Origin of the sequence: Pseudomonas sp. PS01303 (genome assembly GCF_029959385.1) — a bacterium.
In the GTDB taxonomy this organism is placed as follows: domain Bacteria; phylum Pseudomonadota; class Gammaproteobacteria; order Pseudomonadales; family Pseudomonadaceae; genus Aquipseudomonas; species Aquipseudomonas rustica.
The window spans coordinates 1-51,970 of the sequence record NZ_JASCPK010000003.1; the positions used below are offsets into that span (position 1 = coordinate 1).

Annotated in this window: 71 protein-coding genes and 1 tRNA gene (1 of these 72 cut by a window edge); 42 read left to right on the top strand and 30 right to left on the bottom strand. The window is 59.1% G+C overall.

The features are described 5' to 3' along the window. Positions 1-165: 165 nt before the first annotated feature. Positions 166-2,754: a glycosyltransferase gene (locus QMX93_RS01870; protein WP_282352039.1), complete on the bottom strand. Its 2,589-nt coding sequence runs from the start codon at positions 2,752-2,754 to the stop codon at positions 166-168. A 226-nt stretch (positions 2,755-2,980) separates the two neighbouring features. Between QMX93_RS01870 and tcdA the strand changes: the two genes are divergently transcribed. Next, positions 2,981-3,799: a tRNA cyclic N6-threonylcarbamoyladenosine(37) synthase TcdA gene (tcdA, locus tag QMX93_RS01875; RefSeq protein ID WP_282352041.1), complete on the top strand. Its 819-nt coding sequence runs from the start codon at positions 2,981-2,983 to the stop codon at positions 3,797-3,799. Between the two features lie 143 nt (positions 3,800-3,942). On the opposite strand, the gene QMX93_RS01880 is transcribed toward tcdA, so the two are convergent. The 11 genes from QMX93_RS01880 to QMX93_RS01930 form a co-directional block, all read right to left on the bottom strand. Then, positions 3,943-4,347, bottom strand: coding sequence for a SufE family protein (locus QMX93_RS01880; protein ID WP_282352043.1), 405 nt, complete (start codon positions 4,345-4,347; stop codon positions 3,943-3,945). Continuing rightward, positions 4,344-5,549, bottom strand: a complete 1,206-nt coding sequence (locus QMX93_RS01885) for a cysteine desulfurase (RefSeq protein WP_282352045.1) — start codon at positions 5,547-5,549, stop codon at positions 4,344-4,346. The genes QMX93_RS01880 and QMX93_RS01885 overlap by 4 nt, the downstream gene beginning before the upstream one ends. A 133-nt stretch (positions 5,550-5,682) precedes the next feature. Next, entirely contained in the window at positions 5,683-6,717 is a 1,035-nt protein-coding gene (dapD, locus tag QMX93_RS01890) for a 2,3,4,5-tetrahydropyridine-2,6-dicarboxylate N-succinyltransferase (protein WP_053117606.1), read from the bottom strand. A 33-nt stretch (positions 6,718-6,750) separates the two neighbouring features. Then, positions 6,751-7,113, bottom strand: a complete 363-nt coding sequence (locus QMX93_RS01895; RefSeq protein ID WP_212543953.1) for an ArsC family reductase — start codon at positions 7,111-7,113, stop codon at positions 6,751-6,753. Between the two features lie 50 nt (positions 7,114-7,163). Continuing rightward, the gene (locus QMX93_RS01900) at positions 7,164-8,267 is read right to left on the bottom strand and encodes a phage integrase Arm DNA-binding domain-containing protein (protein ID WP_282352056.1); all 1,104 of its coding nucleotides are present in this window, start codon (positions 8,265-8,267) and stop codon (positions 7,164-7,166) included. Continuing rightward, entirely contained in the window at positions 8,248-8,490 is a 243-nt protein-coding gene (locus tag QMX93_RS01905) for an excisionase (RefSeq protein ID WP_212543951.1), read from the bottom strand. The genes QMX93_RS01900 and QMX93_RS01905 overlap by 20 nt, the downstream gene beginning before the upstream one ends. 44 nt (positions 8,491-8,534) lie before the next feature. Beyond that, positions 8,535-9,494: a hypothetical protein gene (locus QMX93_RS01910; protein WP_282352060.1), complete on the bottom strand. Its 960-nt coding sequence runs from the start codon at positions 9,492-9,494 to the stop codon at positions 8,535-8,537. Positions 9,495-9,704: 210 nt separating this feature from the next. Continuing rightward, positions 9,705-10,253, bottom strand: coding sequence for a hypothetical protein (locus QMX93_RS01915; protein ID WP_282352490.1), 549 nt, complete (start codon positions 10,251-10,253; stop codon positions 9,705-9,707). 102 nt (positions 10,254-10,355) lie between these two features. Then, the gene (locus QMX93_RS01920; RefSeq protein WP_282352062.1) at positions 10,356-11,045 is read right to left on the bottom strand and encodes a hypothetical protein; all 690 of its coding nucleotides are present in this window, start codon (positions 11,043-11,045) and stop codon (positions 10,356-10,358) included. A 117-nt stretch (positions 11,046-11,162) separates the two neighbouring features. Further along, positions 11,163-11,675 carry a hypothetical protein gene (locus QMX93_RS01925; RefSeq protein WP_282352067.1) on the bottom strand — a complete coding sequence of 171 codons (513 nt, stop codon included), beginning with the start codon at positions 11,673-11,675 and terminating at the stop codon, positions 11,163-11,165. Continuing rightward, entirely contained in the window at positions 11,672-12,268 is a 597-nt protein-coding gene (locus QMX93_RS01930; protein ID WP_282352069.1) for a hypothetical protein, read from the bottom strand. The genes QMX93_RS01925 and QMX93_RS01930 overlap by 4 nt, the downstream gene beginning before the upstream one ends. A gap of 111 nt (positions 12,269-12,379) precedes the next feature. Between QMX93_RS01930 and QMX93_RS01935 the strand changes: the two genes are divergently transcribed. Then, positions 12,380-12,739, top strand: a complete 360-nt coding sequence (locus tag QMX93_RS01935) for a DUF4160 domain-containing protein (protein WP_282352071.1) — start codon at positions 12,380-12,382, stop codon at positions 12,737-12,739. Positions 12,740-12,748: 9 nt separating this feature from the next. Here the strand turns inward: QMX93_RS01935 and QMX93_RS01940 are convergent, their stop codons facing one another. From QMX93_RS01940 to QMX93_RS02010, 15 genes are all read right to left on the bottom strand, one after another. After that, entirely contained in the window at positions 12,749-13,474 is a 726-nt protein-coding gene (locus QMX93_RS01940; protein WP_282352073.1) for a hypothetical protein, read from the bottom strand. Then, positions 13,471-13,716: a hypothetical protein gene (locus QMX93_RS01945; RefSeq protein ID WP_282352075.1), complete on the bottom strand. Its 246-nt coding sequence runs from the start codon at positions 13,714-13,716 to the stop codon at positions 13,471-13,473. Before QMX93_RS01945 ends, QMX93_RS01940 begins: the two co-directional genes overlap by 4 nt. Positions 13,717-13,762: 46 nt before the next feature. Continuing rightward, the gene (locus QMX93_RS01950; protein WP_282352077.1) at positions 13,763-13,978 is read right to left on the bottom strand and encodes a hypothetical protein; all 216 of its coding nucleotides are present in this window, start codon (positions 13,976-13,978) and stop codon (positions 13,763-13,765) included. Beyond that, positions 13,968-14,285: a hypothetical protein gene (locus QMX93_RS01955; RefSeq protein WP_282352079.1), complete on the bottom strand. Its 318-nt coding sequence runs from the start codon at positions 14,283-14,285 to the stop codon at positions 13,968-13,970. The genes QMX93_RS01950 and QMX93_RS01955 overlap by 11 nt, the downstream gene beginning before the upstream one ends. A 69-nt stretch (positions 14,286-14,354) precedes the next feature. Continuing rightward, positions 14,355-14,948: a hypothetical protein gene (locus QMX93_RS01960; protein WP_282352082.1), complete on the bottom strand. Its 594-nt coding sequence runs from the start codon at positions 14,946-14,948 to the stop codon at positions 14,355-14,357. Further along, positions 14,945-15,562, bottom strand: a complete 618-nt coding sequence (locus QMX93_RS01965) for a lambda exonuclease family protein (RefSeq protein ID WP_142579706.1) — start codon at positions 15,560-15,562, stop codon at positions 14,945-14,947. Before QMX93_RS01965 ends, QMX93_RS01960 begins: the two co-directional genes overlap by 4 nt. Continuing rightward, complete coding sequence (locus QMX93_RS01970) at positions 15,546-16,328, bottom strand: ERF family protein (protein ID WP_142579707.1); 783 nt, start codon at positions 16,326-16,328, stop codon at positions 15,546-15,548. The genes QMX93_RS01965 and QMX93_RS01970 overlap by 17 nt, the downstream gene beginning before the upstream one ends. Before the next feature lie 7 nt (positions 16,329-16,335). Further along, positions 16,336-17,493, bottom strand: coding sequence for a hypothetical protein (locus tag QMX93_RS01975; RefSeq protein WP_282352093.1), 1,158 nt, complete (start codon positions 17,491-17,493; stop codon positions 16,336-16,338). A gap of 278 nt (positions 17,494-17,771) precedes the next feature. Further along, positions 17,772-17,942, bottom strand: a complete 171-nt coding sequence (locus tag QMX93_RS01980) for a hypothetical protein (RefSeq protein WP_282352095.1) — start codon at positions 17,940-17,942, stop codon at positions 17,772-17,774. Next, entirely contained in the window at positions 17,939-18,154 is a 216-nt protein-coding gene (locus tag QMX93_RS01985) for a hypothetical protein (RefSeq protein WP_282352097.1), read from the bottom strand. The genes QMX93_RS01980 and QMX93_RS01985 overlap by 4 nt, the downstream gene beginning before the upstream one ends. After that, positions 18,151-18,579, bottom strand: a complete 429-nt coding sequence (locus QMX93_RS01990) for a hypothetical protein (RefSeq protein WP_282352099.1) — start codon at positions 18,577-18,579, stop codon at positions 18,151-18,153. The genes QMX93_RS01985 and QMX93_RS01990 overlap by 4 nt, the downstream gene beginning before the upstream one ends. A 19-nt stretch (positions 18,580-18,598) precedes the next feature. Then, positions 18,599-18,823, bottom strand: coding sequence for a DUF551 domain-containing protein (locus QMX93_RS01995; RefSeq protein WP_282352101.1), 225 nt, complete (start codon positions 18,821-18,823; stop codon positions 18,599-18,601). Positions 18,824-18,844: 21 nt separating this feature from the next. Further along, positions 18,845-19,180, bottom strand: coding sequence for a hypothetical protein (locus QMX93_RS02000; RefSeq protein ID WP_282352103.1), 336 nt, complete (start codon positions 19,178-19,180; stop codon positions 18,845-18,847). 586 nt (positions 19,181-19,766) lie between these two features. Continuing rightward, positions 19,767-20,342, bottom strand: coding sequence for a hypothetical protein (locus QMX93_RS02005; RefSeq protein WP_282352106.1), 576 nt, complete (start codon positions 20,340-20,342; stop codon positions 19,767-19,769). A 457-nt stretch (positions 20,343-20,799) separates the two neighbouring features. Beyond that, positions 20,800-21,669 carry a helix-turn-helix transcriptional regulator gene (locus QMX93_RS02010; protein ID WP_282352108.1) on the bottom strand — a complete coding sequence of 290 codons (870 nt, stop codon included), beginning with the start codon at positions 21,667-21,669 and terminating at the stop codon, positions 20,800-20,802. Between QMX93_RS02010 and QMX93_RS02015 the strand changes: the two genes are divergently transcribed. The 19 genes from QMX93_RS02015 to QMX93_RS02105 all read left to right on the top strand — a co-directional run bounded on the left by QMX93_RS02015 (position 21,668) and on the right by QMX93_RS02105 (position 30,017). Continuing rightward, positions 21,668-21,877, top strand: a complete 210-nt coding sequence (locus tag QMX93_RS02015; RefSeq protein WP_123587636.1) for a Cro/CI family transcriptional regulator — start codon at positions 21,668-21,670, stop codon at positions 21,875-21,877. The two genes, QMX93_RS02010 and QMX93_RS02015, sit on opposite strands and share 2 nt — an antisense overlap. Positions 21,878-21,905: 28 nt before the next feature. Further along, a complete protein-coding gene (locus QMX93_RS02020; RefSeq protein ID WP_282352113.1) occupies positions 21,906-22,097 on the top strand; it encodes a hypothetical protein in 192 nt (63 codons plus the stop codon). A gap of 334 nt (positions 22,098-22,431) precedes the next feature. Next, positions 22,432-23,199, top strand: coding sequence for a KilA-N domain-containing protein (locus QMX93_RS02025; RefSeq protein WP_052439828.1), 768 nt, complete (start codon positions 22,432-22,434; stop codon positions 23,197-23,199). Between the two features lie 2 nt (positions 23,200-23,201). Beyond that, positions 23,202-23,522, top strand: coding sequence for a hypothetical protein (locus QMX93_RS02030; protein WP_282352116.1), 321 nt, complete (start codon positions 23,202-23,204; stop codon positions 23,520-23,522). Continuing rightward, on the top strand, positions 23,522-24,352 hold the full coding sequence (locus tag QMX93_RS02035) for a DnaT-like ssDNA-binding domain-containing protein (protein ID WP_282352118.1): 831 nt from the start codon (positions 23,522-23,524) through the stop codon (positions 24,350-24,352). The genes QMX93_RS02030 and QMX93_RS02035 overlap by 1 nt, the downstream gene beginning before the upstream one ends. Then, positions 24,349-25,074: a replication protein P gene (locus QMX93_RS02040; protein WP_282352120.1), complete on the top strand. Its 726-nt coding sequence runs from the start codon at positions 24,349-24,351 to the stop codon at positions 25,072-25,074. Before QMX93_RS02035 ends, QMX93_RS02040 begins: the two co-directional genes overlap by 4 nt. A gap of 193 nt (positions 25,075-25,267) precedes the next feature. Continuing rightward, the gene (locus tag QMX93_RS02045; protein ID WP_083365985.1) at positions 25,268-25,456 is read left to right on the top strand and encodes a DUF1382 family protein; all 189 of its coding nucleotides are present in this window, start codon (positions 25,268-25,270) and stop codon (positions 25,454-25,456) included. After that, complete coding sequence (locus QMX93_RS02050; protein WP_212546460.1) at positions 25,453-25,689, top strand: hypothetical protein; 237 nt, start codon at positions 25,453-25,455, stop codon at positions 25,687-25,689. Before QMX93_RS02045 ends, QMX93_RS02050 begins: the two co-directional genes overlap by 4 nt. Beyond that, positions 25,682-26,038: a hypothetical protein gene (locus tag QMX93_RS02055; RefSeq protein WP_212546462.1), complete on the top strand. Its 357-nt coding sequence runs from the start codon at positions 25,682-25,684 to the stop codon at positions 26,036-26,038. Before QMX93_RS02050 ends, QMX93_RS02055 begins: the two co-directional genes overlap by 8 nt. Next, positions 26,035-26,769, top strand: a complete 735-nt coding sequence (locus QMX93_RS02060; RefSeq protein WP_212546461.1) for a hypothetical protein — start codon at positions 26,035-26,037, stop codon at positions 26,767-26,769. Before QMX93_RS02055 ends, QMX93_RS02060 begins: the two co-directional genes overlap by 4 nt. Beyond that, positions 26,766-27,182, top strand: a complete 417-nt coding sequence (locus QMX93_RS02065) for a recombination protein NinB (RefSeq protein ID WP_282352139.1) — start codon at positions 26,766-26,768, stop codon at positions 27,180-27,182. The genes QMX93_RS02060 and QMX93_RS02065 overlap by 4 nt, the downstream gene beginning before the upstream one ends. Beyond that, positions 27,182-27,337, top strand: a complete 156-nt coding sequence (locus QMX93_RS02070; protein ID WP_282352141.1) for a hypothetical protein — start codon at positions 27,182-27,184, stop codon at positions 27,335-27,337. Before QMX93_RS02065 ends, QMX93_RS02070 begins: the two co-directional genes overlap by 1 nt. Then, complete coding sequence (locus QMX93_RS02075) at positions 27,334-27,660, top strand: hypothetical protein (RefSeq protein ID WP_282352143.1); 327 nt, start codon at positions 27,334-27,336, stop codon at positions 27,658-27,660. Before QMX93_RS02070 ends, QMX93_RS02075 begins: the two co-directional genes overlap by 4 nt. Next, complete coding sequence (locus tag QMX93_RS02080) at positions 27,651-28,244, top strand: recombination protein NinG (RefSeq protein WP_282352145.1); 594 nt, start codon at positions 27,651-27,653, stop codon at positions 28,242-28,244. The genes QMX93_RS02075 and QMX93_RS02080 overlap by 10 nt, the downstream gene beginning before the upstream one ends. Further along, positions 28,241-28,786: a hypothetical protein gene (locus tag QMX93_RS02085; protein WP_282352148.1), complete on the top strand. Its 546-nt coding sequence runs from the start codon at positions 28,241-28,243 to the stop codon at positions 28,784-28,786. The genes QMX93_RS02080 and QMX93_RS02085 overlap by 4 nt, the downstream gene beginning before the upstream one ends. A 132-nt stretch (positions 28,787-28,918) precedes the next feature. Then, complete coding sequence (locus QMX93_RS02090; protein ID WP_156796363.1) at positions 28,919-29,083, top strand: hypothetical protein; 165 nt, start codon at positions 28,919-28,921, stop codon at positions 29,081-29,083. A gap of 16 nt (positions 29,084-29,099) precedes the next feature. Beyond that, positions 29,100-29,175: transfer RNA gene (locus tag QMX93_RS02095), tRNA-Met, on the top strand. Positions 29,176-29,319: 144 nt separating this feature from the next. After that, positions 29,320-29,643, top strand: a complete 324-nt coding sequence (locus tag QMX93_RS02100; RefSeq protein WP_282352157.1) for a phage holin, lambda family — start codon at positions 29,320-29,322, stop codon at positions 29,641-29,643. Next, positions 29,640-30,017, top strand: a complete 378-nt coding sequence (locus QMX93_RS02105; protein WP_282352159.1) for a hypothetical protein — start codon at positions 29,640-29,642, stop codon at positions 30,015-30,017. Before QMX93_RS02100 ends, QMX93_RS02105 begins: the two co-directional genes overlap by 4 nt. Positions 30,018-30,265: 248 nt before the next feature. Here the strand turns inward: QMX93_RS02105 and QMX93_RS02110 are convergent, their stop codons facing one another. Further along, the gene (locus QMX93_RS02110) at positions 30,266-30,454 is read right to left on the bottom strand and encodes a hypothetical protein (protein WP_115148347.1); all 189 of its coding nucleotides are present in this window, start codon (positions 30,452-30,454) and stop codon (positions 30,266-30,268) included. Positions 30,455-30,561: 107 nt separating this feature from the next. Between QMX93_RS02110 and QMX93_RS02115 the strand changes: the two genes are divergently transcribed. From QMX93_RS02115 to QMX93_RS02215, 21 genes are all read left to right on the top strand, one after another. Beyond that, on the top strand, positions 30,562-31,086 hold the full coding sequence (locus tag QMX93_RS02115) for a hypothetical protein (protein WP_115148346.1): 525 nt from the start codon (positions 30,562-30,564) through the stop codon (positions 31,084-31,086). Position 31,087: 1 nt separating this feature from the next. Further along, positions 31,088-32,575: a terminase gene (locus QMX93_RS02120; protein ID WP_115148345.1), complete on the top strand. Its 1,488-nt coding sequence runs from the start codon at positions 31,088-31,090 to the stop codon at positions 32,573-32,575. 7 nt (positions 32,576-32,582) lie between these two features. Beyond that, positions 32,583-34,046 carry a DUF4055 domain-containing protein gene (locus QMX93_RS02125; protein ID WP_282352171.1) on the top strand — a complete coding sequence of 488 codons (1,464 nt, stop codon included), beginning with the start codon at positions 32,583-32,585 and terminating at the stop codon, positions 34,044-34,046. Beyond that, positions 34,039-35,082, top strand: a complete 1,044-nt coding sequence (locus QMX93_RS02130) for a minor capsid protein (protein ID WP_282352173.1) — start codon at positions 34,039-34,041, stop codon at positions 35,080-35,082. Before QMX93_RS02125 ends, QMX93_RS02130 begins: the two co-directional genes overlap by 8 nt. Positions 35,083-35,110: 28 nt before the next feature. Next, positions 35,111-35,302: a hypothetical protein gene (locus QMX93_RS02135; protein WP_282352176.1), complete on the top strand. Its 192-nt coding sequence runs from the start codon at positions 35,111-35,113 to the stop codon at positions 35,300-35,302. Between the two features lie 68 nt (positions 35,303-35,370). Beyond that, positions 35,371-36,066 (top strand): hypothetical protein, encoded by a 696-nt coding sequence (locus tag QMX93_RS02140; RefSeq protein ID WP_282352179.1) that lies wholly within the window; start codon positions 35,371-35,373, stop codon positions 36,064-36,066. 14 nt (positions 36,067-36,080) lie between these two features. Next, positions 36,081-37,109, top strand: coding sequence for a hypothetical protein (locus QMX93_RS02145; RefSeq protein WP_282352181.1), 1,029 nt, complete (start codon positions 36,081-36,083; stop codon positions 37,107-37,109). A gap of 55 nt (positions 37,110-37,164) precedes the next feature. Then, positions 37,165-37,710: a hypothetical protein gene (locus QMX93_RS02150; RefSeq protein ID WP_282352182.1), complete on the top strand. Its 546-nt coding sequence runs from the start codon at positions 37,165-37,167 to the stop codon at positions 37,708-37,710. 40 nt (positions 37,711-37,750) lie between these two features. Beyond that, complete coding sequence (locus tag QMX93_RS02155) at positions 37,751-38,140, top strand: protein singed (protein ID WP_282352184.1); 390 nt, start codon at positions 37,751-37,753, stop codon at positions 38,138-38,140. Positions 38,141-38,143: 3 nt separating this feature from the next. Continuing rightward, entirely contained in the window at positions 38,144-38,500 is a 357-nt protein-coding gene (locus QMX93_RS02160) for a hypothetical protein (protein ID WP_282352187.1), read from the top strand. Next, positions 38,501-39,076 (top strand): HK97 gp10 family phage protein, encoded by a 576-nt coding sequence (locus tag QMX93_RS02165; protein WP_282352192.1) that lies wholly within the window; start codon positions 38,501-38,503, stop codon positions 39,074-39,076. Further along, positions 39,073-39,465, top strand: coding sequence for a phage tail terminator-like protein (locus QMX93_RS02170; RefSeq protein ID WP_282352195.1), 393 nt, complete (start codon positions 39,073-39,075; stop codon positions 39,463-39,465). Before QMX93_RS02165 ends, QMX93_RS02170 begins: the two co-directional genes overlap by 4 nt. A gap of 70 nt (positions 39,466-39,535) precedes the next feature. Beyond that, complete coding sequence (locus QMX93_RS02175) at positions 39,536-40,696, top strand: phage tail tube protein (RefSeq protein ID WP_282352197.1); 1,161 nt, start codon at positions 39,536-39,538, stop codon at positions 40,694-40,696. 79 nt (positions 40,697-40,775) lie between these two features. Next, positions 40,776-41,246 (top strand): hypothetical protein, encoded by a 471-nt coding sequence (locus tag QMX93_RS02180; RefSeq protein WP_212546185.1) that lies wholly within the window; start codon positions 40,776-40,778, stop codon positions 41,244-41,246. A gap of 17 nt (positions 41,247-41,263) precedes the next feature. Beyond that, a complete protein-coding gene (locus QMX93_RS02185) occupies positions 41,264-41,512 on the top strand; it encodes a hypothetical protein (protein ID WP_212546184.1) in 249 nt (82 codons plus the stop codon). A gap of 59 nt (positions 41,513-41,571) precedes the next feature. Further along, complete coding sequence (locus QMX93_RS02190; RefSeq protein ID WP_282352206.1) at positions 41,572-44,499, top strand: phage tail length tape measure family protein; 2,928 nt, start codon at positions 41,572-41,574, stop codon at positions 44,497-44,499. Continuing rightward, positions 44,496-44,948: a hypothetical protein gene (locus QMX93_RS02195; RefSeq protein ID WP_212546182.1), complete on the top strand. Its 453-nt coding sequence runs from the start codon at positions 44,496-44,498 to the stop codon at positions 44,946-44,948. The genes QMX93_RS02190 and QMX93_RS02195 overlap by 4 nt, the downstream gene beginning before the upstream one ends. Beyond that, the gene (locus QMX93_RS02200) at positions 44,945-45,427 is read left to right on the top strand and encodes a DUF1833 family protein (RefSeq protein WP_212546181.1); all 483 of its coding nucleotides are present in this window, start codon (positions 44,945-44,947) and stop codon (positions 45,425-45,427) included. The genes QMX93_RS02195 and QMX93_RS02200 overlap by 4 nt, the downstream gene beginning before the upstream one ends. Further along, positions 45,424-45,804, top strand: coding sequence for a nitrite transporter (locus tag QMX93_RS02205; protein WP_212546180.1), 381 nt, complete (start codon positions 45,424-45,426; stop codon positions 45,802-45,804). The genes QMX93_RS02200 and QMX93_RS02205 overlap by 4 nt, the downstream gene beginning before the upstream one ends. Next, complete coding sequence (locus tag QMX93_RS02210) at positions 45,801-48,800, top strand: host specificity factor TipJ family phage tail protein (protein WP_282352211.1); 3,000 nt, start codon at positions 45,801-45,803, stop codon at positions 48,798-48,800. The genes QMX93_RS02205 and QMX93_RS02210 overlap by 4 nt, the downstream gene beginning before the upstream one ends. A 61-nt stretch (positions 48,801-48,861) precedes the next feature. Further along, positions 48,862-50,721, top strand: a complete 1,860-nt coding sequence (locus tag QMX93_RS02215) for a hypothetical protein (RefSeq protein ID WP_212546178.1) — start codon at positions 48,862-48,864, stop codon at positions 50,719-50,721. A gap of 62 nt (positions 50,722-50,783) precedes the next feature. On the opposite strand, the gene QMX93_RS02220 is transcribed toward QMX93_RS02215, so the two are convergent. Then, on the bottom strand, positions 50,784-50,966 hold the full coding sequence (locus tag QMX93_RS02220) for a hypothetical protein (protein WP_212546177.1): 183 nt from the start codon (positions 50,964-50,966) through the stop codon (positions 50,784-50,786). A gap of 56 nt (positions 50,967-51,022) precedes the next feature. Next, positions 51,023-51,970: the 3' portion of an acyltransferase gene (locus QMX93_RS02225; RefSeq protein ID WP_212546176.1), read on the bottom strand. It continues 153 nt past the right edge of the window; 948 of the gene's 1,101 nt are visible here — the last part of the coding sequence; its start codon lies beyond the right edge, outside the window; the stop codon is at positions 51,023-51,025.

A 51,970-nucleotide genomic window follows, 5' to 3' on the forward strand; every position in this document is an offset into this window, starting at 1 on the left:
GCCGCAGGCTGCGATCTTTTGATTTTGTTTCTTGAAATCAACAGCGAGATCAAAAGATCGCAGCCTGCGGCAGCTCCTACCGAGTTTGTTGGCATTGAAAAAGGCGACCATTCTAATGCAAAACGGCGACCCGAAGGCCGCCGTTTGACGTTATGCAACAACCAATCAAGCGGCGGCAGGCTCAGCCTTGGCCGCAGGTTTCGGCAGCGACGACAGGAACGCCATGATCAGCGCCGCCAGATACGGCAGCGACTGCACCAGCAACATCACCACCCAGAAGCGCATGTCGTTGCTCGGGATGCCGTTGACCAGGTAGATCCCCAGCGCCGCGCCCCACAAAAGCAGCATGATGAACAGCTCTTCCCGCGCTTCGGAAATCGCCACCCAGAAACCATGGTTGTCGGCGTTTTTCGGTGTGCGGAAGAACGGAATGCTGGTGGTGAAGAAGCCGTACAGCACCGCTTTGGCGATGGTGTGCGACAACGCCAGCCCGGCCAGCGCCGCGCAGAAGGCATCTTTCAGGTTCACGCCGACGGCGCGACGGTAGAGGAAGATGATCTTGCCGACCTTGAACACGAACAGCGCCAACGGCGGGATTGCGAAGATCAGCAGCGGCGGATCGACCCGCTGCGGCACGATGATCATCGCCGCCGACCACAACAGCGCGCCGACGGTGAAGAAGATGTTCATCCCGTCCGCCACCCACGGCAACCAGCCCGCGAGGAAGTGGTAACGCTGGCCGCGTGTCAGTTCGGTGTCCTTGCCGCGCAGCAGGCTGCGGGTGTGGCGCTTGATGATTTGAATCGCGCCGTAGGCCCAGCGGAAACGCTGTTTCTTGAAGTCGATAAACGTATCCGGCATCAGACCCTTGCCGTAGCTGTCGTGGTAATACGCCGCCGACAGGCCTTTTTCGAACACGCGCAGACCGAGTTCGGCGTCTTCACAGATGCACCAGTCAGCCCAACCCAATTCTTCCAGCACCGAACGACGAGTCATGGTCATGGTGCCGTGCTGAATGATCGCGTCACGGTCGTTACGGGTGACCATGCCGATGTGGAAGAAGCCTTTGTATTCGGCGTAGCAGAGCTTCTTGAAGGTGCTTTCGTTCTGGTCGCGATAATCCTGCGGCGACTGCACCACCGCGATTTTCGGGTCGGCGAAGTGCGGCACCATGTGCTTCAGCCATTTCGGGTGCACGCAGTAATCGGAGTCGATCACGGCGATGACTTCGGCGTCCTTGGCGGTGTGCGGAATCAGGTAGTTCAGCGCGCCGCCCTTGAAACCGGCCAGGGGCGAAACGTGGAAAAACTTGAAGCGCGGGCCGAGGGTTGCGCAGTAGTCACGCACCGGTTCCCACACCGCCGGATCTTTGGTGTTGTTGTCGATGATCAGGACTTCATAGTCCGGATAATCCAGCGCGGCGAGGGCGTCGAGGGTCTGTTTGACCATCTCCGGCGGCTCGTTGTAGCAAGGCACGTGGATCGAGACTTTCGGGCGGTAGTTGGAGTCGCCCTCGACCGGCAAGAATTCGCGCCGGCGTTTGTGAATCCAAACCGCTTCGGCCAGTTCATGCGCCTCGGTAAGCAGCACGATAAACACCCCTAGCGCACCGAGTGCCAAGAGGAAGCCGACCGTCAAACTGAACCACGTGCTGTATTGCAGGCTGTAGTCGTAACCGATCCAGACCAGCACCGAACCGCAAAGGAAGGCGATAAAGGTCAGGAAGATCCGCCCACGCTGACGCAGGGCCGAACCGTCGATCATCAGCAAAGTCAGCGACAACAGCGCCAGCACCACCGAACCGATTGCCAATACGCGCCACTGCGGGATCGCGACGACCGGGCCTTCGAAGTTGAATTTCTGCTGACGCGCGGCGTTGAACACGCCCCAGTACGCGCCGACCGAACCTTCGTCGCTGGCCTTCCACGGCTGGTCAAACGCTTCGATCACGAAGTAGTTGAAGCCTTGGCGGTTAAGCTTGTTGACCAGCGTACGCAGGTAAATCGCTTGATCCGCCGGCGATGCATCGGCGCCACCGCGCATGCGACCGTTGCTCGGCCAGCCGACCTCGGAGAGCAGCAGCGGTTTCTTCGGGAACAGTTTTTTCAGGTCGCGGGCACGGTCGAAAACGAACTGCCCAGCCTTGTCGACCGGAATGAATTCCCAATAAGGCAGAACGTGCGCAGCGATCAGGTCAACGTGCTTAGCCAGCTCCGGGTGTTCTTCCCAGACGTGCCATTGCTCGGAGGTGGTCACCGGCACTTTCACCGCCGCGCGCACACGATCGAGCAACACGCTCAGCTCTTGCGCAGTGATTTCCTTACGGAAGATCGCTTCGTTCCCGACCACCACGCGAACCACGCTGCGCGAAGTGTTGGCCAGTTCGATGGCGCGGGTGATTTCCCGTTCGTTGCGTTCCTGATCGGGGCTGATCCAGATCCCCAGCGTCACGCGCAGGCCGAATTCTTCAGCCAGTTTCGGGATGTCTTGCAACGAACCGTCGACTGAGTAGATGCGGATGTTGTCCGTCAGCTTGCTCATGATCTCCAGGTCGCGGCGCATTTCTTCGTCAGACGGATACTGATCCTTCTGCGGATATTGTCCCTGCTGGAACGGCGAATAGGAGAAACCGGAGATCTGCTCCGGCCAGTTCGGCGCGGAAACCGGGCGATTGATCAGCGCCCAGAAACCGGTGAACAGGGCAGCGATTGCCAGAACCACCACCAGGTTGAGTCCAAATTTACGCGATGACATAGCTATTTCGGGTTCCAAAGGCTGTGGAACGAAGGAGTCGGTTGGCGTTGCGCCTTTCTTATTGCAAAAGGGCGCGCATCCTACACCGGCAGTCCGCCAGTCGTACATCTGACAGGGAAATGCCCGACATTGGGCAGCCGACTTTGACTTAAGTTCTTACACTTGTAGCTGGAAGCTTAAAACTTGTCGCTGTGTAGCCCTATAATGCGCGCCGGTTTTTGGGGTAATGGTCATGAGTACAGAAGATCCGCGGTTTGCAGGCATCGCCCGTTTGTATGGCATCGAAGGCCTGGCGCGTTTGCGCGCGGCCCACGTGGCGATCGTCGGCGTCGGTGGCGTCGGTTCCTGGGCGGCGGAAGCCATGGCCCGTTGTGGCGTCGGCGAGATTTCGCTGTTCGACCTCGATGACGTCTGCGTCAGCAACGCCAACCGCCAGTTGCACGCGCTGGACAGCACCGTCGGCAAACCCAAGGTCGAGGTGATGGCCGAGCGTCTGCGCGGGATCAACCCGGATTGCACCGTGCATGCGGTGGCGGACTTCGTCACCCGCGAGACCATGGCCGAATACATCACGCCGAACATCGACTGCGTGATCGACTGCATAGACGCGGTCAACGCCAAAGCTGCGCTGATTGCCTGGTGCAAACGCCGCAAGATTCAGATCATCACCACCGGCGGCGCGGGCGGGCAGATTGATCCGACGCTGATACAGGTGTGTGACCTCAACCGCACGTTCAATGACCCGTTGGCCTCGAAAGTGCGTTCGACGTTGCGTCGTGATTATGGCTTTTCGCGCACCGTGACCCGGCATTACAGCGTGCCGTGTGTGTTTTCTACCGAGCAACTGCGCTATCCGAAGCCGGATGGCAGCATTTGTTTGCAAAAGAGTTTTGTCGGTGACGGCGTGAAGCTGGACTGCGCGGGTGGCTTTGGTGCGGTGATGATGGTCACGGCGACGTTCGGGATGGTTGCGGCGACCAAAGCTGTGGACAAGATTGTGGCGGGCGTTCGGCGCCCGGCGGAGCGGGTCAAACCGATTAGCTAGCAAACCTTGTGGCGAGGGGATTTATCCCCGATGGGGTGCGAAGCGCCCCCAAGATCTGCTTCCTCGGAGCGTCAGGCTGTCCGCATGTGTCGGAGTTGGGGCCGCTTCGCACCCCATCGGGGATAAATCCCCTCGCCACAGGATTAACCGGCCAACTCATTCATTCGCTGGAGCACGGCATTCAGGCCATTGCTGCGCGAGGGCGATAGCTGACGCGAAAGGCCGAGCTGATTGAACCAGTCCGGCAGATCAACTTGCTGCAACTCAGCGGCAGACAAGCCGTTAACCCGCAACAGCAGCAGCGCCACCAACCCGCGAATCATCCGCGCATCGCTGCTGGCGCTGAATTGCCAGTGACCATCACGCAATTCCCCAACCAGCCATACCTGACTCTCACAACCATGCACCCGGTTGGCCTCGCACTTGTCGGCATCGCCAAGCGGCGGCAGACGATCACCAAACTGCATCAACAACCGCGCCCGCTGTTCCCAGCCAGCGGCATTCTGAAAAGTCTGCAGCGCTTCGGCGGCTTCGACCGGCAAGCTCATCGCAACATCTCCAGCGCCTGATCCAGCGCTTCAAAGAAACGCTCCAGATCCTCCGAATCGTTGTACAACGCCAGCGACACGCGAATCGCCCCGGCCAGCTCGAAACTTTTCAGCAACGGCATCGCGCAGTGATGTCCGGCGCGCACGGCAATACCCTGTTCTGTCAGCAAGTGCGCCAGATCAGCGTTATGCACACCTTCAACGACAAAACTCGCCAGCGCCAATTGCGGCTTGCCCAACAAACGAATGCCATTACGAGCAGCGAGGCCACGCAGCAGATAGTCATGCAGCGCCGCTTCGTGGGCCGACACTGCGTCCTGATCGAGCCCGGCCAGATAATCCAGCGTCGCACCTAGGCCGATCACACTGGCAATCGGCGGTGTGCCCGCTTCAAAACCCAGCGGAGCAGGGCGGAAGCGCGCGTCGTGGTAGTTGGCTTCCAGCACCATTTCGCCGCCAAACTGCCAAGGCTTCAGTTGTTCAAGCGCAGCATTGCGCCCGAACAGAACGCCCAAACCATCCGGCCCATACAGCTTGTGGCTGGAAAACACGTAGAAGTCGCAACCCAGCGCCTGTACGTCATGCCGACCATGCACTACGCCTTGCGCGCCATCGACCACGGTCAACGCCTTTTGCGCCTTGGCCATGCCCAGCAGCGCCGGCAATGGCTGCCATGCGCCGAGCACGTTGGACAACTGACTGACCGCCAGCAAGCGTGTACGCGGGCCAATCAAATGCACGGCAGCCGCGAGGTCAATCAAACCGTCAGCATCCAGCGGCAGAATCACCAGTTTCAGATTGCGCCGTTGCGCCAGTTGCTGCCACGGCAGCAGATTGGCGTGATGCTCCAGGGCGCTGATGACAATTTCATCGCCCGGGTGGAAAAGATGTTCCAGGCCATAAGCCAGGAGATTCAGCGCACTGGTGGCGCCGTGGGTAAAGATGATCTGCCCGCTGTCTCCGGCATTCAGCCATTGCGCAACCTTGAGCCGACTGTCCTCGAACGCCTGCGTCGCGTGAGCGCCGGGCAGGTGTTGCGCACGGTGCACATTGGCCGCGCCATTGGCGTAGTAATGCGTCAGCGCGTCGAGCAGGGCTTTGGGTTTTTGCGTGGTGGCGGCGTTGTCCAGATAGGTCTGGTCTTGCCGTTGCAGCGCGGCGATGGCCGGGAAATCGGCACGCCAGGGGGAGGGAATCATCATCTGTTCAGCCCTGTGAACTTGGGCGGGTGTACACCGCCCCCTGTAGGAGCCGAGCTTGCTCGCGAAGCTTTTGGCGGCCTCAAGGACGCCTTCGCGAGCAAGCTTTGCTCCTACAGAAGTCGGATGAGGCTGCTTAGTTGTGAGCGTGCAGCGCTTCGTTCAGTTCGATCGCCGATTTGTGGGTTTTGCATTCCACAGCGCCGGTTTCCGAATTGCGACGGAACAGCAGGTCAGCCTGACCGGCCAGCTCACGCGCCTTCACAACCTTAACCAGGTTGTTGTTTTCGTCGAGCAGCGCCACCTTGGTGCCGGCGGTCACGTACAGGCCCGACTCAACAGTGTTGCGGTCGCCCAATGGAATACCGATACCGGCGTTGGCGCCGATCAGGCAGCCTTCGCCAACCTTGATCACGATGTTGCCGCCGCCCGACAGGGTGCCCATGGTCGAGCAACCGCCGCCCAGATCTGAACCCTTGCCGACGAATACGCCAGCGGAAACGCGGCCTTCGATCATGCCCGGGCCTTCGGTGCCGGCGTTGAAGTTGATGAAACCTTCGTGCATCACGGTGGTGCCTTCGCCGACGTAAGCGCCCAGACGCAGACGTGCCGCGTCAGCGATACGCACGCCGGCCGGAACCACGTAGTCGGTCATTTTCGGGAACTTGTCCACCGAGAACACTTCCAGCAGCTCGCCGCGCAGACGGGCTTCCAGTTGCATTTCGGTCAGTTCGCTCAGGTCGATCGCGCCCTGGCTGGTCCAGGCAACGTTCGGCAGCAGCGGGAAGATGCCGGCCAGGCTCACGCCGTGCGGCTTGACCAGACGGTGCGACAGCAGGTGCAGCTTGAGGTAAGCCTCAGGCGTCGAAGTCAGCTGTGCATCTTCGGCCAGCAAAGTGGCGACCAGCGGCTTGTGGCTCTCGGCCAGACGGGTCAGCAGCTTGCCTTGCACGGCGTCGATGCCTTTCACAGCTTCAGCCAGTTGCGCAGCCTGAGCGGTGGTGAAGGTGATGGCCTGGTTGCCTTCGGTGTAACCGAGGATTGGCGCCACGGCAGCGACCAGTTCGGCCGAAGGGTTGAGCAGTGGCTGGGCGTAGAACACTTCCAGCCACGCGCCTTGACGGTTCTGAGTGCCGACACCAAAGGCGATGCTGAACAGGGAATTGGACATGTAAATACACCTCTACAAAGAGTGACGGGCTGCTTACTTCAGAGCGGCCGCGTAGATATCTGGCTTGAAGCCAATCAGGGTTCGGTCACCGAGATCGAGCACCGGGCGCTTGATCATCGAGGGTTGAGCGAGCATCAGTTCGATGGCTTTCGATTGGTCGAGATCGGCTTTGCGTTCGTCGTCGAGTTTGCGAAAGGTCGTGCCTGCGCGGTTCAACACCGTTTGCCAGCCGTGCTCGTCACACCATTGGGTCAGGTGCTCACGGTCGATGCCGGCGCTTTTGTAATCGTGAAAGTCGTAGCTGACAGCGTGCTCATCAAGCCAGGTGCGCGCCTTTTTCATGGTGTCGCAGGCTTTGATGCCGTAAAGCTTTAAGTGCTTGATTTCATTGGGCATAAAATCCTCCCCAAAACTTCCCCAATATCGCCCAAAAATTCAGCCGTGGATTATGCCACGTCGATCCACTCTGCGCCTCGACTGTCTCGATAGAGGTCGGTCATTGCGGCCGAACGGTGACCGAGCAGTTTCTGCGCATCGCGACCTTCGTCTTCGTGGAGGCGCGCGGCGAGCGATCGCTGTTCGTGGAAGCTCGGCGGTTGCCGGCCAAAAGTTATCCCCAGCTTGGCGCCGGCTTTGTCCCGGGCCTCGGCAAATGCCGAGCTGAGTGTGTCCAGCACGACAGGCTGGCCAGCCTTCGCCCGGCCCGACGCTTGCGCATGATGCACCAGGTGTTGTGACAGAACGCGATCGCGGCATTGTTTGATGACGGTGGCGAGATCAAGCCCGACTGACTCCAGGCGAAGTGCAGTGCTGATTCGGAGTCGCGCGCCAGTCTTCGATTGGACGACGTGTAGGAAGCCGTCGTGCACGTCCTTGAATAGGATCGAGGCGATATCATCGCGGCGCTGGCCAGTGAGCACCGCTAACTCCATCGCCCGGCGAAGCCACGGTTTCGTCGCTTCCGCATAAATTGCCTTCCACAGTTCCAGCGTCAGCCGCTCGCGCTTGATGTTCACCCGCGCCGCTTTGGTCACTTCGACCGGGTTGCTGTCCGCCCATCCTCTCGCCTGAGCTTCGGCGAATACGTCTCGCAACAGCGAGCGCATCGCCCGGGCCATCTGCGCTTTCCCCTCTTTGGCCATACCTGTCAGGTAATCGGCCACATCCATCGTTGTGATTTCCTTGATTCCCTTTGAGCCGAATTCAATCTCCAGGCGGTTGATCCGCATGCGAACGTTTTTGTTGCTGCTAGCGGATAGCTTGCGCTCGGCGAAAAGCTCGCGGTATTCATCAAGCCATTGCGAGAACAGCTTGCCCGGTGCTGGCGCTGGGGTGCTGATGCGTTCGGTCAGTGTTGGCTTGATGGTGTCTGCGTGGTTGGCGGCAACAGCCTCGCGAATGGCGGCCTCCTTGTCTTTGCCCAGACCAAACACGCGACCACTGATCGGGTCGCGGTAGGTGTAATAAGTGACGCCGTTGCGGGCGTCAGTCTTGCGGTAGAGATTCGGGGGAAGATCCTTTGACCCTGTGTTACGCGGCCTGGGCGCCATTGCGTGCTCTCTCTATTCTGCTGATCAGGCTGCCGCCGACAATGCGGATCGGCTGCTGATCAGGTTCCTGATAATGGGCGTGGGATTCTACATAGTAGCTCCGCCCGTGCTTCACCGGCGCCGGCGCAATCCGGCCTTCACGCGCCCATTTGCGGAGCGTGTTGGGGCTGGGCGGCGTCTTGAACTCGGCCGCCGCCCATTCATCCAGGGTGACTTTGCTCATTATGATGCTCCATGCCGCGCGTGGCGGCAGAAGGTGGTGATGGGTTATGCGAGTGGGGCGTAAGTTTCGCCGCGACGCTCGGCCGAAGCCTTTCGATAAGTCTCGTTGGTGTAGGGTGCGTCTGGCTCGCGGCGCACCAAGGTCATCTGGTATTGGGAGCCTTTGGCGCGATGCGTTCCGGCGCAATATTTCTCGATCAGGAACTGGGCGTCGTGCTTATCGCCCTTCTCTGCCCGGCTACCTGTGCCGATCGTTCCGCCTTTCCACGACCCTTTCTCGGGGCCGGTCTCGCCATCGAACGAGATTTCAAGCTGGACGAACGTTCGAGTGGGTCGCAGCGCGCCGAAATACTTCTTCACCCAGCCAGTGCCTACGCGGTATACGCGCTTCTCCATGTAGCAATAGGCCCGGATGTCCTCGCCGTCGTAGTCCTGAAGCAGGAAGACGTAGCGCGGCATGGCGTCCTTGATAGCTGACCTTTCCTTGTAGTCGAGGCTGACACCATTTCCCTTTTCGGTGTGTTCGATGCCCGAGGCGTCGCAGATGACATGGCGCACCAGATCGAACTCGCGCCATGGGAACGAGTGATAGCGAGACTTTGTGGTCTTGGAATCCCAAGTGCTCGGGCCGAAGTTGGTATGGATCCCGTGAGTGGTTAGGTGGAAGCCGAACTGGCGAGAGTGGTATTCGTAGTAATGAAGGTGCCCATGCTCTGCAATTCGCTTGGCTTCCGCTTCAGGGCTCAGGCTGGTGAAGGTGTGCTGCTCAGCCCACGGCTTGATAATGTTGGGGATCTTGATCCAGGCTGAGTACTTCCAAATCTGGAGTACCAGCTTGTTGCCCGGGTAGTCGCCCTGATCGCCGGAGTTCAGCGTGATACCCAGGACGCTGTCGCGCTGGCCTTTGTAGTACAGATCAATGAAGTTCAGCAGCACGAACTTGTCGTGCCATGGGTTCGCCCGGAAAACATTACGGTGCCACCACGCTTTGATGGTTTTGAACATGCGCGAATACCTCGCCCGCCGTACACCGGCAGGCTGTTTTGGTTGTGGGAATCAGATGAAGGGCAAAAGAAGCCTCAGCAGGTGTACTAAGGTCTATTGGTTCGCCTCGCCAGTTGCGTACACGTTTTCTCCCCTGAGGCGACTGGTGAGGCGGGCTTCATCGCCACGGCCCCTTGTAGATGAGGTAGGTCATGTAGAGCGGGGCGAGGATCATGCCGCCACCTTCTGGCCGAGCAACACATCCGCCACAATTTCCCAGAGCTGTGCTGGTGACCATTGAAATCGGTCGAAGTCCGTGTCTGGCTGAATACCAACTCGGCAAGTGGAATGAGCGCCCGCCGGGTACTCACCTCGCTTGGCCATGATCGTCGCTACGCGGCCGTCACCGCCGGGTGTAGTGCGGTGGTATGCATATGCCTGAGTGTTGTAATCGTTGCCAGCCGGTATTCCGAGCGTCCCGACATGCACTAGATCTGCGCGACCGTCTGGTGTCCATGGTCTGCCGCCGCCAGGTGTCCGTGCTCCCTCATGCAGGTAGAGCATGAATTCGCCGGCATCGTGGCAAACGAGTTCGAACTCATGGTTGAACTGGGTACCGACGATCACCCGCGAAGTGAAGTTGAAGCGGTGATCGTGGATCGACGAGTGCTCGAAGCAGGCCCGGCGCGGCAGGTCTGGGTGCCAAACGTGCAGGCGCTGATTGCCCTGCAGTTGAACCTGCACGAACCCAAGGCCATGCAGGGTGATTTTGTCGGTCATTACGTCGTCGATGATGCTCACGGCAACACTCGTCCTTGCCGCTATAGCGGCTGATTTTGAAGGGGGAGGGAGGATTTTTGCGGGTGGAGTACAGATGTACTCTTATCGGGCTTCGGCTGATTCGATGACTGGGTGTGTCGCGTTCCAGCGCTCGAAAGCCTCCTGCGTGGATGCGGCTTCGATCTTCTCGTCGCACTGGTTGCACGCGGCGACACCTCCGGCCGCACCGACATCGCGGTGACCTTGCTTGCAAGGGTTCATATGCCAGTCATCATCCTTGGCGGACTCTGGTTCTGGATATTCAGGGCGCGCAGGCGGATAGGCCGGCGCCGTCATCGCTTGGTCAATCGCAGCGCGCAGGTTCTCGTTGTAGTTTTCACCGATCACGCGCTCGTACGGCTTATCCATCCAGTGGCCGACGATCTCGATGTTGATGCTGCTGTCGCCGGAATCGCCATTGGGGCTGCTGTCGAAGCGGACGTCCCAGCAATTCGATTCCAGCGCATCCAGTCGGTGCTTGTCCCGCTCCAGCTCATCAATCCGCTGATCCGCTGCGTTCAGGCGCAGCTGCAGGGCGTCACGTTCGGCGGTGACCCGGTCGAACTCGACGGCCACCACCACATCAGGTTGTGGTTGCAGGCAAGTGCCCGGCTGATCTTTGCCGCTGAATGCCCACGCTGTAGGGCCTTGGCACATCTCCAGCGTCAGGTTGCTGGTGATTTCATCAATCACCTCGCGGTCAAGCTTCTTGCTGTAGTGGTTGACCAGCTCGTTGGCGATAGTGAAAACCATGGTTCCGAGTCGGGTGGACTTTTGGTCTTGATTGCTCACTTCGAATGCCTCTTTCAATTGTCGGTACCGGTGTAAGTGCGCCAAGGCACCTTCACGCCGTTTACGAGGAATCCCCAGTCACCGCGCCACTTGCTGGTGATGAAGAGTGTGACGACGCCGCCGGGGGATACCTGGTCGATGCGGTGGTATTCGCCGTGGTTGAGGCGGGGCGGTGTCGCCTGGGCTCCGAGTTCTCATCGACAATTTGAAGAGGTCGTCCAACTCTTCCAACCATAGAAGAGGCGCAGGTGCCAGCATGTCGACGTGGCTCGCAGGCTCGAGACGCTCTTCCGTGTACCAACCGCGCAGGATGATCGTCCGGGCGTTCCATGGATGGTCGTGCAGATCTCGGTCTTCATCCGGCCGCATGATGTGGTGCACGCGGAACGACCACGGGCACCACCACAGCGCCGGCTTGTGGGTCTCCCGGCTGTACGGGTTGAACAGCCACCAGCGGCCCATGTACATCTCGGTGCCGTCGGCAGACATGATGTGCTGGTACGGGGTGAGCTTTGCGCGGCCGATCAGCCAGCCGGCGATTGCCGGAAGGGCCAGCAACTTGGCGATCAGACGCCAGAAGAGATTGATCATGCTGCCTCCTTCGGCGTGTAAGTCAGCGTGCCGTCGAGGATCGCCTCCTTGATGGCGTTGAACTCCCAGGCGTAATACTGCGATTCGACGTAGACCCGCATCCCTTCTTGGTAGTCATGCTTCTTGCGCTGGATGAAGGCTTCGGCAGCGGCATGGGTGAAGTGGGCGTTGACGTATTCCCAGCGATCGTCCCAGCCAGTGACGGTGTGGTCTTCCAGTTCGCCCAACACATACCACTGATCCGACTCGCCGGCTTTCATGAACTGGCATTCAGACCAGTCCTGCATCTTTTTATTGAGCTGGCTTTTCTGATAGCTGGACAGACCGTCCCAATACTCCTTGATCGAGTAGGCCACCGACTCACCGCTATCCCAATAGACCAGGCGCTTGTCGGTGTATTCCATGTCCAGCCCGCCCACGATGCGGCGGGCCTCAACAATGAAAATTGCATCGGCAGTGCAATGATCGTGAACTCGCTTGCCTTTGCAGTCATGGCGCAGACGCTGAACGAAGTCGGCCCAAGTCGCGGCATCGAGGTGATGACCGGTTGCCAGGCTCGGTGCCGGAGCAGCGATCTTGTTTTTTTTGGGCATGGGGCTTCCTATGCCGGGGCATGCCCGGGCGGTGGAGGGTGGATTAACTTTGCTCTTGGGATGTAAGATCGCCCGCAAAACAACCGCGGTTATCATTCATCGAAGGTGTTCATGGAAGATCAAGCAAAAAAGTTGCAGGAAAGGTTGGCTGTTATCGACATGCTTAGCAGTGGTTCGAGTCGACCCGGGTTTACGGAGCTTTTACTGAAAAAGCTTCTAGACCTCGGAATTAGAATGGAAGCCGACCACCATGGCCGTGCCCACGTTCATATTGATTACGGAACTAAAATTCATGCAGCTAGCTACGCTGTCGACACCGGTGAACGTTTAGTCGGTAGTTTGCCGGCGAAGTACGATCGCGAGATCAAAGCGTGGATACTTTCAAACCAAACGCAGCTTTTTGAACTCTGGGCGGCAATGAAGTCTGGGAATAACCACACGGCCGTTCTTGCCAGGCTCAAAGGACAATAACCACGACAATTAGAACGCCAACTCAACTTGTCTTTCCCGCTGCCAGATTGGGGAACTGTTGTGCGACTCGATGCGGTCGGCGATTACGTTCGCACGTTGTCCGGCGGTGGGCGGCGCGTACATTCCGAAACGGCTGATGCTTCCGCCGTTCACTGCGGCGTTCGTGGAATCGGCAGAGGCCAGTGGCAATAGCTGGAAGATCGCAGGGTCAAGCATGCGCAGCCCGTGGAGTCGGCACGTTGGCCGGCCGTAGTCGTCACAGATGGCGTCCATCGCCGCGCCGATGCGCGTCCACCATGGGTTGGTGCCCGGACTGGACCATTGGCCAGAACTGCCAATTGCTACGGTCGACCAGACAGCAGCCAAGCGTTGAAGACGTTCAAGCGACTCGTGCAGGTGCCAGACCGGCACACCGCGCAACTCCTTGGGCCAGGCTGCAAGCAATGTATCGTTCGCCTCCTCGTCACCATCGATCACGTCTGGGATCAGCGCCCAGTCAAAGCCCGGGTGCCGGTGCCACTTTTCAACCCAGCGGGTGTAGCCGTCTACATCGAGGGTTCCACCTTTGTTCCAGATCGAGAAGGCGCCATTGTCGAAGACGAACGACTGGCAAACGTCGGCGACAATGCCAATGTCGTCCTGTCGAGGGAAAGGCACCAACGCATGCCGCCCGGCGAGGAAGCGAGCGCCGTCCTGCCGAGTGCCGCCGACCGGCGTGCCGTGGTACGCAATCATCCGCTGATCCTAACTGTTTCGATCTCAACACCCTGGTGCGTGGCGATGATTGTTTGATCGCCGCCAAAGGTTTCAGCCAGGCGGTCTGCGATTTGTTCGTGCCAGCCTTTCTTGATCAGCGCGGTAGCGGTCTTGATGTGTTCGACGTGGATCATCACCAGCGACCGGATCTCCAGTCGGTAGATGATCGTTTCGCTATCGGCAGGGCAGACGGCCGCGAACGTGTGCCGGTAAATATTCATAGGGGATCCTCGCCGGCTGGCGTGATTCGTAGAAATGAGGTGTTGGTTAAGCCAGGCGAATGCTTCGAGCGATGCGCGGCGTCTTGGTGATCGCGCCTTTGTGATGCAGGCGCGCGATTCGTTCGCACATAGCGTTGTTGAAAACACCGGCAGACTCTGCCAGTTCGGCGATGGTGGGCGAGTAGCCGTTCTTCTGAATGAATATCTGAATTAGGCGCAGTGTTTCGGCTTCAATCTGGGTAATAGGTTTGCTATTCGACATGATGGGCGGCCTCACGTTTAGAAAAAGCTGTGAGCTGTCGCGACTGCTTTTCAGTGATAACTATTTCAGGTCGAGACATTTCGGCGTACTTGCCGGACTCATACACTGTTGCCTTCGCGAGGTTGATCAAGAGCGTCGACACGGTCTCCTGCCGCTCTTCGAAGCCGTGGCGCTCACCGAGAACCTGAAGAACATCATCAAGCGCCTTCGAAACAATCAGCGATCGCTTCTCGGCGCCGATCCGATCGAGCAGCGCTTTCTCCTTGGCTCGCTTGTCCTTCTGCAATTGCGCGTTGCTCTTGGCCATGGCCTACCTCTTCAATTCCGCTGGCCGGCAAGTCCAGCCAGGTCTGTCGTTTGCGTTGTTGGGTTCGAGCTATGCGGCGCATGAAGTACAGCCGCGACGCGCCTTCGGATAATCGATGCCGTGATTGGCGAGAATCCGCTCGAGTGTTTTGTTGGCGATGCCGAGGCGTCCACACACTTGCCGGCGAGTGATGCCCAGTTCAAGGAATGCCCGGATCCGCTCGGCGAACTTCGCGTCGCGGGCCTCCAGATGCTCCTCCCGGTCTTTGCCGGTCAGGCGGCCGCGAGCTGCACCCTTGAACGTCAGGTCGTGGGTCTGGGCGATGTTGTAGAGCGTGCGGCGGCTGATGCCGAGCGCCTCAACAATCTCAGCCTGCGTGTGCGTCGGAGCCATTTCGCGAATCCGTTCGAGCTGCTGCATGCGCTCCTGATGGCGAATGTCTTGAGCTGACAGCGGTTGAGGCGGGGCAGGCGCACGACGCCGAACGAATGGCTTCGGCGCTGGCGGCATCTGGGTGCTGTAGCTGATCGGCTTGGGCTTGTAGCCGATGGGCTCTGCTTCGTCGATCTTTCCGCCGGCGGCCAGGTATTTTTCGACCTGTGCCGCCAGTTCGTTGGATTTTGGCCGAAGGGCTTCGACCATGCTGAGGTGGTTGCTGATCATGCTGCGATCCCCAAAACCAAGTTCATGCGATCCTCGAGGATCTCGTAGAAGGTTTTCACCCGCTCCGAGAGCTTGCGGATCATTGCTTCGTCGCGGTAGGCGCGCTTGATGAACAACGGCATCCCCGGCCAGTAGCAAACGAAGTCGATCCACTCGCGCTCCGAGACCCAAAGTCCGCCTTGGCACTGTGCGACGTGTTCCTTCGGAATCTCGCCGGACAGAATCACTTCCACCTGAAACTTCGGCAGTTTGGTTTTGATTTCCGTCAGACCTGTAGGCCCGACAAGCGAATCGGGCGAGTAGCCGGCGCCGTGGTTGAGGATGATCGCCACCTGGTTGGTTTCGACCTCTTCGCGCTGCTCATAGAGCTTGCGGGCTACACCTTCCAGTTCATGGCCTCGCTCGGTGTGTCGATTCCCTTGGAAAGGGTCGGCAGCCTCGCCGGTAATGCGCTCGCCGATTAGCGTGTTCATGTAGGTGAAGGCCCCGGCGCCGAAACCTGCTTCGCCTTTGCCGTTGACCAGCAGGCATTCCAGCTCAGAGCAGGTGACGATGCCCAAGCGCAGAGCCAGCCATTCCTGCGAACCCTGCTGAACCTCAGTGATTATCTGCATTTGTATTCTCCTGAGCGGCGGCGTTTTGCGCTGCCGACTTGGTGAGCATGCCCAGCACCTGATCAAATATCGCTTTCTCAACCGAGGCTGGGGCGCCGTGGATCTTCTTGAAAGCTTCCTTGGCCTTGTCGCTGCACTTTTCCAGAAGTGTGGCCAGCTGTGTGGCTTGGGCCGAAGTTACTCGGGGCGTGATTTGGGCTGCCGGCCCGTTGCCGTCGTCATCCTCGCCAGTTGTCGTGATGTTCAGCAGCAGCCCGGCGGTATAGCGTTTGCCGTAGCTGACGCTGGAAGCCACGGCCTGAACACCGTTCTTGCTGCCGGTAGCATCTACCGGCAAAACAATCGAGGTGGATTCGCGGTGCCCGGCTCGATGACTGAGCACGCCTTCCACTTCGATGCCGCGCTCATTGCGAGGAGTGCGGAAGGTGATGGCGAACCCATGCTTGGCCATCACCGGCTTGATCATCTCGTTAACGTCCTCCCAAAGTGCGTAGGTGCTTTGTATGCGTCCATTTTTATCCTTGATCCCGCCGCGCTCACCAATGACCGGCATTTCTTCCTGCATTTGAGCAAGCGCTTCGTCGTAGATCTGTTTCGCGCTCTGCGCCTGCATTCGTTCATGCATTTCCATCAAGCGCTCAAGCTTGTTGATATCGCAGGCCGGATCGGCGGCGGCGCGGCTGATGACCGCCATGATGCTGTTGTCCGTCGAGATCGGCACGACGGCTTGCCGGCGCTGCTCCGGCATGATGATTTCGGTAGACATAGCGACCTCAGTAGCTGATTGAAATGGCGGGGATCTTGCGCTGGGCGATCAGGGTGATTGCCTGCTTGGCGCATTCCTCGGTCATGCCGCCGGCGATGAAGGCTTCCAGAGCGGCGCGATTGATCTGCTTTTTGTGTTCAAGATCAGCCTCGCGGGCTTCCTGCTGGCGGAGGATTTCGGCCGCCGCTGCATCGGCGCGGCGGCGCTCGTCGGCGCGCGCTTGCTCTGCTGCCTGTTCGGCACGTTTCGCGGCGGCTTGGCGTTCCTGTTCGGCACGTTGCTCGGCAGCGATGCGGTTCGCTTCTGCCTGTTCCGCCGCCAGTCGAGCTTGCTCGGCCTGCTGCTCAAGCTGGAGGCGCTGGCGTTCAGCCTGAGCTTCTGCGTCGCGGGCGGCTTGTTCGGAGGCGCGCTGCGCAGCGGCAGCCTGATCAAGCAACTCCTGCTCGCGGCGGGTGGCGGCGTCTCGCTCAGCTTGGGCGCGTTGTTCAGCTTCGCGGCGGGTACGCTCTTCAGCTTCCCGGGCGATCTGTGCGTCCCGATCGCGCTGCGCCTGTGCTTCGGCTTCGGCGCGCAAACGGATCAGTTCGGCCTGTTCAGCCTCGTAGCGCGCTCGCTCGGCGTGCAGGGTGCGCAACTTGATCAGGGTCTGGTCTTTCACCTGAGCGGCTTCGGCCAAAAACTCTTCCCAGCTATCGCCGATTTCGAGCAGCTCGAGGTCGGCGATGATGTTGGCCAAGTGGCCGGACGTTGGCGCCGCTTCGAAGATGGCCAGATCCTTGATGCGCTGGATCGCGTCGACATGGGCATCTGTCCGGGTAATCTCGGCCTGCTCCCAGTCCGTCAGAGGCTGGCGAGTGGCGTCACGCAACGCATCCATCTTGTTGACGAACTCACGCAGCTCAGCCTCGACGACCTTCGGCATTTCCTTCAGGCGCTTGAGGTAGTCGCGGCCGGGCTTTTCCACGGCAGTTTTCGACTTGCTGACCTTTGCCGCCAGAGAGGCGATGCGCTCGCGGCCTTTGCGAGTAGTCAGGTCTGGAACCTCGGCAGTGACCTCAGCGGCAACCGCGTCGAAGAACTGGCCAAGACCACCGGCGACGTAAATGGCCGGCGCGTTTTCTTCGCTGATGTCGTCGATCTTGATGACTTGCTGTTGTGCGGACACGAGGAATCCTTGCCGCGACGTGCGCAGCGCTTGAAGTTGAAAGTCAGGAGGTGATGCGGTCGGCGAGGGCGCTGAGCAGCATCAGGAAGGTGTAAAGCGCGATGACTCGAAACGAGCCTCGCCGAATCAGGGTACGGCGCGCCCGCTGAAGACTGGTCATCGGAACACGTGGTAGGTGGTGGAGCGCGGCACCTGGCACACGCCAGATGAGTCGCGGGCCGCGCTGTAGGCAGCCAGAACGACCAACAGGCCAGCGGCAAGACACCAGAACATGATTTTCATGGACGAGCCCTCACTGCGATCCGTCCTTGTTTGATGGCTGCAACCAGCGGAGCAGGGAGCGCAGAAACAGGAAGCTCGCGAGGGACGCCGGCGCCGATAACCGCGAGGCTGCGCTCGATCTCCTCCAGTTGCTCATCAAGAAGCGTTTTAACCGGTGCGGTGGTCATGCCGAAACTCCTTTCAGATGCGCGTTGCGCTCGACGAACTTAGCGTCCAGCGCATCGCGATAACGGTTGGCAGTGCGGGTGTCGATGATCTGGGCAAACTCGGCCATTTCGATCATGCCCATGACGAAGGTGCGATCAGGCACCGGAGTGCACGACTTGCGCATCTTCGCGATTTCAAGGCCCAGCCGGGCCAGTGCTACCTGATTACTCATAACTTGTCGTCCTCGGCTTGGGCGATCAGCGCGTCATCGATAAGGGGGCGAAGTAGGCCCTCCGCAATTTCGCCGAGCTTGCCCAGTGGGTGATCGCTGGGACCGAGCAGTCCGGCGGCAGCGACCTTGTCAGCGTGTCCGCGCTCGGCGGCGATCAGCAGGTACCCCAGCGAAGCCGTGGTGACCTCGCAGCCAGCAAGCCGATCGTTTGCATGCTCATCAACTGCCAGAGCGAACTGGGCCAGCGTGACGCCCTGAGCAGGCCGCATGCGGCGCTGGAACGAGACGTCGCAGCCGAATCGCACCAACTGCTCGACCGAGTTGTACAGCCACTCAGCCCGAGCCACTTCCTGCGCGCTCTCGCTCACCATCGGAGGCAACTGCGCGTCGTGCATGGCCTGACAAATCTTCAGTGCTGCGTTCATGGTTGCCTCCAGAGCGGCGTTATTCGGTTGGCGGGGTGGGAAGAGGCGCCCAATGGGTTGTCACTGGCGGTCGTACCGGATGGCCGACACAATCAGCGTGCTGACACCACTCCTCGACGTCGTACCAACAACCTTCGGTAATTGAATCGAGGTAGTAGCCGAAGCCTTCGCCCCAATTGCGCCAAACCGCGACCAGTTGATCCGGCATTGGCATCTGCTCATCGCAGTTGATCCAGCCGCTCATGGCGACCTCCAGTGTTTGGGGTTAGGCGGAACGGGCGGCGAGCATGGCGTCGGCCATTGCGTAAGCGGCGCCAGCGGTATGGGTCTCAACGCCATCAAGACCGAAGAGGCATGGCGCAGCGGCGGTTGAAATCATTGCCTGCATGGCCTTGGCCGCGAAGTAGTCGCGAGCCGTGATTCCGAAGCAGGTACCGTGTCCGCCGTATTCGTTTGCGCCTACAGGGAATGCGGGCTCTTTACCGAAATTTGAGGATTGGCACTCGAAGCAAACACCGCCGGACTGTTCCGACTCTTCGATCAGGCTGTTGCACGTCAAGCACGACCCGAAGCGCTCGGGATCTGGCGGCTGAAAATTCATGACTTTCTCCACTTGTTGATTGATCCAACAAAACTCGGATGCACTCATCCGCTCCGCTGGTTGCCTTTGGGCGCGGAGGGGAGTGCATGCGACTTGTGTCGGGGTAGGTGGGTGCCGGTCTTTCCCGGCTGTCACGCTGCCTGTGCTTTAGCGTCGAACTGACGCAGCGATTCCCGACGTTGCAGATGGCCGAATAAGGCCGCTACGTCTACTTGAAGATCGCCCCAGCTTCCGATGATCCAGGGCCACGTCCGCTTTCATCTGCTGCCAGATCACTCACCAGATCGTCGATTCAAACAGGCTTATCCGCGATGGCGGCACCCATGTGGTCGTGTCAACTGGCCGGCGCACATCAGTCTTGATAGGTTGGCCGTAAAGCTCTGGCTGGTTCCGTTGCCCACGGTTTCCTTGGGTATACAGGTGGGCGGTTATAGGCCGCAGTTTCGTCCGCATCGGTCTGCACTCAACCCAAGCTACTTATGGGCGGCCTGCCAGCCACGTTATGGCAGTAACGCTGAGTGCAGACCGATGCGCTCTCATAGAGAGGATCGGGCAGTTAACGACAGGGCTGTCGTGGCGCTGGTTGTCAGAGAGTCGCTGCAACCTTGAGGGAGGCGGCGCAGGACGTAATCGCATCCTTGGCAGCCTGCTCGATGTTTTTGGCGATCACCTTGTTCACGTCGCTGATCGCCGACTTCGCGCTCTTCTCGAGCGTGTCCTTGATGTAGAGCTTCATCAGAACGGTGAGACGCGGGCCTGATTCGCGCCAGTTATAGCTGTCCTTCGATTCGTCTTTCGACTGGCCGTGGTAGTCGACCTTCTCGCTCATGTACACCTCGGCGCGACTGGCGATGTACTCCTTGAAGGTCATGGGCTCGCCCTTCGGTTCGCCGTAATGACTGGTTTTGCGCATATCGGCCGATTCGATGATTTCGCCAACGCGCGGCAGAACGTGCTCAGCAAACATTGCATCGATCTTCTGGTCGACCGCATCCTTCACACGCTTTTCAATCTGCTGCTTGAAACGGGACGCCTGTGTGCTTTCCTCGTCGTCCTCTCCGTAGCTGGTGGAGTAGAGAAGGGCGTGTACCGCCTGCTCCACGATGCGCTCGGAAAGATCGGTTGCGCTCACGCCCAGCGCTTCAAGGGTTTTGATGTCCATGCCTGTCACCTGCTGTTGTGCCCAACTGGGCGGTTGATTTCCCGTCTGGCCCTGTCGCCAAGGCCAGCCAGTGAAATCTGTTTTCTCCGCACCCGCTTACCAGGTCATTCACTCAGTTCGGTCAACACCTCGTCCGCCGTCGCAGTGGGCTGCGCGTGGGCAGGCTTTCGGGCCTGTCGGATCGCCGGTCGCCGGTAGAGGCAAGTGCGGTTTTGTTCATCGGTTTACTGACCTCCCACCGATGGAGCCGGGAGTGACCTAACCGGACTGGCCGGGTAGTCGTTCATGGCGCTGGTTGTTAAAGAGCGGCGGGTCTGTTGAGGCCCTTCGCAGTGGCTGTGTGTCGCTGCGATGGGTGAAATATAGGGTAGCCTTTATTGTGAGTCAACAGGTTTACCTTTATTTTTTTAAAGGCAAAAAAATACCCGCTCGAAGGCGGGCGTTTTTTGCGGGTAGCTTACTTCCGCTTGGGAGAGCGGCGGACTGTTGACCACCAAAAGACGCGGCCAAGCATCCTGACTTCGTCCCTGAACTGCTCAGCGCTCATAACCTCATCAGGATACTCCTCAGAGTTTTCGCTGCGAATCCTGACAGCGCCAGCCGGCAGCCGATGGAGGTATTTAACCCGAAGCATTCCGCCATGATTGAAGGCGTATATCTCGCCGTCAATGATGGCTATGTCTTGGGTGTCGAACCCAATAGCGGCGCCGTCCAGTATAAGGCGCTCCATGCTTTTGCCTTTGACCCGCGCACATGCTGCACTTTTACAATCCACTCCAGCAGCACGTAGCGTTGCGTTACTGAATCGCAGTTTGCGGTTTGATATCTCTACCACCTCAGTCATTCCAGCTCCGCCAGAAAATTCGACCTCGGCATAATAAGGAACCTCGCAATCATCCTCCTCCAGGGGGTCGCCATCATCCCAGCCGGAAAGCTCGCCCAATAGCTCCATGTTTGATTCTAGAACGATATCCGCGTCTGTCATTTCCAGCATGGGCTGCTTCGTGCCGACCGTGATATTCCACTGATCGTTTGGGAACTGAGTTCCTTCTGAGAGCCAGACCGGATTAACACCACATATCTGCGCGAGTTTGACCAGGTGCCCGCTGGATCGCGTAAGCCCTCGCTCAATCTCGGAAATCGATGCTTGTTTAAGGCCGGCGCGCTCGGCGAGCTCAACCTGAGTGAGTCCGGCTTTTTTGCGTGCGTATTTGAGGCGATCTTTTAGTTCCATGGGCATGGAATTTAAAGGTTGTCCTTTGAAGTTGCAAAAAGGTATACCTTTGCCATAAGATAAAGGCATCCCTTTATATGGGCGGAGAATCATGAACAATCCCTTTGAAAAGCTGGTCGAGCATTTCGGCTCGCAAAACGCTACGGCGGCGGCTCTCGGCGTGAAGCAGGGAACCGTTAGCGGCTGGGTGCGCGGCCTACACGGTTGCGCTGCTGAGGTCGCTATGCGAGCGGAGATCGTCACCAACGGTGCGATCAAGGCGCGCGATCTTCGCCCGAGCATTCCTCAACAAGCTGCCTAACCACTTCCAACCACACAAGGAACCACAGATGTCGTACTTCGAACCTGACCACCTCCACGACAAGCCGACCAAGGTTCGCCTGGACGAGGCGGCTGACGACCTGCCGACAGCGATGGCCCGCTTTCAGCGGACTCAAAAAGCTGTGCTCGCTCGCGAAATCCTGGAGCGCGGGCTGAACCAAATGATGGAAGAGCTTAACGCGAAAACAGACGTGGCCTGAAGTAGCCGAGGAGGCCCTGTGCCTGAAAGAAAGCCGCTGGAAATCCAGCTCGACTGGCAGGGACTCGCTGATCTGGAGCTATTAGCCAGACGCAACGGGGTAACGCCAGAAGAGATGGCCGCAACAATCATGAACCGGGCGCTGGATCGAATGACCCGGCCACCAAAGAGCCGGAGCAACGTCGCTTCCATAGGACGGAAGGGCTGATAAGCCCCTCAGGGACTCATGAGGAACTGCCAATGAAACAACCAAGCAGTAAATCGGACGCACAAAAAAGCCACCGGGCAAGGGTGGCTTTTTGTGCAGCACTTACAAATCAGTTCTGGAGCGAATAATGCCCATTCCCCAATCAGTCGTCAACTCAAACCAATCCGCGACACAATTTCGCGTATCGCAAAACGTGTCGCGACCCACGTCGCTTGCTCTTGGCGGCGTGAAAATTAAGCAGGATCTCGATGGGCGTTATTGCCTGAATGACCTGCACAAGGCTGCCGGAAAAGAGAAGCGTCACGCACCAGGTTACTGGCTCGCGATCCAGCAAACAGCAGAGCTAGTGGCTGAACTGGAAACTACCGGAATCCCGGTAGTTACGATTGAGGGCCGAAATGGTGGCACCTTCGTTATGAAGGAGCTGGTTTATGCCTACGCAATGTGGGTGAGCGCCAAATTCCACTTGCAAGTGATCCGCACCTTCGACGCTGTCGTCATCGGCCACATTCAGCTTGTCGAAGGAAAGCAGGCCAGGGAGAGGGCTCGTCTTGAGGCTCCAGCCCTAACTGACGCGATCAAGCACGGGCGCCTCTCTGCAGGTAAAGACGTCAAGCACTACCACTTCAGCAATGAGTTCGACCTGATCAACCGCATCGCCCTGGGCATGCCTTCCAAGGCGTACCGGGCGGCGCACTGCATCAGCCCCACCGATTCGATCCGCGACCACCTCACGCCCTGCGAGATCCGCTGCATTGAGCACCTTCAGCGCGTCAATGCCTCCCTGATCGACGTTGGCATGGACTTCGAATCCCGCAAGCAGAAGCTCAGCCAGATTTATATCCAGCGTCACAGCCGGGCTCTTCTTTCCGAAATTAAGCGCCTGGAGTTCTGACCATGGCCGATAAAACCTACCAGCAATTGATCGGGCGGGCCGCACAGACCGCGCTTGAACACTACCAGGCGCAGAACACTAAAAAGGCCCTCAAGGCTGAACTGCGCTCGCTGTACGACACCTACTTCCGAGCCCATGGCCGACCTGACGGGAAGTTCGACCCATACAACGAGGCCTTCCTCCCTGTGATGGATTTCACCGAGGCGCAGTTCCGGCGCGTTCGTGCGGCAAAGAAGGCCGAGTACAACGCTCAGCGCCGTCACCACACCGCCTTGCGTGCTCTTGACGCATACCGGCCCGTAAAGACCAAGGAGGCCGCGTGATGGCCCGTGCACGGAATATAAAACCAGGCCTGTTCAGCAATGAGGTGATCGCTGAGTTACCGGCATTCGACCGCCTGCTTTTCATTGGCCTGTGGTGCTTGGCTGACAGGGAAGGACGCCTTGAGGATCGCCCGAAGCGCATCAAGATGGAGTTGTTCCCCTGCGACACCTATGACGTATCGGTAGGACTTGGCGCACTGAGTGCACACGGCTTCATCGAGCGTTACCAGGTGCTGGATCAATCCATTATCGAGATCCCGGCATTCAAGAAGCACCAACGTCCGCATGGCACCGAAAAAGACAGCTCGCTCCCTGATAAGCATGGCTTTCTGACCATTCATGATCGAAAGCCAAACGGGGTCGTCACTGGCACCAAAAAGCAAATTAACGTTAAAACATCACAAAATAACGTTAAGCCACCGTTAGTTAACGGGGAATATCCGTTAGATAACGCCCTGATACCTGATTCACTGATACCTGAAGAACACAACACACTACGCGCGGAGCCCGAAGTCCCTGTCGACCCAAACTCGCCACGGGAAATGACCCTCGACTGGAAGCCTGATCACAAGACCTTGAAGGCCTACGCCTTCCGCATGGCAATCCCTGTTGACACGTTCACCGATGAAGCCACCGCTGCGTTCGTCTGCCACTACTCGGCGTCCGGCCGCATCGAGACAGAAGCGTCTTGGGTCAGCCTGCTGGTGAAGTGGGTGAAGCGCGACAAAGCCACTGCCAGCAACGTTCACCGCTTTCCTGATCGGCGCCCATCTACTGAGCCTGACTTCGACAGCAATGCCTGGGCCGAAGGCCTTGTGGTGAGCCCATGAAGCCAGCCAACCAACTGATGGCGACCATGGGGAACCTGCCGCCGGCCACGCAGGCTCAACCACTCCACGTGACGACTCAGACGGTCGACGTTGTGAACGACCTGTTCCGCCGCCTGCGCGGGATCTTCCCGGCTTGGCGCCAAGCGTGGCCGTCCACTGAAGCGCTGGACGCCGCCAAGGCCGAGTGGATCAAAGAGTTTGCCGACGAAGACATTCGCACGCTGGAACAGATCGAGTTCGGTATCCAGAAGTGCCGCAAGCTCAAGAAGCCTTTCGCGCCGAGCGTTGGTGAGTTCATCGCCATGTGCGTGCCCAGCCCTGAAGACTTCGGCATGCCTGCGCCGGCTGATGCGTGGCTCGAAGCGCTGATGGGCACCTACAGCCATGACGCGGTGAAGCTCGCATCGGAAGCAACTGGCCTGTTCGACCTGCGCGCAGCAAAGCAGGAAGACAAGGGCCTGCGTGCCAGATTCGGCCGCAACTACGAGGTGATCCTGCGCCGCGCCCAAGCCGGCCAACCACTCGACGGCAAGATCCTGACCGGCATCGGTCACGACAGCCAGAAGACCGCCTTCGACCTCGCCAACGAGCTGGCCGACCAACAAGCCCAGGCACGAATCCTCCAGCAAGGCATCCCGGCAGACGGCAAGTCAGCCCGCGCACTGCTGCTGGCAAAAATGAACATCAAGCGCGAAGCACCGCGCGGCAAGGAGGGCTTCTGATGAGGATTCACCGACTGTTCTGGCCGGCCATGCAAGGGGCAGGTTACGCATTTCTGTTTTTGGGCTTTTTCGCGTTTTTCGCATACCTGCTCGCGCCATCTTCATCGCCGGCCAACATCTGCGCCAAAACCAATGAGCGTGGCTCATCCGCTTGGGTGGCCTGTGTCGACCGAATGATTCAGGAGCGCAAGTGATGAAACGAGCAAACCCAGCACAGCTACGCCAAGCCATTGAGCTGGCAAACAAGATGGTCAAGCTCGGAATCCTTTTTGTGTGTGTCCCGGTTGTTGATGAGGCGGACCACCTGAACTTGGCCACGCAAGCCACCGAGCGCCTGGAGCGCATGGCATTGATCGCAGAAGCAGCGGAGCAGCGGACATGACCGACAAGATGCGTGATGAGTTTGAGACCGCTGTTGCTTTGGAAGCTAAAGAGCCCGTGCTGGCGGTGTACCTGAGCCGCCGTGACGACACCTACAGCACCAGCACCCTCCACTTCGCATGGTGGGCTTGGAAAGCCTCCCACGCGGCGCTGCTGAAAAAGCAAGTCAAGGAGCAAGAAGAGTTCCTTGACCACCTTGCCGACTTTGAGCATGAGGACACCCTCCATGACTGACATCAGCGAAAAAATGCGTGAAGAGTACGAAGCATGGGTTCTCAGCGAATACCCGAACCAGCGCATGAGCAAGTTTGCTGACGGCGAGTACCACAGCACCACGATTCAGTACTGCTGGCTTGCATGGCAGGCCGCGCGACTTCCTGCCGGCGTCGTTTCAGCAACCGCATGGCGGGTAGTCGACGCCAAAGGCAAGCGTTTCACCGTTTACAACAAGGATCTGGCGATGTCTATCAGCGATGCTGGGCTGCACGTCACCCCAATGTGTGACGTTCCGCCAGAGGGATGGGAGTGCAGTCGCGTGTCCGGTCATGAGGGCCCGTGTGCTGCATTCGAGGTGGCGCCATGAATCTCTCGGCAGAAAACATCGGAAAAATACGCGATCTGGTGCGCAGTGGTTATCCGCTCAAGACGCGTGATGCCAAAGACTTGCAGGGTCACAACGACCACCTGATCGAGCTTCTAGAAGCTCGCGGTCGTTTGATGCTCGGCGTAGAGATCGAGCGCGACCAGCTCCGCGCCGAAATCGCCGGCCTCAAGACCGGCTACGAAGCCTACGAGCAGGTGAATGCTGAGCTGAAGGCTGAGGTTGAGGGGCTGCGCGCAACTGCCGATCTTCAGAAGCTCCTGCCTGAAGTCTCTGATGCATTGGAAGAGCTTGAGCTGCACGGTCTGCACAGTGATCAGGGGTATCGCAAACTAAAGGACTGGCATCGCAAGGTTGGGCTCGCTTACCGCGTAATTCAGGGGCCAATGTTCGGCGCCGAGCATAGCGAGCTTGTGTCGCAGAACACCTGGCTGCGCAGCGTAGTGGAGCATTACGCCCAGCAACACGCTCCGCTTGAGCCGCTCCCGGATATGGAAGGCTGGTCTGCCAGATTACCGGGCTACGACCTACCGTCGCTGCTGAGGGATGCCGAGCGGTATCGGCGAGCGCGAGATATCGCCTGTCGTGTACGCGCCTCTGTAGGTTTTCACCTTGTTGTCCAGCTTCCATCCCCTAGCGGCTCCAGCTTCTGCGCCGCCAAGGCTTTTGATGAGGCCATCGACGCCGCCCTGGGCCAGGGAGAGCAGTCATGACTAGCCTCCAGATCCGCAACGAATCAGACCGCAACAAGGCAATTGGCTACATCGCCGGCCTGGATCTCGCAAAACCCAAGAAGCTGGCCATCACCGAAGTGGACCGCAGCGGGGAGCAGAACAAGGCGCTCCATGCGGCCCTCGCCGATATCGCCGCCCAGGTCAAACATGCCGGGAAGAAGTGGGATGTCCTGATCTGGAAGCGTCTGCTGACGGCCGCCTGGCTGCGCGAGTCGGGCGATCAACCGCAGATGATCCCGGCGGTAGACGGCCACGGCTTCGACGTCATCTACGAGCGCACCAGCAAGCTCACCGTGAAGCAGTGCGGCGAGTTGATCGAGTGGGTTCATTGCTTCGGCGCCGAGCACCAGGTGCGCTGGACGCAGAAGGACAACTGGGGAGGTAGGTACTGATGGATTACGCAGACATTTACGGAGTCCTGATCGCCTTGGCCCTGGTCATTGGCACAGTACTCGATCACCGCCGCAAGCGTTCGGTACAAGACTTCGAGCGCAAACGTCGCGACCGGAAAGCCGAAGTAGAACGGGCAGCGAGGAAAGCGCTATGAGCCATAACTTCAAGCCGGGCGACCTGGCTCTGACAGTTGGGCTCAGCGATAAAAACAACTTCAGGACGGTCGAACTGCTTCGCCACGTTGGCATACCCGACGGGATCAAGATTCAAGGGAAGTATTTTCTTAATTCCAACCTGCACGATATGTGGTTGGTGCGCAGCTTGAATGACCCGCTCCTGCCCTCGAAAAAGATGCAGGATCAATTGGGCATAGGCCCTATGCAAGAGGTCGAAATCCCCACGCGTAATTTGATGCCCCTGCGCGGGCACTTCACCCCTGAGCAGCAGAAAGCCAAGGAGGCCGAGCCATGCGCGTAGCCATCAAGGAGAAGAAGGCGCCGAAGCCGAAGAAGTGCAAGAACCCAGCGTGCGGCATCAGTTTTCCGCCGCAGCGCCTAGGGCAGGCGGTATGCAGTCCGAAGTGCGCGCTGGCCATGGCGCCGGCGAACAGCGAGAGAGCCAGTAAGGCGATTGCCCAGCTCGGTCGCCGCGAGATCCAGGTGCGCAAGGAGAAGCTGAAGAGCAGGGCGGATCACCTCAAGGACACGCAGCAGGCATTCAACGCTTGGATACGTGCCCGTGACGCAGGACAGCCCTGCATTAGCTGCGGGACCACGGCTGACGTTCAGTACTGCGCTGGCCACTACAGGACGACTGCAGCCGCCCCAGAGCTCCGCTTTGAACCGCTCAACGTAAACCTTCAGTGCAATCGCAACTGCAACATGGGGAAGTCCGGAAACCTGCTGGGTTATCGACCGGGCCTGATCAAGAAGATTGGCGTGGAGGCGGTTGAATGGCTTGAGGGCCCTCATGAGGCCAAGAAGTACACCATCGAAGAATTGAAGGCGATGACCGCCGACTACCGGGCAAAAACAAGAGAGCTGAAGGGGAGAGCGGCATGACTTATCGCAATGTGGTATCCGCAGTAGTCCGGGCGCTCGCCGCCGAAACCATCAATTCCGCAGGCGGCTGCGACTTTGAGCCAAAGGTGCAGTGCGCCAAGCAGAAGGGGGAGATCGTCGGCAAGGAGGCTGCGTTTCTCCAGGACTGCTGGGTGTTCGGGCGCCTGCATAAGGCGCTGTCTGCCGAGCACTGGCGCGCCCTGGTGGCGAAGTTCTCCACACACACAGAGCGCAAGCATGCGGCAATTGCAGAATTGACCCGTGTGATGCGCTCACCGGCGCCGGAGCGGTTCCTTCACTGTGCCGTGGTTACGTGGGCGTTACCTCGGCTGCCGGGCGTGGACGGGAAGCGCTCAACGAACGTCCTGCCGGCCGGCTGGTACGAGATGGATAACTGGTCAAACGAACCGCATCCGATTAAGACCCAGGAGCGGTGGAGGCGTGACATTCGCAAGGCGCTGGAGAGCAGTGTTGACTTGGCTCTGGTCGAGGCTCAGCACATCCTTGAGCAGGAAGGCCTTGTGATATCAGAAGTCGCTTGACGATGGCTGAGCCAATGAGCCATTATTCACCCATCCTGTCGTACTCGCGCATGTAGGTGATGCAAGAGACAAACAAACCCGGCCACAGCGCCGGGTTTTTTATTGCCTTAATTCTACTGCCGGTAGGTGCGCATGAAGCTGAAGACCAGAATCAACACGCTGGAGCGCGCCCGTACGGCCTGGGAAGCAGTTGCGCGACAGGTTGGCGAGACAAACTTTTCGCGCCATCCGCAGACCGGCGAATACCTGCATCCTGGTGTCGCCATGGGCTGGCGCATCCACAAAAAGAACCTGTAGTCGTCCCCCTGATTTTTGCGTGGTAGAGCAGCGGTCAGCTCGTCGGGCTCATATCCCGAAGGTCGATGGTTCGAATCCATCCCTCGCAACCAATTCAAAGGTTCTCATTGAGGGCCTATTGAAGCCTCGGCATTGATCGAGGCCTTTTCGTTTTCGGCTCCCCAAACCCATTGCTCCGCGCTGGGAGTGCAGCGGACGCCGGATTTATCAATCTCCCCATGGGGGAGGCAACTCGGATGCCTACCATGCCTGATAAGCCAGACACCTGGGCCAAGATCTGGCTGGCGTTGAGCAATCCGCTCTGGCAGGGCGCAATCATGGCCATCACCGTATCGTTGCTTCGCGTGATGTACGACGCGAAGGAAACCAGTAAGCGTCGGATTCTTTTCGAATCGCTGATCTGTGGATCGCTGAGCCTCGTTGCGTCCAGCCTGATCGAGTGGATGACCTGGCCGCCCAGTCTGTCGGTTGCTGCCGGAGGGACTATTGGGTTCCTCGGCGTGACAGCCATTCGCGAGCTGGTGACCCGCTTCCTCGGTCGCAAGGCGGATGCCGCATGAAGGCCTTCGCTGCAGCAATCATCATTGCGCTGGTCGCCGTCCTGCTCGTCGGGATTCAGCAGTACCGGGTAATCGCCCTGCGCGACGAGATGAAGATCGAGACCAAGAGCAAGGATGACGCTCTCGCCGCCAACCTCGAAAGCCAGGCCACGATCACCACGCTACGCGCTGAAGCTCAGCGAAACGCCGATTACCAGAAAGACCTGAACAAGCGGTTGCAGGCCAGCCAAGCCAAAGCCAAAAAGGCGGAGAAGAATTTTGAAGAACTCAAGCGCAACAGCAAGCCTGTTCGTGATTGGGCTGCTCAGCCTCTTCCTGACGGCCTGCGCGGGAAAGCCAGCAGTGGTAACCCAGGCAAGGGCGGTAAGAATTGAAGCGCCTGAGCTGATCTCATGCGAGCGGATAGATACCGATGACACGGATCTGCGACTCAACGGGGATGTGTGGGCGCTGAAGGATCGAGCCATTGAGCTGCTCGACACTTGTGCCGACCAGGTGGACGCGCAGATCAAGCGCAGTCAGAGCAAGTAGGTCGCGACACGGTTCGCGACCAAGCAAACGTGTCGCGACACTGGAGTGCTGAGGTGCATCCCAGAATGACGTAGACCTGAGGACGCGGGCTTCACGACTCCTCGTACTCACGATAAAGCTTTATCAGTGCTTGGTCGTAATCCGCTTTGCTGAGTTTGCCCTTAAGCGCGGCCATTGTTTCGCTCGCGTTAGCTACGGCAGTCGCATCGCTTTTGTCCCTTCGTGCCGCCCAATCCCTGGCTGCCTGCATTACCAATCCCTCAGTTATTCGATCGATCATCCGAGCGTCCTGTTCGCTTTGGTTGGCCGACTAACCATAGACCAATGCTAAATTAGTGAAATGAAGGTTGATGTGCTGCTGGGTCAGCCAGATTAATAAGGATTCCCATGAAAACCAAGCAACCCGACTGGGAGGCGATCGAACGAGCCTACCGGGCCGGTTCGCTTTCAGTTCGCGCAATCGCCGAAGAAAGCAATATCTCTCACGTAGCGATTGCCAAGCGAGCGAAGAAGGAAGGCTGGGTGCGCGACCTGACGGATAAGGTCAGAGCCGCAGCCAAGCGAAAGGTTACCAACGCGGTTACCACGGAAAGTTACCAAGACGATCCGCTGGTAACCGAAGAACAGATTATTGAGGAAGCTTCCGACAAGGCTGCCTCTGTAGTGCTCGCGCACCGGGTTGATCTAGCTCAGTGGCGAGGCATTGCGAACAAGCTCAGCGCCGCGCTTCAGGCCATGACGGTCAACGAGGCAAACATCGGCGACTTCTCCCGCTCACTCAACGCAGGTGTCGACGCTCAACTGAAAGTGATTAAGGGCGAACGCCAGGCCTACAACCTCGACACGGAAGAGGGCGACAAGACAGTCGACACCCTGGCCGCGATGATGGATGAACTATCGAAGGACGCCTGACATGAAGCCCGAGCACATGAAGCTGCTCCGGGACAAGCGTTGGAGGCTCAACAATCTCTACTTCATCACCGACAAGCAGGGTAAGAAAACCCGCTTCCGGATGACGGACGAGCAGATCGAATACTTCGACGGGATGCACACCCGCAACATCATCCTGAAGGCTCGGCAGCTCGGCTTCACCACTGAGTGCTGCATCATCCAGCTCGACGCCGCTCTGTTCGAGTCGGCCAAGTGCGCGCTGATTGCCCACACCCTGAACGATGCCAAGCGCCTGTTCCGGGAAAAGGTTAAATACGCCTACGACAACCTGCCGAAAGAGATCCGCGCTGCCAATCCTGCTTCTAACGATGCTGCTGGTGAGCTTGTGTTCAGCAAAGGCGGATCGCTCTACGTCAGCACCTCGTTCCGGGGCGGCACACTGCGTTACCTGCACGTCTCCGAGTTCGGGAAGATCTGCGCCAAGTTCCCGCACAAGGCGCGCGAGATCGTCACCGGTGCCTTTGAGGCGGTGGCCACCGACTGTTTTGTCACAATTGAATCGACGGCAGAGGGTCGGGCCGGCTACTTCTTCGATTACTCGCAGACGGCCGAGAAGCAACTCCTGTCCGGTACGCCGCTCGGCAAGCTGGACTGGAAGTTCTTTTTTTTCAGTTGGTGGAAGAACAAGGCCTATTGGCTCGATCCAACCGAAGCGATCATCCCGCAGCGCCTGACCGACTACTTTAACGAGTTGTTCGCGAAACACGGCATCGACACGAACCCGGGCCAGCGCGCCTGGTACGCGGCCAAGGAGAAGACTCTCGGCGACGACATGAAGCGGGAATACCCGTCGATCCCGGCCGAAGCCTTCCAGCAGTCGATCGAGGGCGCTTACTACGCCCAGCAGTTCATCAAGCTGTATGCCGCTCAGCGCATTGGCACGCTGCCAGACAACAGCCACCTGCCGGTGATGACTTTCTGGGACATCGGTGTCGGCGACTCCACGGCCATCTGGTTCGTGCGTCAGGTCGGCAACGAGTACCACGTCATCGACTTCTACCAAAACAGTGGGGAAGGCCTGAGGCACTACATGAAGGTGCTCAAGGACAAGGGCTACACCTACTCCGAGCATTGGGGCCCGCACGACATCGACAACAGGGAATTCGGCAGCGATGCCAAGACCCGCCGGGAAATGGCGCGCGAGGGCTACGAGATCGACGGACAGCATTACCGCATGACTTTCCAGGTCGTGCCGAAAATCGGTGTCGACGACGGTATCGACCAGGCTCGCGAGATCCTCGCCCACTGTGCTTTTGACGAGGCGAAGTGCGAAGAGGGCATCACGGCGCTGGAGAACTACCGCAAAGAGTGGGACGACAAGAAGGGCTGCTGGAAAGATCGGCCGCTTCACGACTGGGCGTCTCACCCCGCCGATGCGTGGCGCTACTTCGCTGTCGCCAAAACGAAGCGCGCCACCATGACGCACATTCCTGTCACCTTCACTTTCTGAGGCCCATATGCCCAACTACAGCGCCAAACGGCAGGAGTACGACGATGCCTTGCCCGGTTGGCAGCTGGTCAAGCGTTGCGTAGCCGGGCCGCGAGAGGTTCGCAAGTACAACGAATACTTGCCAATGCCTGACCCGCTCAATCAGTCGCCCGAGAACATCGCGCGGTATGAGCAGCTCAAGAAGCGGGCGATGTTCCTCAACGTCACAGGCCGCACGCGTACAGGTCTTCTGGGCGCGGTGTTCCGCAAGACGGCAGAGATCAAGCTGCCATCAGCCGTTGAATACCTGCTGGAGAACATCAGCGGCGACGGATCAAGCCTTGAGCAACTGTGCAAGGAAGCAACTGGCGAATGCCTCGACACTGGCCGTGGCGGACTGCTGGTGGACTTCCCGAAGGTGGAGCTGCCCGAGGGTCAGACGTCACTCACTGTCGCCCAAGCCGCGAATGCGCGTGCCTACGTTCACTTTTACCCAGCCGAGAGCATCGTCAACTGGCGGGAAGATGTGATCGATGGCGTACGTCGGCTGACGCTGGTGGTGCTGCACGAAAAGATCAACGAGGCCACGCTCGACGGATTCGAGTTCACCGCCAAGGATCAATACCGCGCGCTGATGCTGCTCGATGGCAAGTACGTGCAGCGTGTGTACACCGAGGACACGCCGGACGGCACTGAAACGAACCCGACCGACAAGGCGGGCAAGTCATTCGATCACATCCCGTTCCACTTCTTCGGCTCACAGAACAACGACGCCAGCATCGACAAGGCGCCGCTGGAAGACTTGGCCGAGGTGAACATCCTTCACTACGGCAACAGCGCCACGGTGGAAGAGGCGGGCTTCATCAGTTCGCAGCCGACGCTTTTCATCACTACGGATATCCAGCCTGACGAGTTCATCAAGCTGAACCCAAACGGGATGCACATCGGCTCGCGGCGCGGGCACAACCTCGGCAAGCAGGGCTCTGCGGTGATGCTGCAGGCCAAGGAAACTCAACTCGCCCGCGAGCTGATGAAGGACAAGGAAGATCAGATGCTCATGATCGGCGCTCGAATCGTCCAGCAGGGCGGCGGCGCCGAGACGGCAGAGGCTGTTCGCATCCGGTACAGCTCGGATAACTCGGTGCTGGGCACGATCGCCGGCAACGTGTCCGAGGCTGTGCGGCTTTCCCTGTTCGATGCTCAGCGCTTCATGATGGATGCGATCGACGAGACCGGGACCGTCTTCTGGCTCAATCAAGAGTTCTTCGATCAGGTCATGGACGCGCAGTCGATCCTGGCTCAGATGCAGCTCTGGCAACAGGGCATCATCGCCAAGAAGGACTTGCGCACGAACCTGCGTCAGGCGGGTGTGCTGGAGTCTGACCGCACGGACGACGACATTGACGACGATCGCGAGGGCGAGGCGCCGGTGCCGGGTAGCGAAGACGACCCGCTGAAACCGAACGAGCCGCCAGAGGTGAAGGATGAGTAGTGAGGGCTATCTGACGGATGCCACCACTCGGCACCAGGTGTACGTCCAGCGCTACGCCGGCGGAAACCTAAAGCGGGTGGCGTCATTCATCAGCAAGGCCATCAATACGGCAAAGGCGCGCGTGACGGCAGGCCTCAGCGCCTACGGCACGCGTCGGTACACCTCGCAGATAGAAACGCTCCAAGGCGATTTGCGGGGCATTTACGACGACATGAAGGGCAGGGCTCAGCTCGACCTTGGCGAGTTCGCGGTCTATGAGGCTGAGTTCAACGGCAAGATGCTGGGCAAGGTCATCAAGGCTGTCGTCCAGTTCAATGTGCCCTCGGCGGAGATGGTGAGCGCGGCGGCACTGGCTGACCCGATGCTGCTGGAGGCCCGCAAGGGCGTTCAACGGATCAGCATCAGTGGTGCGCTCGACCAGTTCGGCACCAAAAAGGCAGCCGAGATCATCGGCGAGATCCAGATCGGTTCCAGCCTGGGCGAGACCAGCCAGCAGATCGGCCGGCGCCTTACCAGCGTTCACCAGCTGCATCAGGATCAGGCGTCGTCACTCGTCCGCACCATGACCAACCATGTCGCCAGCACGGCGCGCATGGAAACGCTCAAGGCGAATGACGACATCCTGGAGGGCTGGCGCTGGATATCGACGCTCGACTCACACACCAGTCCGATGTGCCAGGCTCGGGACCAGCATATCTATGCTTGGGACGACCCTAAGCCGCCCGGGCATTGGGGTTGCAGGTCGGGCGTGCTTCCTGTGCTGAAAGGCGAGTTTGCCCGCGAGATCAAAGGCTCGACGCGGCCCTCGGTCGGCCCTGACGGCGTTGAGCTGGTGTCCAGCAAGACGAGTTATCAGGACTGGCTCTCACGGCAGCCCGCCGCCTTCCAGCGCGATGTTCTGGGGCCCAAGCGGTATGCCCTGTTCACGAAGGGCGACCTGACCCTCGACAAGTTCGTCGACGACAACGGCAAGAGCCTGAACCTGCAGCAACTGAAAGACCTTGAGCCGCTGGCCTTCGAGCGGGCGGGACTTTAATTCAGCCCCTCCCGGGGCAGGAGCACCTATGAACGAAAGCAACGCACCGGCGGCCGAGATCATCGGTTCGACCAGTCAATTCGTCATCGACCCTCTGGAGTCAGCAATCACCAACACCGCGCAGGCGATTGTTGATGCGGACGGGATGACGCTGATGATCCTTCAATCGCACTTGAAGAAGTTGTGTGACCTTCAGCTCACGCAACTGAGCGACAAGTAACCAGCCGGCCATGAGCCGGTTTTTTTACGCCCGCGGCTGAGCCAACGGCAAATCATCCGGGGGATGACATGAAGTACAAGATCAGCAAGGCGGAATACGAAGCGCTCGATGCGGCCATGCAGGCGCTCTACAAGGCGATGGGCGATGACTTCGTTCTCGTCGTTGAGGGCTTGCCTACGGGCAGCGATGACCTCGAAGGCTTGCGCAACCAAGTGCAAACGCTACTCACCGAGAAGAAGGAAGAAAAGCGTAAGCGCGACGCAGCCGAAGCGGAGCAGCGACGCCTGCAAGAAGAATCGCAGCGAGCGAACGGCGAATACGAGCAGCTGTACACCAGCTCTCAGCAAGCCCTTGAGCAAGAGCGTACGCGCTTGGCCGAACTTACCGCAAACATTGAGCGACGCGACCTGACGTCGGCAGCCTCGAAGGTCTCCAGCAGCATCGCCGATGGCGAAAACGCCGAGATCCTCGCCGAGTTCGTCCAGCGCCGCCTGAAGATCGTAGAAGGCCAGGTCAAGGTCACGGACGCCTCCGGCAACCTGACCATCGCCAGTCTCGAAGACCTGGCAAAAGAATTCCAGCAAGCGCCGCGCTACGCAGCATTGGTGCGCGGCACGCAAGCGAACGGCGGCGGGGCTGCCGGGGGTAAGGGTGGCGGGGCCACCAAAACGTGGGACCAAATGACCGGCATGGAGCGCGTAGAGCTTCGCCGAACCAACCCCGCCGAGCATGCGCGCATGAAAGCCGCTGCTGAGGCCAAGTAAAAGGAAATTCAGCAATGCCAACCATTCTCTCGGACGTCGTGTTCCGCGATGAGCTGCGCGACTACATCACCGTCAACACCGTCGAGCGCACCGCGTTCTTCCAGTCGGGCATCCTCACCACCAACTCGGACATGACCACGCTGCTGGCCAGCCCGTCGAACACCTTCACCATTCCGTGGTGGGTTGACCTAGACGCGTCCATCGAGTCGAACTACTCGAACGACGTGTACACCGACATCGCGGTACCGCTGTCTGTCACCAGTGCTTCCATGCAGGCGCGCGCCGCGTACCTCAACGAAGGCTGGAACTGCATGAACCTGGTGAAGAACATCACCAAGCAAGACCCGCTGGAGTTCGTGGCAGGTCGCCTGATCTCCTACTGGCAGCGAGTGGCCCAGCGCCGCACCATTGCCACTGCAGTGGGCATCTACAACGACAACATCGCCTCCAATGGCGGCGACATGGTCGTAGACGCCGGCGGCATCATCAATCCAGCGGCAGTGATCCGCGCCAAGGGCACGATGGGCGACTACTCCGGCCAGTTGGGCGGCCTGAGCGTCATCGCCATGCACTCGGCGGTTCATACCGAGCTGTCGATCCAGAACCAGATCGACTTCGCGCCGGTTGCGGATCAGACCCCAGAGTTCGGTCGCTTCCAAGGTATGCCGGTCGTTCTGGACGACGGTCTGCCTGTGATCGGCACCGGCCCAACCGCCAAGTACCTGTCGATCATCTTCGGCCCGGGCGCTATCGGCTACGCCGAAGAGCAGCCAGAAGGTCTGGACGGCCTCGAATACGAACGTGCGCCGGATCGCGGCAATGGTGGCGGTACTGAAACCCTGTGGACTCGTCGCAACTTCGTTGTGCATCCGCTGGGCTTCTCGTTCACCAGCGCCACCATCACCGGTACCCCGACCACCACTCGCCCGATCTCGGCGAACTGGGCGGATCTGGCTCTGGCCACCAACTGGGAGCGCAAGTTCGCTCGCAAGCAGGTGCCTATGGCGTTCATCACCTCCCTCGTTACCGCGCCAACGCCGTAACCGGGCGCGCGGCGGGTGAGTTACCCGCCGCGCAGCATTGATCCAGGAGAAAACCATGACCGTTAAAAAAGACAACCACATCGACCCGAACATCAAGGCTCGCTGGGGCTTCTCCGGTGATGAAGGCAAGATCACTGTCGGCCCGCAGACCGTGGGCGAAACCGGCGGCGTCGATCATGCTCGATCGCGCATCGCAGAAGGTGGCGGCCGCAACAGTGGCGGAGGTGCCGAGCCTTCCCGCGAGGCTCTGCAGCTCGACGCCGTAAACGCGCTGGCCGCTGATCTTGAAGCGGGCGTGCTGAACCCTGTTGAAGGCGAAGGCCCAGCGATGCGCCTGTATCAGGCCCTGTCCGGCATCCAGTCGAGCATGCAAGGCTTGGCAGATGCCCGCAACGCTGCGGTGAGTAAGTCGGAAGAGCTGCAGAAGCAGGTCGACGGCTTGCTGGCGAAGGCCGAGAAAGATCGCTTGGCCGCTGCGACCGACCCGCTCGACGAGCTGACCGTCGTGCAGATCAAGGAACAGCTCGACGCCAAGTCCGTGACCTACAAGGCCAACGACTCGAAGGCTGAACTGCTGGCTCTGCTGAAGGGCGCTCAGTAACACCCGGGGCTTCGGCCCCACTCATTCAAGCGGAGGCCTGATGGCTACCTACATCACCGTGGCGGACGTTGACGCCATCCTCGGGGCTTCGTGGGCTCCAGATGACAAGAAAGCCCGGGCGGTGTTGCAGGCGAATGCCTATCTGACCTCGCTCAACCTCTCCGGCGTCGACATGGGCGCGATCCCGCAAGAGGTCAAGCAGGCAGGCGCCGAACTGGCCAAGTCCGCTGCCGCCGGCATCCTGTATCAGCAGCAGTCGTCTGGATCGCTGGAGGCCAAGACCGTCAAGGCAGGATCGGTAACGACCTCGAAGACGTTCGGCGCGATCGACTCCAGTTCTACCAAGGCCCAGGCCGAGGGTATCCAGTTCGCTCTGGCGCTGCTGAATCCCTGGCTTCGGTCGTCCTTCGGCTTCGACGTGTACAGGTGACCCATGGGAATGCGCGAAGAGATCCAGGCCGATTTGGCCGAGGCGTTCGACACTGACCTGGCTGATGCGGTCGTGCCGTTCAGCGGTGGCATTACGCTGCCCGGCACATGGGACCCGGTCGAAGAAGTCAGCACCGATCCTGTCGTCATCGCCTACACCGGGCGCGGCGTGATGGACGCCTTCAAGTCGCAGGCCGTGGACGGAATCAACATTCTCGCCACCGACCAGCTGCTGATCGCGCTCACCAACGAAACGACCGGAACGCCGGCCGTGGGCCACACGATCAACGGCTTCAGCGTGATTAATGTCCAGGTCGACCCGTGCGGCGCTCACTACGAGATCCAGCTGAGGAAGACGTAAATGAACGCCAAAGCCGGATGGAGCCATAGCCTTAGCGACTTCGCCGACCAGATCGACGAGGACGTGACGCAGCATGTGCGAGTGCTCGCCATGGCCATGCTGACCGAAGTCGTCAACCGCTCGCCCGTGGGCAACCCGGACTTGTGGAAGGCCAACACCAAGCTTCGGTCGCAGAACACGGCTCTGGCTGATGCCTACGACGCCAATGTCGACACCCGTAACGCGACCAACACCGGCAAGAAGAAATTCAAGAAGCTGACCCAGCGTGAGCGGAAGGAGAACTTCTTTGTCGATGCCAAGGCCGCGGGCAAGGGTTACATCGGCGGGACGTTCCGCGGCAGTCACATCGTCTCGGTGGGATCGCCTGACTTCACAGTCGCCGAAAACGTCGACCCGTCCGGCAGCGACACCATCAACAAAGGCGCGATGATGATCAAGGCGTCAGGGAATTACCCAGTGATCTACATCCAGACGAACAGCCCCTACGGCGAAATGCTCGAACTCGGGCATTCGACCCAGGCCCCGGGCGGCGTCTATGACCTGGCATGGATCGGCGTCAGCGAGGCCTACCGATGACCTACGAAGACATCCGCAAGCTGATCACCGCGCGCATGGTCGCCTTCACAGGCCTGCCGCAAGCCAGCATCGACTACCCGAACACGCAGACCTTCACGCCGCCGGCTGACGGCCTCTGGTGCCGCCTGAACATCCAGCATGCAACAGCCTTCATGGCTGGCATGGCAGACAAGCCGTACACCCGCAAGCCTGGCCAGATCAGCATCCAATGCTTCGCCCGGGTCGGCACCGGCCTCAAGGCTCTCAACGTCCTGTCGGATCAGCTCGAAGCGCACTTTGCCTACTGGCAATCGGGCGACCTCGAATGCATGGAGGTGAGCCAGATCCCGGCTGGCGAGTTCGAAGGCTTCTATCAGGTCAACGTGAATATCCGCTTCCGCGCAGGCTGACCCAGCGCAACACACCAACTACAGCCCGCCGCGCGCGGGCTTTTTCATGTCCGCAATCTGGAGACTCACTATGTCGAGCGGCGCCAAAGTTACGAGCTACATCATTGCTGAGTCTACGCCTGGCGTTACTCCCAGCACCGGCACCTGGGACACGCTCCGGCTGACCGGCAACGCCATGACCCCGACCGTCAACACTGCCACCAGCGACGAGATCACCGACTCGCGCATCAGTCAGGGCTCGGTCGTGACCAGTACCGACATCGGCGGCGACCTGACGGCCGAGCTGTCCTACGGCAGCTTCGACAAACTGCTGGAAGCCGCATTTTACGGAAACTGGGCAAGCAACGTGCTGACCGTGGGCGATGTTCGCCACACCTTCAGTATCGCCAAGAACTACATGGACGTGGGCGTCTACTCGCTGTTCAAGGGCGTTCATATCCCGACCTTTGCTCTGGACATCCCGAGCGACGGCAAGGTGACTGTCACCTTCGGCACCGCCTGCCTGGACTACACGGACAGCAATGCGCCGATTGTTCTGGCTCCGGGCGCCCCGACGACCACTCCGTTTATGGCAAATGGCAACGTCGGCACGCTGCTGATCGATGGCGCCTCGATGGAGGCTCAGGCGTGCGTCTCTGGCATGACCGCATCGCTCGACAACGGCCTTCAGGCTCAGCGCTGCATCGGTACTGAAAAGCTCGGCCCGGGCGCGCAGATCGCCACCGAGGCGGCCATCACCGGCACTATCACGATGGCATGGTCGGCCACGGCCTGGGGCATCTGGAAGAACACTTTCACCCGTAAGCCGGTGGCGGTCGAATTCCCTATCACCGACAGCGTGGGCAACAAGTACACCTTCAGCTTCCCGGCGGTTGAGGTCGACGGTGAGCTACCTAGTGGCGGCAAAACTGACCTGATCGAGCTGACACTGAATTACACCGTGGCCAAGATCGCGCCGACCATTACCCGTGCTCCGTATGTGGCCCCGACCAGCGTCACCGTGGCTCCAGGCACTGCAACTGTCGCCGTAGCGGCAACTCAGCAGCTGACCGCTTCGGTGTTGCCTTCTGGCGCACCGCAGAACGTGATCTGGTCGAGCAGCGCCCCGAGCAAGGCGACCGTCAGCTCTACCGGTCTCGTCACTGGCGTGGCATCTGGCACGGCGACCATCACCGCTACCAGCAAATACGACGGCACGAAGCTGAGCACGTCGGTGATCACCGTCTCGTAACACCGATTGACCCCTTTGACTGCCCCGGCACCAACGCCAGCCGGGGCGGTCCTTTTTCGGCGTGGCGTGAGGACTTCGCATGGCTTTGCAGATGAAAAAGACAGACCAGAACACCACGGAAACCAAGTGGGTCGCCTATGACGACGACACCAAAGTGTTGCTGGCACGAATTGATAACCCTGGTTACGTCGTCGCCCTTGAGCGCGAGCGCCGCAAGCTGCGCAGTGCAGATGCCCAGTTCGAACATGGTCAGGTCGGTGTAGTGGTTGGCGAGACGACCGAAAACCAGACCCAGTGCAAGCTGTTCAGTCAGTTCATTGTCAAGGACTGGACCGGCGTCAAGGATGCGGACGGAAACCCGCTCGACTTCAGCCCTGATATCTGCGAGCAGTTGCTGAACTCGAACCTTGAGTTCTTCCTTTTCGTCCTGGCTTCCGCCGGCAATGCCGCACTTGAAGCGCAGCAGGCCTTGGCGGAGACGGTGGGAAAGTCGTTGCCCGCTTCGAGTGGGAAAAAGAGTGGGGCGGGAACACAGAAAAGCGCCGACTGATCTACGAGCGGCTGCGAATGGCGGTCCCGGATGAGCCGGAAACGGACCCGATAACCGACTATCTGCTCAACACCTTCCGCAACATTGCCCGCGGGCGCCGGTTCATCAGCTCGATGGCTGGCGCATTCCCGCTCCCGCTGGCGGCACGTGAGATATCCGACTGGCTGGAGGCTCACCCGCCGGCCATGTCGCGCCGCGAGATCGATGAAGTCGTCTACACCCTCGACGCGCTTTGCCTTGAGGCTGATGAAGAATCCAAGTCATAGCCAAGGCCTGACACCCGAAACCCGCTCCGGCGGGATTTTTTATACCTGGAGAAAAGGCAATGGCCCAAACATCCCGCCTCGTCATTGAGCTGGACAGCCGCGACGCCGAAACAAAAGCGGCGGACACGCGCAAGGCGCTGGAGGCGCTGGAGGATGCGGGCCTTGCCATTCAGCCAGCACTGAACAAAGCCGGCGCCGGAATGGAGTCGATGGGCAAGAGCGCCGACAAGGCTTCCAAGTCGGTATCAGCTGAAGCGGATGAGCTTGAGCAGTTGCTCGGGCAGATCGATCCAGTGATCCGCCGTCTCGGAGACCTGGACAAGCAGGAGCAGGCGCTTGCCAAGCATCGAAATGCAGCCGGCAGCAAGCTCGACAAGGCTACATATGACGAGTATCAGGCCAAGATCAACCAAACCCGGGCCAAGCTGACCCAGTTCGACGACTCGCTGACTCGCACCGGCAACACAGCCAAGCAGACAGCTGCAGCCCTTCGCGGCGTGCCTGCTCAATTCACTGACATCGCCGTGTCGCTCCAAGGTGGCCAGAACCCGCTGACCGTATTCCTGCAGCAGGGCGGGCAGCTCAAAGACATGTTCGGCGGGGTCGGCCCGGCGGCCAAGGCCATGGGCGGATACATCCTCGGCCTGGTCAATCCATTCACTGTGGCCGCCGCCGCGGTCGGCACGCTGGGCCTGGCCTATTACCAAGGCTCCAAAGAGGCAGATGCTTATCGCCTCGGCATCGTAACCACTGGCAACGCGGCCGGCACGTCGGCGCTAGCTCTTGCCGGCATGGCGACCACGATCAGCGCGAGCGTGGGCACCACCGGGAAGGCGGCCGAGACGCTGGCTTTGCTGGCATCGAATGGCAAGATTGCCAGTACCAGCTTCGAGCAGATCGCCTCGGCGGCCATTGGCTTCGAGCAAGTCACCGGCAAAGCGGTAGCGGATACCGTCGCCGAGTTCGCCGCATTGGCTGAGGATCCAGTCAAGACGCTGGCCACGCTCAACGATAAATACAACTTCCTGACCGCATCGGTTTATGAGCAGGTGCGTGCAGCCGAGCAGATGGGCGAGAAGGAGCAGGCCGCGGCCATCGCTCAGGATGCCTACGCCAAAGCGCTGGAGGCTCGCACCAAGACCATCAAGGAAAGCTTGGGCACCATCGAGACCGCGTGGAATGCGATCACGGGCGCAGCCAAAAGCGGCTGGGATGCCATGCTCGGCGTTGGCCGTCAGCAGTCGCTCGACGAGCAGATCGCCAACACCAAGCAGCTGCTGGAAGATCGCAAGGATAGTTTCGCGGCCAAGATGTTCCCCGGCACGCTCGGCGCTGACAGCGACTCGACTCGATTCCTGCAGACCCGGCTCAGCCTCCTGGAGAAGCAAAAGCTGCTGCTCACTGATCAGGGCAAGGCTGAGGGCGATAACGCCCGCATTCAGCGCGACGGTCAGAAAGCCTACGAGGACTTTCAGAAGGGTATCGAGGCCGGCGGAACTCGCGAGCAGAAGCTGAACAAGGCTCTGCTCGAAGATCAGAAGCGCATCAACGCGGCTCGCGCTGCCGGTTACACGATCGCCCAAGCCGACGCCGATGCATCCGAAAAGGCCATTCGCGACAAGTACAAAGAGCCAACGGCAAAGGCCTACACCGAAGACGCTGGTATGAAAATGCTGGATTCGGCGCGGCAGACCAATGCCGTTCTGACCCAGCAGCTCGCCTCGATCAATGGCCAAGGCATCGCCACCGAGAAGGTGGGCGCCCAGGCTCAGGCGCTGATTAAGTGGGAGCAACAGCTTGCGGATATCAAAAGCAAGCAGACGCTCACCGCCGATCAGAAGTCGCTGCTGGCCAGTCAAGACCTGATAACCGCACAGCTGAAGAAGAACGCCGGCCTTGAGCGTGAGGCTGAAATTCAGAAGGGCATCAAGCAGGCGAACGATGATCAGGTGAAGCTGCTGACCCTCACCGGCCAGCTACGCGAAGCCAATCAGCTGAAGTCCGGCCTGGACGATGCCGCGCAGATGGCGGAATACGAGCGCCAAGGCAACACGGAAGCCGCCAAGCGCCTCGAGACGATGATCAAGATTCGCGACATCAACCTTCAGTCGGCGCAGAAGCCCGGTACGGTTGAGGGTGTGAGTCAGGCGCCCGCCGCCGCCGGCTTGGATGCCTCCGTGGGTGGAGCGTTCAGCGAGATAGATCGACTGGACGCCGATGCCGCCAAGATTGACCAGTGGCGCGCTACCGAGCTTCAGAAGCAGCAGGCCTATCTGGGTCTGAAGGCAATCAACGAAGAGACCTATGCCGAGCGCATAGGGAACATCGAGCAGCAGGCCACGCAAAACCGACAAAAGATCGAGGAAGCCAAAAACCAAGCATTGCTGGTGGGCGCTTCTGACTTCTTCGGCAACATGGCCAGCCTCAGCCAGTCCGGCAACAAGAAGCTTGCAGCGATCGGCAAGGCGGCGGCAATCGTTCAGGCAACTATGGACGGCTATCTGGCCGTGCAGAAAGCCCTGGCCGCATTCCCGCCTCCGTTCAACTTCGCGGCAGCTGCAGCCGTGGGCGTGGCTACCGCGGCCAACGTGGCCAACATCGCCGGCATTGGCTTTTCGGATGGTGGCTACACCGGTTCGGGTGGCGTGAATGATCCAGCCGGCACCGTCCACAAGGGCGAAGTCGTTTGGAGTCAGAAGGACATCCGGAAATTTGGCGGCGTGGCGGCAGTTGAAGCGCTGCGAAAAGGGAACGTTTCCCCGATTCAGCCAGGCGCCAAGGGTAGTGGTCCCGATTCAACTCAGATGCTTCAGGGATCGGCCCCGGTCGTAAACATTCACGAAGACGCAAGCCGGGCCGGCCAAAGCAGGTCGAGCCAGATAGACGGGAAGTGGGTCACTGACTACTTCGTCGCGAACATCCGTGAAAACGGCAAAGAGGCGAAGGCCATTCAGCAGATGCTCGGAGTAGGGAGAGCCATCCGATGATTACTTACCCTAAGGAACTCCCCTACCCGCTGAGGGATGGCTACGGGTTTTCCCCGGTCAGCGCTGTAAAGCGAACCACTATGCAGACCGGTCGGGCCAGGGTTCGCCGCAACTATGCGTCGGTTCCGACCGAGGCAAAGGTTCAGTGGATGCTCGACTCGGTTCAGGCCGAGTATTTCGAGTCATGGGTCGAGGATGCGCTGCTTTCGGGTAGTCAGTGGTTCGAGTGCGAACTGAGGACGCCGCAAGGTCTTCTTCCGTACAAGGCGCAATTCAAGGATGGATACGAAGGCCCAGTGCTGTTTGGCGTCAATAACTGGACCATTTCAGCAACGCTTGTGCTGTGGGAGCGACCGATTCTCCGTGGTGGCTGGGCCATTTATGCGCCTCAGTTCCTCTTGAATGCGGGAATGCTCGACGTAGCCATCAATCGGAACTGGCCGGAATGAGCGCCGTACTCAACAGGATCTACTCAAGCAGCGGCCCTGAGATCCTTCGGGGAACGCTGGCGGTAACTGATGGCGTCGTGAGCCACTACCTAACAAACGGCTTCGAAGACTTCGAGGCAAGGCTTGAAACGGGTCAGTTGGTGCTGTTCACCGCGTGCGGCATCTCGGTCGCACTCCCAAAACGCGGCAGTGATGGAAAGCAGGATCTGAAATTCGCGCTGTGCAACATCGACGGAAGCGTCTCTGCGTTCATTCGCAAGGCGCTAAAGGAGAAGCGAGAAATCCAGCTGATCTATCGCGAGTACATCGACACCGATCTCGAAGCTCCGGCCAAGATCCTCGGCTACAAGGTGAAAACCGGGTCTATCACCGCCACCGAGGCGCAGATCATCGCCGGCTACTTCAACCTGCTGGAAACGGCGTGGCCGCGCCTCTTCTACACCGCCAGCTTCGCCCCAGGTATTCGGTACTACCAATGATCGATCACGAAAAATACCGCGCTGGCGTGTACAGCGAGGGCGGGAGAGTGTGGCCGCGAGTCGACTGCTACGGGATTGTTTTGGAGGTCAGGCGCGACATGGGCCTGGCCGACTGGCCGGAATGGGTCAGCGCTCGGCAGGGGGACGGATCAATGGTCGAGGTTGCTGGCCAGTGGTTCCCGACGCTTCAGCCCTGCGAGCCAGAACCTGGCGCGCTCATCGCCTGCTACCGCGGCAGCCTGCTCAAGCATGTGGCCGTCGTGGTCATGGATGGCAAAGAGCTGGAGGCGCTGGAAATCAACCCGAAACACGGCGTTACCCGCCTTCCGCTTTCCCGGCTGAAACGAAGATTTGTGCGAGTGGAGTATTTCAAGTGATAAAAATCTACCCGTCTCGCCTTGAAGGTGAGCCTCTGGAGGTTCACGACGTAGACAATCCCGTCCTGCTCACTACCTGGCTGGCGAGCGAGGCCAAAGGCTTCAGCATGGAAGGTCCTCAGCCGATCTGCATCGATGTCGACGGCAAGCCGCTGCCTCTTGAGTCGTGGACATCGTTCACGGTTCATCCTGATACGGATCTGCGCATTTACCCGGAGGCTCGGGCCAGTGCCGCGGTCATTGCGGCATGGGCAGCCGTGGCGCTGGCAGCTGTCTCGATTGTGATGATCCTGACCATGCCGAAGGCGGCGAAGGCCAAGAGCAACGCCCAAGGTGATGAGCTTGATTCCGCAACAGCTACAGCCAACCAAGCAAAGCTGAACTCACCGATCCGCGAAGTGCTGGGCCGTGCGAAGGTCTTCCCTGACTACCTGACCCAGCCCATTTCCCGGTTCGTGAACAAACGGCAGATGCACACCACGCTCTGCCTGTGCGTCGGGGTTGGCCGGCTGTCCATGGCGCCGAGCCTGATGAAGATCGGCGAAACTCCATTTGCAGCGTTCGGCTCCGATCTTAATTACACGATCTATGGCCCAGGCGAAACCTTGCCTGCCGATGCACGGTCAGAAAACTGGTTCCGCGTGAACGAGGTCGGCGGCACCGGTGCAGGCACGGCAGGCCTCGATCTGGCCAGCACGGCGCCAAGTGACTCTGCGGTCGTTGCTGACAGCATGTTTATCAGTGGCGGCGCCTTGAGCCTGATCGGAAACAGCCCGGCCTTCCCTGATCAGTGGGGGCTCGGCACGTCGATCACGCTGTCCGCGCCTGATACCTACACCATCACGAATGCCGGCAACTACAGCCGGATCGCCGGGCAGATTGCAGACCTTGCGCCCTTTGTCGGGATGAAAGTCACGCTTCGCTACGACGACGACCTGAGCCTGACCGTGGCGAGCTTTTCGCCCTATGTCCCACCGGTTCCAGGCATTGGCGGCACGGCCTCGTCTGTCACCGCCAGCGCGGCGCCGACAACGCTGAACTTCAGCACAACCTCCGTCGCCTGGTCTGTGGTCTTTCAGGGTGCTACTCGGACTATCTCGCTAAATGCCAACTACGCATCGATGGCGGCGCTGGTATCGACGGTCACTGCACAGCTTTCCGGTATCGGCCTTGTAGCGCAAGACAGCGCCGGCAAGCTGAAAATCCTTGAGCCTTCGAGCCCTTACAAGGGTGGCGCGATCTCCCTGACAAGCGCACCGGTTTCGGTTTTTGGCTCGACCCCCGTATATGTGACCGGCGCGGCATCCACTGGAGGCAATGCTGAGCGCTCGGCGTTTATCACCCTTAATTACGACAGCGGCACGCCATTCGCCGGCCTTCCAGAAGGTCAGCAGCGCCTGGCGCTGGGCTATCGAGGCCTGCGCTACACAATCCAATCTGTAAGCGGGCTGACGGCCACCATCCGGCGCCTGACCGATACCGGCGCGGTCGATGCTTCATGGGTTGGGTTCACCGATCGAACGCTTCTCGACTTCTCGTTGGCAGGAAGCGGCGGTAGCGCAAACTGGATCGGCTCCTTCATGGGTTGCCCGGAAAACGAACTGGCAACTGCGGCCGAGTACGACATCTTTTTCAGCCAAGGGCTCTGCTACTACGACAAAAAGGCGCGACTGAAAACCACCACGCAATCTGTTCAAATTCGCTGGAGGGATGCTGCGCTGGCTGGCGCATGGAACACCATCACGCACACTTACACCGATGGCACTCCCGACCAGATCGGATTCACTGAGTCCGTGACGTTCCCGTATCCATTGCGACCTGAGTTTCAAATGCGCCGCGTGACGCCGGTCGAAGGTGGCCAAGTACGTGACGCCATACAATGGTACGGGCTGCGCACCAAGCTTCCAGCGAAGTCGTCGTACCCGGGCGTCACGGCGATGACCATGGAGTTCCGGGGGGGCGATCGCCTGAGCGCCCAGTCTGAGCGGCAGATCAACTGCGTGCCTGTTCGCATCTACGATACCGGCACCACTCGCTCTATCAAGGATGCCGCGCTGTATGTGTGCGACAGCCTCGGGATTGATTCCTCGCTGATCGATATCGACTCAATCCAGAATGCCGAGAACACCTACTGGCAGCCGCGGGGCGAGCTGTACGACATGTCCCACGAAAAGCAGGCATCCGCCCGGGACGTGCTCGCAGGGATCTTCACCGCCGGCATGTCTCACCTTACCATCAGCGACGGATTGCTTGGCGTTAGGCGCGAGGGAATTCAGTCGTCTCGCGGGGCTATTACGCCCCATGAAATGACCAGCGAACTCAGCTCAGCCTTTGTCGCCCCGAGTCCGGACGACTTCGACGGCGTAGATGTCGAGTACGTCGACCAATACACCAACAAGAAGGAGGTAAGGCAGTGCCGCCTCGATGGAAGCCTTGGGCTCAAGGTGGACAAGATCCAGCTGAACGGCGTTACCGACAACACACGCGCCTGGCGCATCGGGATGCGGCAGCTGCGCAAGTATCAACTGGCTCGATGGAGCTACAGCGTAGATACCGAGCTTGACGCCTTGGTCTTTGAAGACCTGGATCACGTCACGCTCGCCGACGACATTCCGGGAACGACCAAGAGCGCACTGATCACGGACTTCTACGCCGATGGAGACAGCTACGTCCTCACCCTTACAGAGGAAATGGATTGGTCAGTTTCCAATCCGCGTGCGCTGATCCGACGCCATGACGGCACGGTGACGAGGCTGTTTGCTCCCGAGCAAATTACTTGGTTCGAGGTTCGCGTTCCTTCCTGGGCGATCGACTTCGACCTGATAACCGACCTCAGCATTGAGCCGGCCAGGTTCCTTTTCGGCCCTAGCGAGCAGGTCGGCTACCCCGCAATGATCACGGAAATCACTCCCAATCAGGACGGCACCTGCGCGGTAAGTGCGACCGAGTACTCGGAAGAGCTTTACGCCGACGACGACAACTTCCCACCGACATAGCAACAAACATTCGATCAATACGACCCGCCAATGAGCGGGTTTTTTTATGCCTGGAGAAAACATGCCATACAACACCGGAAACCCTGTCGGCCCATATGGCTCTGTCGATCCCCGCGACCTGGTAGACAATGCCGGGATTCTCGATCTACTTCTCACCGGGCCGTTCAACCAATACCTCAATCGCCTAGGGGTGCCAATCAGGTCTTGGCGCGGAATCATGCAGCAGGTCACTGACTACCTGCTTGCTCAGGGGTACGAGTCGACCTATCTGGTGTACGGCGCCGGGGTTATCGTTCAGCGCCAAACCCAACTGATTCAGCGAAGCGGCGAGTTGTACCGCGTGATGAGCGCAGCAGACATCCCGCTCACGCTGACTGGCACCTGGGCAACCGATTCGCCGAAGCTTCAGGCGGTTGGTGATGCAGCGCTTCGCCAGGCCTTGGGGATTTACAGCGGCAGTACCAAAGTCACTTATCGGGAGCGCAGCGCGCAGGATAAGTTCGACGAAACCAGAAACATCGATGACTTCCCAGGAGCGGACGACTCGGCAAGGTTTGACGCCATGATCGCCGCCACCGGAGGCCTGGTGCGGTTTGGCTCGAAAGACGTGTACAACATCGGCAATAAGAGCGTCACCGCCTACGGCACGGTGACAATCGTTGGCAAGGGGCGTCCTAACCGAACCTCCGATCTCGGAAAGCTCGTAGGCGGCACCGTAGTCACCGGAAGTATCGCGGTGCGCGCCGATACCGTGATCTGCGGCAAGTTCGGCATTGACCAAGGAATTGACCGCGGCGTGGCAGGCACTGACGGCCTGGTCATCAACTCGCCGACCGGTCTTGATGGTACGTGCTGCATCGTAGACGACGTGGCAATGCTTGGGCCTGACACTACCAACCTCAAGCACGGCATTCTTGTGCAGGGCTTTAACAGCGGCTGGATTCGCACGCCTTATACGGGGCGGCTGCAGTTCGGTGTGGTGGTCAAGTCACGAAACATCAAGATTATCAACCCAGAGGCGGATGCCATTCGCACTGCGGCGGTCTACCCAAAGGGCGATTTGCCGGCATCGGCGGGCGGTGTTGGTAGCGGCGTTTGCAGTGGGATTGAAGTCATCGGTGGTCGTCACACTGCAGCTGCAGGCAATACCGAGGCCTCCGGGGTTTACTGCCACGCGAGTACTGATGCCTGCTCTAACGTGAAGGTAATCGGCTATCACCAAACGGGCGGCGGCCAGGCGCTGAGGGTGCAGGGTAGTGGCTTAATCAGCGATCCGGCGATCAGCGATATCCAGGCGTCCGACATTTCGTCCAACCGATCGCAACGCGGCTGCTTAATGGACGGTTACGCTTACGACGTTCAGCTTAACAACCTGCGGGCAACAAACCCACTTACCGGCCAGGTCATTTCTATCGGTTCAAGCGTGCAAGGATGGCAGCTTGACGGCGTTCATGGCGTCATAACTGACGGATCTATCACCGGAACGTCAATGGCCACCCTTGCCGGCATCGGGACATGGAACAACTTCAGTCTTCGCGGTGGCAGTTCGGTATTTACCATCGACGTGGCATTTGGAAGTCTCGGGACTATTGCTTGCGGCAACATCAGTGGCAATTGCCGCAACAGTCAGGACTTGCCTCTGGTGGGTGAGAATGGATTTTCCGCAACGGGAGCCAAGAGAACGGTGGTTCCGGGGAAATCACTTAAAATGTCCGGCAGCTTTTCCGGGACGCTTTCCAGCAAGGTGTTCTGCAATATTCAACCCACCGGGAAGCAAGCGTACTTCCCGTGCGTTGGTATTGTTAGCGGCGTCCCTACAATCGTTCCGGTGCGGTTTAACGACTTCCAGTTGACAGTCGAACCTTCCGTCCCGGCCGGACTGAGCCAGCTATTCCTGGATGGGATCTCTATTCAGTTCTAAGTCGATAATTGGGAAGGCTTTTCGAGCTTAAATGCGGTGCGCCTCTTGGCGCACCGTAACAGCTATGCGTTATCGATAGCCTTGGCCATGCTTAGATACGCCTCCCATCGCTTCTGAAGGCGTTCGTCTTTGTACTCGCCGTTTGCATTTTTCGTGAATCGTATTCCTTTGAATTCACCGGAAGCAAAAGCCTCATCCTCAAAGTCTTCTCTGTGCTGTTCTTCAGTGCTTTTATCGTCACTCATCTTGTTAAGCCACGTTATAAGCATGGTCATGTAGTAAATGAACATTTGGCTGTTGTTTACCTTTTCTGTGGTGTGACTTCGGCTCTAGCCTGTGGTATAGGTCGAACTGCTGGATCTGTGATCGCCTTGCCTATCTTTATAAAAGGCTTCTCTATGACTAAATGAACGAACGTACCTGTAATTATGCAGGCGAAAATTACAAACGCAAATTGCGACAAGCTGCCCCAGCTTGAGAATTGAAGTGGGTTGTTCTTCTCGACCACTCCCATAACAACATAGTGTGAGATATATATCGAATAAGAAATATTCCCGAGAAACACCAATGGGGCGAATCGAGAGGTTTTATTTGCGGCCTGATAAATACATACACCGGCGAACAAGAACGCCGACCACATACCGAAATAGGTAATTCCGAACCCTGGCGTGCTTTGTGACGCGTACAGCCACAAGTATACGGACGAGCCAAACAACAAAGCAGCCCATCCTATTTTTTTGCTTATTAGATGCTTGTAGCGTAGGAACAGCTCAGCTATCAGCATTCCATAAATGAACTCAAAAAACATCGGCGACGATGCGTTTTTAAGGTAGGAATAGATCGGGGATGCGCCGTCAGTTTTTAGCTGTGTGTACGCGGAAAAGCTGAATTCGCCGTTAAAGTAAGTCTGTATCGCAAAACACTGTATCGACATAATGAGCGCAGCAATTAACGCTCTGTGCTTATGGTTTATTGACATTGCCAGGCAGAAGAACGAATAGAACATAATTTCATAGGTCAGCGTCCATGCGGGCCCCATCAAGTTGTAGCCAAATGCCGGTGCGTTCATTGTGTAATCAATTGGAAGCGGCGCGATGGCTCGCCCTATATCTAGCCAAGATCTGTCGGTGTATATAGTCGCAAATCCTACCAACATGCAAAAAGCAAGTGCTGGATATATCCTGAAAACCCTTCTTCCAATAAACCTTGCCGTCGTATTGGCTTCGGCTTTCTGCGTGGCAACTACAAT

Excerpts from the sequence above, each read along its gene's own strand:
- QMX93_RS01870 (WP_282352039.1), bottom strand. The coding sequence starts at position 2,754 with ATGTCATCGCGTAAATTTGGACTCAACCTGGTGGTGGTTCTGGCAATC.
- tcdA (WP_282352041.1), top strand. The coding sequence starts at position 2,981 with ATGGTCATGAGTACAGAAGATCCGCGGTTTGCAGGCATCGCCCGTTTG.
- QMX93_RS01880 (WP_282352043.1), bottom strand. The coding sequence starts at position 4,347 with ATGAGCTTGCCGGTCGAAGCCGCCGAAGCGCTGCAGACTTTTCAGAAT.
- QMX93_RS01885 (WP_282352045.1), bottom strand. The coding sequence starts at position 5,549 with ATGATGATTCCCTCCCCCTGGCGTGCCGATTTCCCGGCCATCGCCGCG.
- dapD (WP_053117606.1), bottom strand. The coding sequence starts at position 6,717 with ATGTCCAATTCCCTGTTCAGCATCGCCTTTGGTGTCGGCACTCAGAAC.
- QMX93_RS01895 (WP_212543953.1), bottom strand. The coding sequence starts at position 7,113 with ATGCCCAATGAAATCAAGCACTTAAAGCTTTACGGCATCAAAGCCTGC.
- QMX93_RS01900 (WP_282352056.1), bottom strand. The coding sequence starts at position 8,267 with ATGGCGCCCAGGCCGCGTAACACAGGGTCAAAGGATCTTCCCCCGAAT.
- QMX93_RS01905 (WP_212543951.1), bottom strand. The coding sequence starts at position 8,490 with ATGAGCAAAGTCACCCTGGATGAATGGGCGGCGGCCGAGTTCAAGACG.
- QMX93_RS01910 (WP_282352060.1), bottom strand. The coding sequence starts at position 9,494 with ATGTTCAAAACCATCAAAGCGTGGTGGCACCGTAATGTTTTCCGGGCG.
- QMX93_RS01915 (WP_282352490.1), bottom strand. The coding sequence starts at position 10,253 with ATGACCGACAAAATCACCCTGCATGGCCTTGGGTTCGTGCAGGTTCAA.
- QMX93_RS01920 (WP_282352062.1), bottom strand. The coding sequence starts at position 11,045 with ATGGTTTTCACTATCGCCAACGAGCTGGTCAACCACTACAGCAAGAAG.
- QMX93_RS01925 (WP_282352067.1), bottom strand. The coding sequence starts at position 11,675 with ATGATCAATCTCTTCTGGCGTCTGATCGCCAAGTTGCTGGCCCTTCCG.
- QMX93_RS01930 (WP_282352069.1), bottom strand. The coding sequence starts at position 12,268 with ATGCCCAAAAAAAACAAGATCGCTGCTCCGGCACCGAGCCTGGCAACC.
- QMX93_RS01935 (WP_282352071.1), top strand. The coding sequence starts at position 12,380 with ATGGAAGATCAAGCAAAAAAGTTGCAGGAAAGGTTGGCTGTTATCGAC.
- QMX93_RS01940 (WP_282352073.1), bottom strand. The coding sequence starts at position 13,474 with ATGATTGCGTACCACGGCACGCCGGTCGGCGGCACTCGGCAGGACGGC.
- QMX93_RS01945 (WP_282352075.1), bottom strand. The coding sequence starts at position 13,716 with ATGAATATTTACCGGCACACGTTCGCGGCCGTCTGCCCTGCCGATAGC.
- QMX93_RS01950 (WP_282352077.1), bottom strand. The coding sequence starts at position 13,978 with ATGTCGAATAGCAAACCTATTACCCAGATTGAAGCCGAAACACTGCGC.
- QMX93_RS01955 (WP_282352079.1), bottom strand. The coding sequence starts at position 14,285 with ATGGCCAAGAGCAACGCGCAATTGCAGAAGGACAAGCGAGCCAAGGAG.
- QMX93_RS01960 (WP_282352082.1), bottom strand. The coding sequence starts at position 14,948 with ATGATCAGCAACCACCTCAGCATGGTCGAAGCCCTTCGGCCAAAATCC.
- QMX93_RS01965 (WP_142579706.1), bottom strand. The coding sequence starts at position 15,562 with ATGCAGATAATCACTGAGGTTCAGCAGGGTTCGCAGGAATGGCTGGCT.
- QMX93_RS01970 (WP_142579707.1), bottom strand. The coding sequence starts at position 16,328 with ATGTCTACCGAAATCATCATGCCGGAGCAGCGCCGGCAAGCCGTCGTG.
- QMX93_RS01980 (WP_282352095.1), bottom strand. The coding sequence starts at position 17,942 with ATGACCACCGCACCGGTTAAAACGCTTCTTGATGAGCAACTGGAGGAG.
- QMX93_RS01985 (WP_282352097.1), bottom strand. The coding sequence starts at position 18,154 with ATGAGTAATCAGGTAGCACTGGCCCGGCTGGGCCTTGAAATCGCGAAG.
- QMX93_RS01990 (WP_282352099.1), bottom strand. The coding sequence starts at position 18,579 with ATGAACGCAGCACTGAAGATTTGTCAGGCCATGCACGACGCGCAGTTG.
- QMX93_RS01995 (WP_282352101.1), bottom strand. The coding sequence starts at position 18,823 with ATGAGCGGCTGGATCAACTGCGATGAGCAGATGCCAATGCCGGATCAA.
- QMX93_RS02000 (WP_282352103.1), bottom strand. The coding sequence starts at position 19,180 with ATGAATTTTCAGCCGCCAGATCCCGAGCGCTTCGGGTCGTGCTTGACG.
- QMX93_RS02005 (WP_282352106.1), bottom strand. The coding sequence starts at position 20,342 with ATGGACATCAAAACCCTTGAAGCGCTGGGCGTGAGCGCAACCGATCTT.
- QMX93_RS02015 (WP_123587636.1), top strand. The coding sequence starts at position 21,668 with ATGAACAATCCCTTTGAAAAGCTGGTCGAGCATTTCGGCTCGCAAAAC.
- QMX93_RS02010 (WP_282352108.1), bottom strand. The coding sequence starts at position 21,669 with ATGATTCTCCGCCCATATAAAGGGATGCCTTTATCTTATGGCAAAGGT.
- QMX93_RS02020 (WP_282352113.1), top strand. The coding sequence starts at position 21,906 with ATGTCGTACTTCGAACCTGACCACCTCCACGACAAGCCGACCAAGGTT.
- QMX93_RS02025 (WP_052439828.1), top strand. The coding sequence starts at position 22,432 with ATGCCCATTCCCCAATCAGTCGTCAACTCAAACCAATCCGCGACACAA.
- QMX93_RS02030 (WP_282352116.1), top strand. The coding sequence starts at position 23,202 with ATGGCCGATAAAACCTACCAGCAATTGATCGGGCGGGCCGCACAGACC.
- QMX93_RS02035 (WP_282352118.1), top strand. The coding sequence starts at position 23,522 with ATGGCCCGTGCACGGAATATAAAACCAGGCCTGTTCAGCAATGAGGTG.
- QMX93_RS02040 (WP_282352120.1), top strand. The coding sequence starts at position 24,349 with ATGAAGCCAGCCAACCAACTGATGGCGACCATGGGGAACCTGCCGCCG.
- QMX93_RS02045 (WP_083365985.1), top strand. The coding sequence starts at position 25,268 with ATGAAACGAGCAAACCCAGCACAGCTACGCCAAGCCATTGAGCTGGCA.
- QMX93_RS02050 (WP_212546460.1), top strand. The coding sequence starts at position 25,453 with ATGACCGACAAGATGCGTGATGAGTTTGAGACCGCTGTTGCTTTGGAA.
- QMX93_RS02055 (WP_212546462.1), top strand. The coding sequence starts at position 25,682 with ATGACTGACATCAGCGAAAAAATGCGTGAAGAGTACGAAGCATGGGTT.
- QMX93_RS02060 (WP_212546461.1), top strand. The coding sequence starts at position 26,035 with ATGAATCTCTCGGCAGAAAACATCGGAAAAATACGCGATCTGGTGCGC.
- QMX93_RS02065 (WP_282352139.1), top strand. The coding sequence starts at position 26,766 with ATGACTAGCCTCCAGATCCGCAACGAATCAGACCGCAACAAGGCAATT.
- QMX93_RS02070 (WP_282352141.1), top strand. The coding sequence starts at position 27,182 with ATGGATTACGCAGACATTTACGGAGTCCTGATCGCCTTGGCCCTGGTC.
- QMX93_RS02075 (WP_282352143.1), top strand. The coding sequence starts at position 27,334 with ATGAGCCATAACTTCAAGCCGGGCGACCTGGCTCTGACAGTTGGGCTC.
- QMX93_RS02080 (WP_282352145.1), top strand. The coding sequence starts at position 27,651 with ATGCGCGTAGCCATCAAGGAGAAGAAGGCGCCGAAGCCGAAGAAGTGC.
- QMX93_RS02085 (WP_282352148.1), top strand. The coding sequence starts at position 28,241 with ATGACTTATCGCAATGTGGTATCCGCAGTAGTCCGGGCGCTCGCCGCC.
- QMX93_RS02090 (WP_156796363.1), top strand. The coding sequence starts at position 28,919 with ATGAAGCTGAAGACCAGAATCAACACGCTGGAGCGCGCCCGTACGGCC.
- QMX93_RS02100 (WP_282352157.1), top strand. The coding sequence starts at position 29,320 with ATGCCTACCATGCCTGATAAGCCAGACACCTGGGCCAAGATCTGGCTG.
- QMX93_RS02105 (WP_282352159.1), top strand. The coding sequence starts at position 29,640 with ATGAAGGCCTTCGCTGCAGCAATCATCATTGCGCTGGTCGCCGTCCTG.
- QMX93_RS02110 (WP_115148347.1), bottom strand. The coding sequence starts at position 30,454 with ATGATCGATCGAATAACTGAGGGATTGGTAATGCAGGCAGCCAGGGAT.
- QMX93_RS02115 (WP_115148346.1), top strand. The coding sequence starts at position 30,562 with ATGAAAACCAAGCAACCCGACTGGGAGGCGATCGAACGAGCCTACCGG.
- QMX93_RS02120 (WP_115148345.1), top strand. The coding sequence starts at position 31,088 with ATGAAGCCCGAGCACATGAAGCTGCTCCGGGACAAGCGTTGGAGGCTC.
- QMX93_RS02125 (WP_282352171.1), top strand. The coding sequence starts at position 32,583 with ATGCCCAACTACAGCGCCAAACGGCAGGAGTACGACGATGCCTTGCCC.
- QMX93_RS02130 (WP_282352173.1), top strand. The coding sequence starts at position 34,039 with ATGAGTAGTGAGGGCTATCTGACGGATGCCACCACTCGGCACCAGGTG.
- QMX93_RS02135 (WP_282352176.1), top strand. The coding sequence starts at position 35,111 with ATGAACGAAAGCAACGCACCGGCGGCCGAGATCATCGGTTCGACCAGT.
- QMX93_RS02140 (WP_282352179.1), top strand. The coding sequence starts at position 35,371 with ATGAAGTACAAGATCAGCAAGGCGGAATACGAAGCGCTCGATGCGGCC.
- QMX93_RS02145 (WP_282352181.1), top strand. The coding sequence starts at position 36,081 with ATGCCAACCATTCTCTCGGACGTCGTGTTCCGCGATGAGCTGCGCGAC.
- QMX93_RS02150 (WP_282352182.1), top strand. The coding sequence starts at position 37,165 with ATGACCGTTAAAAAAGACAACCACATCGACCCGAACATCAAGGCTCGC.
- QMX93_RS02155 (WP_282352184.1), top strand. The coding sequence starts at position 37,751 with ATGGCTACCTACATCACCGTGGCGGACGTTGACGCCATCCTCGGGGCT.
- QMX93_RS02160 (WP_282352187.1), top strand. The coding sequence starts at position 38,144 with ATGGGAATGCGCGAAGAGATCCAGGCCGATTTGGCCGAGGCGTTCGAC.
- QMX93_RS02165 (WP_282352192.1), top strand. The coding sequence starts at position 38,501 with ATGAACGCCAAAGCCGGATGGAGCCATAGCCTTAGCGACTTCGCCGAC.
- QMX93_RS02170 (WP_282352195.1), top strand. The coding sequence starts at position 39,073 with ATGACCTACGAAGACATCCGCAAGCTGATCACCGCGCGCATGGTCGCC.
- QMX93_RS02175 (WP_282352197.1), top strand. The coding sequence starts at position 39,536 with ATGTCGAGCGGCGCCAAAGTTACGAGCTACATCATTGCTGAGTCTACG.
- QMX93_RS02180 (WP_212546185.1), top strand. The coding sequence starts at position 40,776 with ATGGCTTTGCAGATGAAAAAGACAGACCAGAACACCACGGAAACCAAG.
- QMX93_RS02185 (WP_212546184.1), top strand. The coding sequence starts at position 41,264 with ATGGCGGTCCCGGATGAGCCGGAAACGGACCCGATAACCGACTATCTG.
- QMX93_RS02190 (WP_282352206.1), top strand. The coding sequence starts at position 41,572 with ATGGCCCAAACATCCCGCCTCGTCATTGAGCTGGACAGCCGCGACGCC.
- QMX93_RS02195 (WP_212546182.1), top strand. The coding sequence starts at position 44,496 with ATGATTACTTACCCTAAGGAACTCCCCTACCCGCTGAGGGATGGCTAC.
- QMX93_RS02200 (WP_212546181.1), top strand. The coding sequence starts at position 44,945 with ATGAGCGCCGTACTCAACAGGATCTACTCAAGCAGCGGCCCTGAGATC.
- QMX93_RS02205 (WP_212546180.1), top strand. The coding sequence starts at position 45,424 with ATGATCGATCACGAAAAATACCGCGCTGGCGTGTACAGCGAGGGCGGG.
- QMX93_RS02215 (WP_212546178.1), top strand. The coding sequence starts at position 48,862 with ATGCCATACAACACCGGAAACCCTGTCGGCCCATATGGCTCTGTCGAT.
- QMX93_RS02220 (WP_212546177.1), bottom strand. The coding sequence starts at position 50,966 with ATGAGTGACGATAAAAGCACTGAAGAACAGCACAGAGAAGACTTTGAG.